52 protein-coding genes (2 of these 52 cut by a window edge) are annotated in these 56,744 nt (G+C 69.0%); 13 read left to right on the top strand and 39 right to left on the bottom strand.

The annotated features are described in order from the left end of the window. The 4 genes from IEZ11_RS09625 to IEZ11_RS09610 all read right to left on the bottom strand — a co-directional run. Positions 1-130, bottom strand: partial view of a cytochrome P450 gene (locus tag IEZ11_RS09625; RefSeq protein ID WP_189262192.1) — the 5' portion only. 1,097 nt of this gene lie to the left of the window's left edge; 130 of the gene's 1,227 nt are visible here — the first part of the coding sequence; the start codon lies at positions 128-130; its stop codon lies off the left edge, out of view. Positions 131-149: 19 nt separating this feature from the next. Continuing rightward, on the bottom strand, positions 150-1,340 hold the full coding sequence (locus IEZ11_RS09620) for an NAD(P)/FAD-dependent oxidoreductase (protein WP_189262191.1): 1,191 nt from the start codon (positions 1,338-1,340) through the stop codon (positions 150-152). Beyond that, positions 1,337-1,537, bottom strand: a complete 201-nt coding sequence (locus IEZ11_RS09615; RefSeq protein WP_189262190.1) for a ferredoxin — start codon at positions 1,535-1,537, stop codon at positions 1,337-1,339. The genes IEZ11_RS09620 and IEZ11_RS09615 overlap by 4 nt, the downstream gene beginning before the upstream one ends. Positions 1,538-1,663: 126 nt before the next feature. Beyond that, positions 1,664-3,157 carry an MFS transporter gene (locus IEZ11_RS09610; RefSeq protein ID WP_189262189.1) on the bottom strand — a complete coding sequence of 498 codons (1,494 nt, stop codon included), beginning with the start codon at positions 3,155-3,157 and terminating at the stop codon, positions 1,664-1,666. Positions 3,158-3,353: 196 nt separating this feature from the next. Between IEZ11_RS09610 and IEZ11_RS09605 the strand changes: the two genes are divergently transcribed. Continuing rightward, entirely contained in the window at positions 3,354-3,995 is a 642-nt protein-coding gene (locus tag IEZ11_RS09605; RefSeq protein ID WP_189262188.1) for a TetR/AcrR family transcriptional regulator, read from the top strand. A gap of 139 nt (positions 3,996-4,134) precedes the next feature. Here the strand turns inward: IEZ11_RS09605 and IEZ11_RS09600 are convergent, their stop codons facing one another. Next, entirely contained in the window at positions 4,135-6,405 is a 2,271-nt protein-coding gene (locus IEZ11_RS09600; RefSeq protein WP_229712916.1) for a glycoside hydrolase family 3 C-terminal domain-containing protein, read from the bottom strand. An 84-nt stretch (positions 6,406-6,489) separates the two neighbouring features. Beyond that, on the bottom strand, positions 6,490-7,680 hold the full coding sequence (locus tag IEZ11_RS09595) for a family 1 glycosylhydrolase (RefSeq protein ID WP_189262187.1): 1,191 nt from the start codon (positions 7,678-7,680) through the stop codon (positions 6,490-6,492). Between the two features lie 316 nt (positions 7,681-7,996). Here IEZ11_RS09595 and IEZ11_RS09590 point away from each other — a divergent pair, with 316 nt between their 5' ends. The 3 genes from IEZ11_RS09590 to IEZ11_RS09580 all read left to right on the top strand — a co-directional run bounded on the left by IEZ11_RS09590 (position 7,997) and on the right by IEZ11_RS09580 (position 11,535). Next, a complete protein-coding gene (locus tag IEZ11_RS09590; protein WP_189262186.1) occupies positions 7,997-8,971 on the top strand; it encodes a LacI family DNA-binding transcriptional regulator in 975 nt (324 codons plus the stop codon). Positions 8,972-9,495: 524 nt separating this feature from the next. Beyond that, on the top strand, positions 9,496-9,798 hold the full coding sequence (locus tag IEZ11_RS09585) for a hypothetical protein (RefSeq protein ID WP_189262185.1): 303 nt from the start codon (positions 9,496-9,498) through the stop codon (positions 9,796-9,798). Positions 9,799-10,071: 273 nt separating this feature from the next. After that, the gene (locus IEZ11_RS09580) at positions 10,072-11,535 is read left to right on the top strand and encodes an MFS transporter (protein ID WP_189262184.1); all 1,464 of its coding nucleotides are present in this window, start codon (positions 10,072-10,074) and stop codon (positions 11,533-11,535) included. Positions 11,536-12,105: 570 nt separating this feature from the next. Here IEZ11_RS09580 and IEZ11_RS09575 read toward each other — a convergent pair. The 5 genes from IEZ11_RS09575 to IEZ11_RS09555 all read right to left on the bottom strand — a co-directional run bounded on the left by IEZ11_RS09575 (position 12,106) and on the right by IEZ11_RS09555 (position 17,126). Beyond that, positions 12,106-12,426: a chorismate mutase family protein gene (locus IEZ11_RS09575; protein ID WP_189262183.1), complete on the bottom strand. Its 321-nt coding sequence runs from the start codon at positions 12,424-12,426 to the stop codon at positions 12,106-12,108. Between the two features lie 109 nt (positions 12,427-12,535). Beyond that, positions 12,536-13,795: an amidohydrolase family protein gene (locus IEZ11_RS09570; RefSeq protein WP_189262182.1), complete on the bottom strand. Its 1,260-nt coding sequence runs from the start codon at positions 13,793-13,795 to the stop codon at positions 12,536-12,538. Between the two features lie 80 nt (positions 13,796-13,875). Then, positions 13,876-14,745: a TIGR03560 family F420-dependent LLM class oxidoreductase gene (locus tag IEZ11_RS09565; RefSeq protein ID WP_189262181.1), complete on the bottom strand. Its 870-nt coding sequence runs from the start codon at positions 14,743-14,745 to the stop codon at positions 13,876-13,878. 91 nt (positions 14,746-14,836) lie between these two features. After that, on the bottom strand, positions 14,837-16,033 hold the full coding sequence (locus IEZ11_RS09560) for an acyl-CoA dehydrogenase family protein (RefSeq protein WP_189262180.1): 1,197 nt from the start codon (positions 16,031-16,033) through the stop codon (positions 14,837-14,839). 22 nt (positions 16,034-16,055) lie between these two features. Next, positions 16,056-17,126: an acyl-CoA dehydrogenase family protein gene (locus tag IEZ11_RS09555; RefSeq protein ID WP_229712915.1), complete on the bottom strand. Its 1,071-nt coding sequence runs from the start codon at positions 17,124-17,126 to the stop codon at positions 16,056-16,058. A 235-nt stretch (positions 17,127-17,361) separates the two neighbouring features. Here IEZ11_RS09555 and IEZ11_RS09550 point away from each other — a divergent pair, with 235 nt between their 5' ends. The 3 genes from IEZ11_RS09550 (at position 17,362) to IEZ11_RS09540 (ending at position 22,319) form a co-directional block, all read left to right on the top strand. Next, positions 17,362-19,044 carry an FAD-binding protein gene (locus tag IEZ11_RS09550; protein WP_189262179.1) on the top strand — a complete coding sequence of 561 codons (1,683 nt, stop codon included), beginning with the start codon at positions 17,362-17,364 and terminating at the stop codon, positions 19,042-19,044. Then, on the top strand, positions 19,037-19,831 hold the full coding sequence (locus IEZ11_RS09545) for an enoyl-CoA hydratase/isomerase family protein (RefSeq protein ID WP_189262178.1): 795 nt from the start codon (positions 19,037-19,039) through the stop codon (positions 19,829-19,831). The genes IEZ11_RS09550 and IEZ11_RS09545 overlap by 8 nt, the downstream gene beginning before the upstream one ends. A 193-nt stretch (positions 19,832-20,024) precedes the next feature. Next, positions 20,025-22,319: an ATP-binding protein gene (locus IEZ11_RS09540; protein WP_189262177.1), complete on the top strand. Its 2,295-nt coding sequence runs from the start codon at positions 20,025-20,027 to the stop codon at positions 22,317-22,319. A gap of 100 nt (positions 22,320-22,419) precedes the next feature. Here IEZ11_RS09540 and IEZ11_RS09535 read toward each other — a convergent pair whose 3' ends face one another. Then, on the bottom strand, positions 22,420-24,351 hold the full coding sequence (locus IEZ11_RS09535) for a pectinesterase family protein (RefSeq protein WP_189262176.1): 1,932 nt from the start codon (positions 24,349-24,351) through the stop codon (positions 22,420-22,422). A 603-nt stretch (positions 24,352-24,954) separates the two neighbouring features. Between IEZ11_RS09535 and IEZ11_RS09530 the strand changes: the two genes are divergently transcribed. Continuing rightward, the gene (locus IEZ11_RS09530; RefSeq protein ID WP_308426464.1) at positions 24,955-27,231 is read left to right on the top strand and encodes an ATP-binding protein; all 2,277 of its coding nucleotides are present in this window, start codon (positions 24,955-24,957) and stop codon (positions 27,229-27,231) included. Between the two features lie 131 nt (positions 27,232-27,362). Here IEZ11_RS09530 and IEZ11_RS09525 read toward each other — a convergent pair whose 3' ends face one another. The 7 genes from IEZ11_RS09525 to IEZ11_RS09495 form a co-directional block, all read right to left on the bottom strand. Next, on the bottom strand, positions 27,363-28,058 hold the full coding sequence (locus IEZ11_RS09525; protein WP_189262175.1) for a hypothetical protein: 696 nt from the start codon (positions 28,056-28,058) through the stop codon (positions 27,363-27,365). Between the two features lie 139 nt (positions 28,059-28,197). Then, positions 28,198-29,100: an LLM class F420-dependent oxidoreductase gene (locus IEZ11_RS09520; RefSeq protein ID WP_189262174.1), complete on the bottom strand. Its 903-nt coding sequence runs from the start codon at positions 29,098-29,100 to the stop codon at positions 28,198-28,200. A 2-nt stretch (positions 29,101-29,102) separates the two neighbouring features. Continuing rightward, complete coding sequence (locus IEZ11_RS09515) at positions 29,103-29,843, bottom strand: 3'(2'),5'-bisphosphate nucleotidase CysQ (protein WP_229712914.1); 741 nt, start codon at positions 29,841-29,843, stop codon at positions 29,103-29,105. Further along, a complete protein-coding gene (gene cysN / locus IEZ11_RS09510) occupies positions 29,840-31,765 on the bottom strand; it encodes a sulfate adenylyltransferase subunit CysN (protein WP_189262172.1) in 1,926 nt (641 codons plus the stop codon). Before cysN ends, IEZ11_RS09515 begins: the two co-directional genes overlap by 4 nt. Then, positions 31,765-32,802, bottom strand: a complete 1,038-nt coding sequence (gene cysD / locus IEZ11_RS09505; protein WP_189262246.1) for a sulfate adenylyltransferase subunit CysD — start codon at positions 32,800-32,802, stop codon at positions 31,765-31,767. Before cysD ends, cysN begins: the two co-directional genes overlap by 1 nt. After that, the gene (locus IEZ11_RS09500) at positions 32,702-33,736 is read right to left on the bottom strand and encodes a DUF7064 domain-containing protein (protein WP_189262171.1); all 1,035 of its coding nucleotides are present in this window, start codon (positions 33,734-33,736) and stop codon (positions 32,702-32,704) included. Before IEZ11_RS09500 ends, cysD begins: the two co-directional genes overlap by 101 nt. A 13-nt stretch (positions 33,737-33,749) precedes the next feature. Next, complete coding sequence (locus IEZ11_RS09495; RefSeq protein ID WP_189262170.1) at positions 33,750-34,895, bottom strand: sulfotransferase family protein; 1,146 nt, start codon at positions 34,893-34,895, stop codon at positions 33,750-33,752. A gap of 419 nt (positions 34,896-35,314) precedes the next feature. Here IEZ11_RS09495 and IEZ11_RS09490 point away from each other — a divergent pair, with 419 nt between their 5' ends. After that, entirely contained in the window at positions 35,315-35,857 is a 543-nt protein-coding gene (locus IEZ11_RS09490) for a TetR/AcrR family transcriptional regulator (RefSeq protein ID WP_229712912.1), read from the top strand. A gap of 464 nt (positions 35,858-36,321) precedes the next feature. On the opposite strand, the gene IEZ11_RS09485 is transcribed toward IEZ11_RS09490, so the two are convergent. From IEZ11_RS09485 to IEZ11_RS52395, 4 genes are read right to left on the bottom strand one after another with little or no spacing between them, the layout of a single operon-like run. Further along, a complete protein-coding gene (locus IEZ11_RS09485) occupies positions 36,322-38,130 on the bottom strand; it encodes an RICIN domain-containing protein (protein ID WP_189262168.1) in 1,809 nt (602 codons plus the stop codon). A gap of 17 nt (positions 38,131-38,147) precedes the next feature. Beyond that, the gene (locus IEZ11_RS52405) at positions 38,148-38,390 is read right to left on the bottom strand and encodes a Beta-galactosidase C-terminal domain (protein WP_373294881.1); all 243 of its coding nucleotides are present in this window, start codon (positions 38,388-38,390) and stop codon (positions 38,148-38,150) included. Continuing rightward, entirely contained in the window at positions 38,318-38,875 is a 558-nt protein-coding gene (locus IEZ11_RS52400; RefSeq protein ID WP_373294870.1) for a beta-galactosidase trimerization domain-containing protein, read from the bottom strand. The genes IEZ11_RS52405 and IEZ11_RS52400 overlap by 73 nt, the downstream gene beginning before the upstream one ends. A gap of 15 nt (positions 38,876-38,890) precedes the next feature. Beyond that, positions 38,891-39,022, bottom strand: coding sequence for a hypothetical protein (locus IEZ11_RS52395; RefSeq protein WP_373294869.1), 132 nt, complete (start codon positions 39,020-39,022; stop codon positions 38,891-38,893). A gap of 539 nt (positions 39,023-39,561) precedes the next feature. Between IEZ11_RS52395 and IEZ11_RS09475 the strand changes: the two genes are divergently transcribed. Further along, positions 39,562-39,777, top strand: coding sequence for a hypothetical protein (locus tag IEZ11_RS09475; RefSeq protein WP_189262167.1), 216 nt, complete (start codon positions 39,562-39,564; stop codon positions 39,775-39,777). Between the two features lie 177 nt (positions 39,778-39,954). Here the strand turns inward: IEZ11_RS09475 and IEZ11_RS09470 are convergent, their stop codons facing one another. The 12 genes from IEZ11_RS09470 to IEZ11_RS09415 all read right to left on the bottom strand — a co-directional run bounded on the left by IEZ11_RS09470 (position 39,955) and on the right by IEZ11_RS09415 (position 51,984). After that, positions 39,955-42,087 carry an acetate--CoA ligase family protein gene (locus IEZ11_RS09470; RefSeq protein WP_189262166.1) on the bottom strand — a complete coding sequence of 711 codons (2,133 nt, stop codon included), beginning with the start codon at positions 42,085-42,087 and terminating at the stop codon, positions 39,955-39,957. Between the two features lies 1 nt (position 42,088). Beyond that, positions 42,089-43,567 carry an NAD-dependent succinate-semialdehyde dehydrogenase gene (locus tag IEZ11_RS09465; RefSeq protein ID WP_229712911.1) on the bottom strand — a complete coding sequence of 493 codons (1,479 nt, stop codon included), beginning with the start codon at positions 43,565-43,567 and terminating at the stop codon, positions 42,089-42,091. Between the two features lie 56 nt (positions 43,568-43,623). Continuing rightward, on the bottom strand, positions 43,624-44,601 hold the full coding sequence (locus IEZ11_RS09460; RefSeq protein ID WP_189262165.1) for an acyl-CoA dehydrogenase family protein: 978 nt from the start codon (positions 44,599-44,601) through the stop codon (positions 43,624-43,626). After that, positions 44,598-45,734 carry an acyl-CoA dehydrogenase family protein gene (locus tag IEZ11_RS09455; protein ID WP_189262164.1) on the bottom strand — a complete coding sequence of 379 codons (1,137 nt, stop codon included), beginning with the start codon at positions 45,732-45,734 and terminating at the stop codon, positions 44,598-44,600. The genes IEZ11_RS09460 and IEZ11_RS09455 overlap by 4 nt, the downstream gene beginning before the upstream one ends. Before the next feature lie 81 nt (positions 45,735-45,815). Continuing rightward, positions 45,816-46,226 (bottom strand): Zn-ribbon domain-containing OB-fold protein, encoded by a 411-nt coding sequence (locus tag IEZ11_RS09450; protein WP_189262163.1) that lies wholly within the window; start codon positions 46,224-46,226, stop codon positions 45,816-45,818. A gap of 3 nt (positions 46,227-46,229) precedes the next feature. Then, entirely contained in the window at positions 46,230-47,420 is a 1,191-nt protein-coding gene (locus IEZ11_RS09445; protein ID WP_189262162.1) for a thiolase family protein, read from the bottom strand. Positions 47,421-47,494: 74 nt separating this feature from the next. Further along, positions 47,495-47,821 (bottom strand): DUF4286 family protein, encoded by a 327-nt coding sequence (locus IEZ11_RS09440; RefSeq protein WP_189262161.1) that lies wholly within the window; start codon positions 47,819-47,821, stop codon positions 47,495-47,497. Continuing rightward, positions 47,818-48,165 (bottom strand): 2Fe-2S iron-sulfur cluster-binding protein, encoded by a 348-nt coding sequence (locus tag IEZ11_RS09435; protein ID WP_189262160.1) that lies wholly within the window; start codon positions 48,163-48,165, stop codon positions 47,818-47,820. Before IEZ11_RS09435 ends, IEZ11_RS09440 begins: the two co-directional genes overlap by 4 nt. Before the next feature lie 5 nt (positions 48,166-48,170). Further along, on the bottom strand, positions 48,171-48,416 hold the full coding sequence (locus IEZ11_RS09430; protein WP_229712910.1) for a biotin/lipoyl-containing protein: 246 nt from the start codon (positions 48,414-48,416) through the stop codon (positions 48,171-48,173). After that, complete coding sequence (locus IEZ11_RS09425; RefSeq protein WP_189262159.1) at positions 48,409-49,407, bottom strand: alpha-ketoacid dehydrogenase subunit beta; 999 nt, start codon at positions 49,405-49,407, stop codon at positions 48,409-48,411. Before IEZ11_RS09425 ends, IEZ11_RS09430 begins: the two co-directional genes overlap by 8 nt. Beyond that, positions 49,404-50,405, bottom strand: a complete 1,002-nt coding sequence (locus IEZ11_RS09420; protein WP_229712909.1) for a thiamine pyrophosphate-dependent dehydrogenase E1 component subunit alpha — start codon at positions 50,403-50,405, stop codon at positions 49,404-49,406. Before IEZ11_RS09420 ends, IEZ11_RS09425 begins: the two co-directional genes overlap by 4 nt. Before the next feature lie 226 nt (positions 50,406-50,631). Beyond that, a complete protein-coding gene (locus IEZ11_RS09415; protein ID WP_229712908.1) occupies positions 50,632-51,984 on the bottom strand; it encodes an aromatic ring-hydroxylating oxygenase subunit alpha in 1,353 nt (450 codons plus the stop codon). A gap of 247 nt (positions 51,985-52,231) precedes the next feature. Here IEZ11_RS09415 and IEZ11_RS09410 point away from each other — a divergent pair, with 247 nt between their 5' ends. The 3 genes from IEZ11_RS09410 to IEZ11_RS09400 are packed head-to-tail and all read left to right on the top strand — an operon-like array spanning position 52,232 to position 54,093. After that, the gene (locus tag IEZ11_RS09410; RefSeq protein WP_189262158.1) at positions 52,232-53,047 is read left to right on the top strand and encodes an acyl-CoA thioesterase; all 816 of its coding nucleotides are present in this window, start codon (positions 52,232-52,234) and stop codon (positions 53,045-53,047) included. A gap of 36 nt (positions 53,048-53,083) precedes the next feature. After that, entirely contained in the window at positions 53,084-53,611 is a 528-nt protein-coding gene (locus IEZ11_RS09405) for an FAS1-like dehydratase domain-containing protein (RefSeq protein ID WP_189262157.1), read from the top strand. A 23-nt stretch (positions 53,612-53,634) separates the two neighbouring features. Then, positions 53,635-54,093 carry a hotdog family protein gene (locus IEZ11_RS09400; RefSeq protein ID WP_189262156.1) on the top strand — a complete coding sequence of 153 codons (459 nt, stop codon included), beginning with the start codon at positions 53,635-53,637 and terminating at the stop codon, positions 54,091-54,093. A 63-nt stretch (positions 54,094-54,156) separates the two neighbouring features. Here IEZ11_RS09400 and IEZ11_RS09395 read toward each other — a convergent pair whose 3' ends face one another. The 4 genes from IEZ11_RS09395 to IEZ11_RS09380 form a co-directional block, all read right to left on the bottom strand. Next, complete coding sequence (locus IEZ11_RS09395; RefSeq protein ID WP_189262155.1) at positions 54,157-55,368, bottom strand: NAD(P)/FAD-dependent oxidoreductase; 1,212 nt, start codon at positions 55,366-55,368, stop codon at positions 54,157-54,159. Positions 55,369-55,397: 29 nt separating this feature from the next. Next, the gene (locus IEZ11_RS09390; protein WP_229712907.1) at positions 55,398-55,940 is read right to left on the bottom strand and encodes a DoxX family protein; all 543 of its coding nucleotides are present in this window, start codon (positions 55,938-55,940) and stop codon (positions 55,398-55,400) included. 56 nt (positions 55,941-55,996) lie between these two features. Then, positions 55,997-56,308, bottom strand: coding sequence for a hypothetical protein (locus tag IEZ11_RS09385; protein WP_189262154.1), 312 nt, complete (start codon positions 56,306-56,308; stop codon positions 55,997-55,999). Between the two features lie 63 nt (positions 56,309-56,371). After that, a protein-coding gene (locus tag IEZ11_RS09380) for a thiolase C-terminal domain-containing protein (RefSeq protein ID WP_189262153.1) crosses the window boundary here: on the bottom strand, positions 56,372-56,744 show its 3' portion. It continues 1,289 nt past the right edge of the window; only the last 373 of its 1,662 coding nucleotides appear in the window; its start codon lies off the right edge, out of view — the gene reads right to left on this strand; its stop codon occupies positions 56,372-56,374.

Here is a 56,744-nt window from a genome sequence, read left to right as displayed (position 1 = left end):
CGAGCGGGCCCTGCTCACGAAGGGCCAGCAGGGACGGGGGCGGGTCGAAAGGACATCCCTGGGCGCGCTTCATCGGGAAGTCGGGGGCGTGCTCCGCCGTCGGTGCGTGAGTAGGCGTGGTGTCGGTCATCTCGATACTTCCCCTCGGGTCAGGCATGCAGGGCGGCCTGGGCGGTGTAGTGGTCGACGACGGCGGCGCGGTGCAGACGAGCCTGCTTGGGCATGTTCCAGCCCAGGACACCGGTCATGTGTCCGTCCCGGCGGTACAGCGCCACGAAACGCCCGTCTTCCTCACTGCCCTCCACGACCTGGACGTCGGCGTCCTCGCCCAGCAGACCGTGGGCCTGGATCTTGGCGTCGAACTGGTCGGTCCACATGTAGGGCACGGGGGTGTAGGGCCGGTTCTCCCCCAGGATGTTGGCCGCGACGGCGGCGGCCTGCTCGTTGGCGTTGGTGCGGTTCTCCCACCGCACGAACTTCCCGAGACCCCGGTGATGCCAGCGGGCGACGTCACCGACCGCGTAGACACCGTCGGCGGCCTGGCAGAACGCGTCGCACACCACGCCGTCGGCAACCGTCAGCCCGCTGTCCGTCAGCCAGTCGGTGGCGGGGACGGAGCCGATCGCGACGACGACCGTCCGGGCGGGCAACACCCTTCCGTCGGCGAGCCCGACCGCGGTGACCCTGCCCCGCTCCTCCTGCAGGAACTCGACGGCCACGCCGAACTCCATGTGCACGCCCCGGTCGGTATGGAGCTGGGCGAGCCGAGCGGCCATCCGGGACCCCAGCAGACCGACCATGGGGGCTGTCAGCATGCCTACGAGCGTTACGTCGACGCCCATGCCCCGTGCGGTCGCGGCGATCTCCGCGCCGAGTACCCCGTCGCCGATGACCACGGTTCGATCGGCGGACTGCAATGCCGATCGCAGGGCCAGGGCATCGTCCAGGGAACGCAGCGTGTGGACGCCTTCGAGCGACTGCTGTCCCGGGAACGCGCGGGAACGCAGCCCCGTGGCGATGACGACCGCGTCGGCGCGGACCGCACGCCCTGAGGCGGTCCGGACGGTCCGCGCGGCGGTGTCCAGTGAGCGGGCCGGGTCCTGCAGAACGATCTCCGCGTCCAGTGCGGCCAGTTGGTCCGCAGTACGCAGTTGAGCGCGTTCCGGAACCCACTCGCCGGCCAGGACCTGCTTGGACAGGGGCGGTCGGTCGTAGGGCGGGTGGAATTCACCGCCGATCACGGTGAGCGCTCCCTGATAGCCCTTGCGTCGCAGTGCCTCGGCCGTTGCCAACCCGGCGGCGGAGGCGCCTACGACGAGGACGCTCCCGACCTGGGTCACGCGTCCTCGCTCAGCACAATGGCGGCCGCCGGGCAGACCGCCGCGGACTCGCGCACGGCAGCGTGGTGTCCCGCAGCAGGTGCGGCATCCAGAAGCACCACGATCCCGTCGTCGTCCCGCTGGTCGAAGACCTCGGGGGCCAGCAGTACGCACTGACCGGCGCCGCAGCACTTGTCTTCGTCGACGGTGATTTTCATTTCTTGCTCCTCATGTTCGGAGTGGGGGAAGGAGGCAGAAAGACGGACAGTGAACGAATAGGTCACTGAGGGTGCGGCCCGCGCGGGAGCCCGGCGGGCCCACCGGGCCTGACGGTCGTCTCGGCGTTACGCCTTGGCATCCGTCGCACTCGGCACCGCGGCAGGCTCGCCGGAGCCATGGTCCGTGTGGTGGTCGGCGGCGAGAGGCTCCTGCCGCGGGATGAAGGAGGCGATGGACAGCGCGAGCAGCGCGGCCGCGCAGCCGACGACCATGACGGTGCGGAAGCCGTTCTCCGAGGGCAGTGAAACCGGCCCCAACGTGATGGTCATGTGGGCCAGCACCACGCCGGTGACCGCGCTCGAAGTCGACGTACCGATCGCACGCATCAATGTGTTGAGGCTGTTGGCCGCCGCGGTCTCGGTCACGGGCACCGCGCCCATGACGAGGGCGGGCATGGCGCCGTAGGCCAGGCCGACACCGGCACCGATGACACACGAGATGACCACGAGCTGCCATATCTGGGACATCATCACGGTGTTGAGGGCGTAGCCCACCGCCACCGTCAGGGCGCCGAGCATGAGCGTCACCTTCGGTCCCCGGGCCCGGGAGATCCTGGCGGACACCGGCGCCACGGCCATCATCACCAGCCCCTGAGGTGCAAGCACCAGGCCGGAGACGAGCAGGGACTTGCCCAGACCGTAGCCGGTGGCCGCGGGCAGCTGCAGCAACTGCGGGATGACCAGGGACATCGCGAACATCGAGAAACCGAACGACAGGGACGCGAGGTTGGTGAGCAGCACCTGTCGGCGCGCCGCTACCCGGAGGTCGACGAGGGCATGGCTCGTGCGGAGCTGGTAGACGCCCCAGACAAGCAGAAGGACGACTCCGACGGCGAACGAACCGAGCGTCGTACCGCTGCCCCAGCCCCAGTCGGCGCCCTTCGACACCGCGAGCAGCAGGGACACCAGGGCGGTCGAGAGCCCGAGTGCGCCGACGAGGTCGAAACGGCCTCCCGTGCGCGCGGGGGACTCCGGAACCATGATCAGTACGAGAATGGTGGCGACGGCACCGAAGACTGTGGAGACCCAGAACAGGGCGTGCCAGTCCAGGTTGTCGGCGATGAGGGCGGAGGCCGGCAGACCGAGGGCGCCGCCCACGCCCAGGGAGGCGCTCATCACCGCTGTGGCGGAGGGGAGCCTCTCGGCCGGGAGCTCGTCACGCATGATGCTGATGCCCAGCGGGATCACGCCGGCGGAGAGTCCCTGCAGGACACGGCCGATGATCATTGGTTCGAGGGAGCCGGCCAGCGCGCAGGTCACGGAACCGGCTGTCAGCAGCGCCAGGCTCACCAGCAGCAGGCGCCGCTTGCCGTACATGTCGCCGAGACGCCCGACGACGGGAGTCGCGACGGCGGAGGCGAGCAGGGTGGCGGTGACGGCCCAGGCCGTGTCGGAAGCCGATGCGTTCAGCAGCTTGGGGAGCTCCGGAACCAGCGGGATGACCAGGGTCTGCATGAGCGAGACCACGATCCCGGCGAAGGCCAGCACCGCCACGACGGCGTTCGACCGCGGCGCGACAGTACTCCCGGCGTCGGCGGACTGAGCAGGGGTGTCGGACATGGAGCAGGCCTCCGTCTGAGCAGGCGCGGGCTGAGGTTCTCGACTTTTAATTAACCTCGGTGATTTAATTTAGCCAGAGAGGCATCCTGCGGTCAAGCGGCACCGGCGCCCACCCGCAGGGTGCTGTCGAGCCCTGTGACGACAAGAAGGGGCTGATCGGCGCAGGAAGAGCACGGAGCCCCGGAGCGTGAGGAACATGGCCGGCAGAACGGTACGGGCGGAGAAGGTGGAGGCGACCCGCGAGGCGATCCTGACCGCCGCGGAGCAGCTTTTCGCCGAGCATGGCGTGCACGCCGTCTCCAACCGTCAGATCGGCGTCGCGGCGGGGCAGGGCAATACGGCGGCAGTGAACTACCACTTCGGCACCAAGACCGAACTGGTACGCGCCATCGCCCGCAAACACGCCGAACAGATCGAAGAGATCCGCAGTCGGCTGATCGGACACTCACAAGGCTCCATCGAGCTCCGGGACTTGGTGAGCTGCCTTGTCCGTCCCGTCACCGAGCATCTGGAGACCTTGGGCAGCCCGACCTGGTACGCCCGCTTCAATGCGCAGTTGCTCGCGGACCCGGCGCTCTACCAGATCGCGGCCGACGAAGCGTTCGTGTCCCCGTCACTGCAGCGGTTGGTGACCGGCCTGAAGAGTTGTCTGCCGGGCCTGCCGCCCGCCGTCATCACCAACCGAGGCATCATGGCGCGGCACCTGATCATCCAGATGTGCGTTGAACGTGAACGTGCCCTCGCCGACGGGACTCCTCTGTCCTGGCCCACCTGGCACGACATGACCGTTGGTCTGACCGATGCCATCGTCGGCCTGTGGGCCGCGCCCGCCACATGAAGGCGAAAGGGCAGCTGTCGGATCGAAAAAGGGGCGCGCACCTCGCTCTGATGCGAAGTACGCGCCCCGGGGTCCCGTCAGCAGCTACGCAGCCCTACCAGCCGCTTCGTGAAGGACGGCTGCGTGCCCTCCGGGACGACTAGGACGAAGTGCCGTCGGCCACCTGACCGAGCAGCCGGTCGACCAGGTCCGTGGGAAGCACGCCCCCCGTCATGAGGACCAACCGGTTCAGGGGCAGGGACTCGACCATGCGCAGGATCGTCGGATCGCTGGCCATCGAGGTCCTCGTCTCACTCAGCGCCTTCCGGAAGAGCGGGCCCCCGACCGGGTGGCCGACCCACTCCCCCACCGTGGAGTCCCCGGTGAGCGGGGCCGACAGCGCCGGAGCCGCGAGGGACACGACGGTGGTCAGCCGCAGGTCACGCGAGGACGCGCCGACGGACAGGTCGAAGTCACCGCTTTCCAGCACCCACTGACGCAGATGGGGGCTGTAGAAGGAGAAGTCCCGCGCGTGCAGCGTGAACCGGACGGGGACCGACTCGCCGGGCTGCAGCAGCACCTTGGCGAACGCCTTGAGTTCCCGAACCGGCCGGTCGACCGATGCCTCTTGATCACCGACGTAGACCTGCACCACTTCCTTGCCGGCCCGTGAGCCGGTGTTGGTCACGGTGACCTCCACGAGCACGGCCGTATCGGCGCCCTCACCCGCCACCGACGCCCGCAGGCCGGAGTAGGCGAAGCTGGTGTAGGACAGACCGTGCCCGAAGGGGTATCCGACCTCCGTCTCCCGCGCGTCGTAGTGGCGGTATCCGACGTAGAGGCGCTCGCCGTAGGAAACGGAGCTGTCCGAGCCGGGGAAGTCGAGGTAGGCGGGGGTGTCCTGGATCCGTACCGGAATGGTCTCGGCGAGCCGTCCGCCGGGGTTCGCTTCGCCGAAGAGCAGGTCCGCCACAGCACCACCGCCCGCCTGGCCGCTCAGCCACACCTCGAGGACCGCGCGGGCGTGCCCGTCCCAGGTGGAGGTACGGAGCACACCGCCGTTGCAGAGCACGACCACCACGTTGGGATTGACCTCGGCGACCGCTTCGAGAACACGGACCTGGGACTGGGGCAGGTCGATGTCGGCACGGTCGAATCCCTCCGACTCCTCTCCCTCGGGCAGGCCCAGGAACAGCACCGCCACATCCGCGGCCCGGGCGTCGGACACCGCCACGGACAGCAGAACCGCGTCCTCGTCCTCCTGCCCGGTCAGCGAGAACCCGGGCGAGAACGTCATCTTCACGTCGTCACCCGCCACCGCGCCGAGGGCGTCGAGGGCGTTGTCCACACGAGCCGCGTTCACCTTGGAGCTTCCGGCGCCCTGGAACCGCGGGGTGCGTGCGAACTCGCCGATGACCGCCAGCGTCATGGTCGCGCCCGGAGCGAGAGGCAGGATCGCCCCTTCGTTCTTCAGCAGCACCGCCGACTCGACGGCAGCGGTCCGGGCCAGCATGTGGTGCGCCTCCAGATCCGCGTCCGGTCGGTCCTCGCCGGCTGCGACTCGCTGGGCCAGCCGGAGCACACGGCCTACCGCCCGGTCGAGTACGGCCTCCTCCAGCTCCCCCTGTTCCACCGCGTGCACGAGCCGCGCCGTGGTCGCGTCATTGCTGCCGGGCATCTGCAGGTCGAGCCCGGCCGACACCGCGGCCAACGGGTCGACGACCGCTCCCCAGTCGGACACCACGAGACCGTCGAAGCCCCATTCACCGCGCAGCACCTCGGTCAGCAGCCATGGGTTCTCCGCGGCGTGCACTCCGTTGATGCGGTTGTAGGCGGCCATCACGGTCCACGGCTGCGCGTTCTTCACCGCGTATTCGAAGCCGGCCAGATAGATCTCACGGAGGGTGCGCTCATCGACTTCGGCGCTCACCCTCATCCGGTCCGTCTCCTGGTTATTGGCCGCGAAGTGCTTGAGCGACGCCCCGACCCCACGACTCTGGATCCCTCGGACCAGGGCCGCGGCCAGACGTCCGGTCAACGCCGGATCCTCTGAGAGGTACTCGAAGTTGCGGCCGCACAGCGGCGAGCGCTTGATGTTCATGCCCGGCCCCAGAAGCACGCCCACACCGGCGGCCCGGCTCTCGTCACCGAGCGCCTCGCCGACCCGGAAGAGCAGTTCCTCGTCCCAGGACGAGCCGAGCGCGGCCGCGGTGGGGAAGCACGTGGCTGGCAGACTCGCCTCGAAACTGAACTCCCTGGCCTCGGGCCGGATCCGCCGCACGCCGTGGGGACCGTCGGTCAGCAGCACGGAGGCCACGGCCGCGTGCTCGATAGCCGCGGTCTCCCAGCCTCCGTGGCCGGACAGCAGGGACGCCTTCTCCTGCAACGTGAGTGCGGCGATGGTGGCGGACAGGTCGGTGTGCGCTTGCACGTGGTACTTCCTTCCGATCAGTCGTTTCGTGGTTCCAGGCACACTCCAGGCTCACCGGAACGGGGGCCCGGAGTGCACCGGCGGTCAGGGCCGTCCCCGGCGTGCGGTCTCACCGAGCCAGTACAGGCTCGCCTTGGGCAGGCGGACGAAGGTCTCCCGGTCGACGGCTATGAGGCCGAAGGTCGGGCGCCAGTGGCCCCACTCGAAGTTGTCCAGCGCGCTCCAGTGGAGGTAACCGCGGACATCGATCCCGTCGTCGATCGCAGCGAACAGATGCTGGAGAGCTGTGTCGGTGTAGGCGATGCGCCTGTTGTCGTCCGCGGTGGCGATGCCGTTCTCGGTCACGAGGACGGGAACCCCGCCCGTCGTCTCCCAGGCGTGCCGTACGGCTATGCCCAGCGCGTCGGGCCGATAGGCGTTCCCCGTCAGCGTGGTGTCCGGCCCCTGCGGGTGCGGCACCACGCCGTTGGCGTCGACGGCCTGGCTGGAGTAGGCCTGGACACCGATGAAGTCGTCCTCCCGCGCATACTCCAGATAGAGGTCCTCACGGACGTAGCGCACCTCACGCAGCTTGGCCTCGTTACCGGGCGTCGCGGTCAGGGCCTGACAGGAGACCGTCCAGCCCACGGCGGCATCGGTGTTTCCCTTGAGGATTGCTCTGGCGGCCTGATGGGCCTCGCCCAGCAAACGGCCGACCTCCGGGTCGGGGTCGGGCAGGGCCGGGACACCGTGCTCGCCTTCGACCGTGGGGGTGGGCCACTCCCCCGACTGGACGGCACGGCTCATGTGCACCATATGAGCCAGCATGTTCGGCTCGTTGATCGTGCAGACCCAGGGAACGTCTTGGAGGATCCCCGTCACCCTGCGCACGTATGCGAGGTAGCGCGAGACTCCCTGGGACCCCAGCCAGCCGCCCTCCTCCGCGAACCACCGCGGGTGGGTGAAGTGGTGCAGGGTCACCACAGGCGTCAGACCGTACTCGAGGGCCGTGTCGATCATCCCCCGGTAGTGCGCCAGTTCCGCCGTCGAGAAGTGCCCGGGAGCGGGTTCGATCCGTGCCCACTCGACTCCGAAGCGGTAGGCGTTCAGCCCAGCCCCGGCGAGCAGCCGCATGTCCTCCTCGTAGCGGTGGTAACTGTCGAGGGCGTCGCCGCTGCGCTCCACACGGGCCACGTTCTGCTCCCGCACCCACCAGTCGCTGTTGACGTTGTTTCCCTCCACCTGGTGGGGGGAGGTGGAGGCTCCCCAGAGGAACGCGTCCGGGTTATGGCTCATTGGCTCTGCGCCTCGTCTCGAAGGTGGGCGGACTGCGGCGATGACGACAACACTATGTTACTGATGCGCGTCACTGACGCGCATCAGTAGTTAAACTCCGTTCTCTCGACACCTACAAGTCGCTCGAATATCACGACTGGGTAACGGCGCCGGGATGTCTGCACCAGCCGGTACCGCACAGAATGACGCGCGTCCGTGACGGTGCGGCACCGCACGTATCATCTTGTGAGCTGCCCTGAGGTACGGCGGACAGACGGTTGAGCTCTCGCCGCGGTCTCCATCGGAGAACACTCGCGGCCCGGACGGTGCGGGGATCATGACACGCTCTCTGAAGCGGACCACCAGTGCCGACGTCGCGCGCGAGGCCGGCGTCTCACGTACGACCGTGAGCTACGTTCTCAACAACAGACCGGGGCAGGTCATCCCGGAAGAGACACGGCGACGCGTCATGGATGCCGCAGAGCGGCTGCACTACCGCCCCCACGCCGGCGCACGCGCACTGGCGGCCGGCCACACCGACGTGGTTCTCCTGTCCCTCGCCGATCTGCCCATGGGCCCCAGCCTCGGCCGATACGTCGAGGAATTGGCCGGCGCGCTGGCCGAGCACGGCCTCACCCTCGTCACCCACCTGATGAGTACACACGGCAGGACCCTCACCGACGTGTGCGCGGCGGTGGGAGCTTCCGCAGTGCTCGGTTTCCGCTCGTTCGACGAGCAGACCGTCCAGGCTCTGCACAGCGCGGGGGCAGTCGTCGTACTTCCGACAACCGGACAGTCCTCCACGATGACCATGCTGGGACACGCCCAGGCAGCGCACCTCATCGAGCGAGGACACCGCCGCATCGGCTACCTGTCGCCCGTGGAACACACGTTCGCAAGCATGGCCGAGGACCGTCTGCACGGGGTGGCCGACGCCTGCGCCCGAACGGGCCTCACCCCTCCCGACAGTCGTGTCGCCGCCATGGAGATCGATCCGCTCTCCCGACTGGCAGCGAGATGGGTCGAGCAGGGCATCACGGCGGTCTGCTCGTACAACGACGAGTACGCCATCGGCCTGCTCGCGGCCATGCAGCGGATCGGCCTGAACGCACCCGGCGACCTCGCGGTCGTAGGCGCCGACGACATCCCCGTGGCCCGCTTCGCGCAGCCCGCACTGTCCACGGTCTACGTCGACCTGCACGAGGCGGGCAGACAGCGCGCGGAGGCCGTGGCAGCCGGCCTGCATCACCGGAAGTTCGACGAGATGCTGCCGGTCAGCAGCGTACGTCTGGTGGTGAGGGACTCCAGCTGAGCCGACCGCAGCGGCACCCGGACCCACCACACTGCCCGATCCGGCCGAAGGGGCCGAAACGACTCGGTGCAACGAGGTTCTGTACGAGCCGGAACGACGGACGCCAGCACTTCGGCCGAGCCCGGCGTCGGGAGCAGGTCGCGGTCGCTCCGGCCGGTCCGTGGCCCGCGCGCCGGATGCCACTGATCCGCGAGCACCGGAGACGCCTCTACACAGCAGACATGCCGGCAGCCGCATTGGCCCTTGAGCGCCCGGCCCCTCATGGCCCGCGCCGCGGACCCGATCGGTCCCGGTGAGCCGTCGCAGTGCGCCACTCGCGGCGCCGGCATCGGTCACAACGTGGCCCGCTGCCACGTCTGCAGCAGTGCGACCACCGTGACCGCATGAATCCGCCGCAGCATGAAGAAGCCCGCCACGGCCCATGAGCCGACGGCTCTGAAGGTCTCCTCCATTGGCGTCTGGAGACGCCTCGCGCCCGCCCCTTCCGGCCTACCCGTCGTCCCGCCGGACACGCGAACACGACCTTGGCCAAGACGGACAACGCGCACGAAGGCTATGAGCTGAACCCCCTGGCCAGGACACTCCGACAGCACTCGCGCGCCCCGGCGCCGCCCGGCAACCAGCAGTCGGCATCATCCCTGACGCTCAGGCAGTCGACCGGGCTAGCACAGTGCTGTGCTCCGCCCTCCGACGGGCCGGTTATCGATTTGTTACATCCAGGTGTCTTGCTGGCGCAGACCGTGTCCTGTTTCCTGCTGATGCGCGTCAGTGACGCGCATCAGCAACTCAACGTCACCACCGATGTCGGCACACGCCGCACGACATGAGAAGCCCCAAAACCAGCCTCCGTCGAGAACCCAGCAGGGATTCGGGAGGCGAAGCCGACCGCTCCAGCGGACGAGGTATCGGCGCGGACTACGACGCAGCCGCAACCACCCATCGTTTCGCGCCACTTGAAACCCTCACCGACGGGCCGACGGCTCGGCCCCCCCTCTCGCCGAAGAGCTGTTACGGCCAACTGGGGGCAACCCGCCGAGCACTGCCCATCACGACGTCAGCCCGTCCACCACGTCCCTGATCACCCTCCGAAAGGGCAGTCCATGTCCGCCACCGAAGAATCCACGGTCACGCCGGTGAAAGCCGACGTCAGCCGATTCACCCCGCGCCAGGCACTCACGCTCGTCGCCCTGCTGTGGACCACCGCGCTCACCGCCATCACGGGGTTGCTCGCCGGCAACGCCCAGGCGGACATCGCGATCCACTTCCACACCACACAGATCGCCTGGTTCACCCAGGGTCCCCAGCTGATCAGCGTCTTCCTGACGCCGTTCATCATGAAGTTCGCCACTGTCCACGGCAAGAAGCGGATGATCGTCATCATCACGATCGCCGGGCTGGTCGGCGATGTGATCGCGGCCTCCGCGACGAACTACGACATGCTGCTGGTGGGACGCGTGCTGGCCGGCGCCTACGTCCCGACCGCCGCCCTCTGTTTCTCGATGGTCCGGGACGTCTTCCCGCCACGTGTGGTCGGCACCGCGAGCGGTGTGCTCGCCGCCAGCGCGGGCCTGGTCGGCCTGGGTGGCCCGTTCCTGTCCGCCTGGCTGATCGACGACCACGGCTTCCGCGCAGCGCTGTGGTTCATCGCCGCCTCCACCGCCGGGTGCCTGGCGCTTCTGCTGCTGTGCGTCCCGGAGAGCCCCGTGCGCGAGGCCGGCCACCGCATCGACTACATCGGCGGCCTGCTGCTCGGAGGCGGGCTGACGGTCGCCGTGTACACCATCGGCGAGGGCTCGCAGTGGGGGTGGACGAGCGGCAAGGCTCTCGGGGGATTCGCCATCGGTCTTGTGGCGCTCATCGTCTTCTTCTTCTACGAGGCACGGGTGGCCCAGCCGCTGATTCCCCTGGCCATGATCAAGCGGGACCGCTTGTGGAGTGTCGTCCTCGCGACCTCGATCACGGCGGGTTCGGTCTACGCGGTGGGCACGGCGATCCAGCTGCTGGCCCTGATGCCCGCCATCCCGCACGTCTCTGACGGACTCGGGTGGTCGGTCACGAAGAACGCCGTGGTCGGTGCGCCGCTGAGCGCGTTGGTCATCATCTTCGCGATCCTCACCGGCAAGCTCGCCAAGAAGTTCGACACCAGGATCCTACTGGCCATCGGTGGCGTCCTCGCCGTGTCTGCCTACGTCTTCGCCTCCCAAGTGCACGACTCCGTAGGGGCCTTCCTGGTTCTCGGTCTGCTCAGCGGGCCGGGCATGGGCCTGATCGTGGCCGCCATGCCGATCATGATCATCCAGTTCGTGACACCGGAGGAGCAGGCCCTGGCCAACGGCTCGCAGTGGCTGGTGCAGGGTGTGATGCAGGTCGTGATCACCCAGCTCGTCTTCTCGGTCATGACCCAGCACGGCACCGTCGCCCAAGGGACGCAGTTCTACTCCAACGCCAGCTACAGCAGCGCCTTCTGGCTGGTGGCCGGGACCTGCCTGGTCGGCACGCTGCTGGTGGCCGCCATCCCCAAGGCTCGTCGGATCGACACGGTCGAGGCAGGCCAGGCCGCCTGACCACTTCCCGCTCCCCGCAATCCCAGTACGGTCGAACGGCAGAGCCGTTCGACCGTACTGCGGTTCACCCGGACGACCCACGCAAGATCGCCGTTCTCACCGAGCACTTCGGGGTGGCGTCGATTCCGCCCGATGGTCAGCAGCCGACCTGTTACCCGGTCGCGTCATGGCCCGCCTGCCCCATGGCCGGGCACTTCCCGCTGGATTCCGTGGAGGTCGGCAATGAGTTGCCTGCCCGGGGGTTCCAAGAGGAACCGACCGCGGGCTACGGCTTCGGCGAACTGTCCGACGCCGTCGGCCTGGGGCTTGAGGTCGCCCCTCGCTACCCGGTGGAGGGGGGCGCACTCGCACCCTGGCTGTGGGGTCGGCCGCTCTGCTGCCCCGCTGCGGGCCGGCCTTGGCATCCGCACAGTCCCGGTCGCCGTTCCCGAGCACCGCAGAACAGGCTTGCCAGGACGAGCCGGCCTCCCTGCGGCTCGCCCCTCTGGTCGCCGCCGACCGGCAATGATCACACGAAGCCTGCGAAGCCGACCCGTGCGATCCTGAACGCATCAGCCGCCACGGGTCACTTCACTCGTGCGTGGCATCCGGGTGACCTGCCGAGGTCATTCTCGGCAGGAGGGAGTGCCGGAACTGCTGGGGCGGCCGCCGCTTGATGCCGCACAGGTTGAGTACCGCGCGAGCGAGGAGTTCGCCGGGGCCTCCGAACTCGCCGCGGTACAGGTCCATGGCCCTCGACTCGTGCTCGTCCACCGCAGTCGGCGAGGATGTGGCGTCCATCGCCATCGCCATCTCTACACGCCGCTTCAACAGGGCGATGACATCACGGTCGAGTCGGTCCAGTTCGACGACCAGGTCGGTCCGGTCGCCGGCGGATGATGAGAACGGCATCTCACCCTTCCTTACTTGATTCGCGCGAGAACTCCGGCCCGCGAGACCGGCCGCCACGGTCCGAGTGCTGAGCGGCGTCGTACGCGAGCGACCGTCGTGCGGTGAACGGTCACGATGCGCCGCTCAGTTCGTACAACTTGCGCCACTCGTGCTTGGAGCGGACGGTGGTGTCCACGTCGGGCGACAGGGCACGCAGTGCACCGACGGTGGCCGCGGGGCGGGAGATGTGCTGGAACGGATCGAGCCCGAAGAACCGGCAGGTGTTCTGCCAGAGGATCTTGTGCATCTCGTCGTCGCCGACGCCGGCGCCGTTCAGTTCGTTCAGCACGAACTCGGGCGCGTTGGGCCAGATCGAGTCCGAGTGCGGGTAGTCGCACTCCCATGCGATGTTGTCGATGCCGATCTCGTGGCGGACCTTGAGCGCCGTGGGATCGGTGACATAACAGGCGAGTGAGTGATCACGGAATGTCTCACTGGGCAACTTCCCGCCGAAGTCGTGACGGAGCCACCGCTGGTTGGTGTAGTGGCGGTCGCACCGGTCCAGGTAGAACGGGATCCAGCCGATCCCGGCCTCCGACCAGGCGATCTTGAGGTCGGGGTACTTGTGCATGGCCCCGCCCCACAGCAGGTCCTGGGCGGCGAAGGTCGACACCTGGGTGGCCAGGATGATCATGTTGTCGATCGGCGCGTCGGGGGCGCTGTTGATGGCCGCGAAGCCCATCCCGATGTGCAGGCACATCACGATGCCCAGCTCGGACACGGTCTCGAAGAACGGGCCCCAGTATTCGAGGTCGTGGTAGCTGGGCAGTCCCTGGAGGTGCGGCAGCTCCGGCATGGTGACGGCCCTGGCGCCCTTGGCCGCAACCCGCCGCAGTTCCTGGACCAGGTCCTGCGGATCCCACACCGGCATGATGGCGCACGGGATGAACCGGCCCGGGTAGGCCGCGCACCACTCGTCGATGTGCCAGTCGTTGTAGGCCTTCAGCATGACGAGCGAGAGATCCTTGTCCTTCGCCTGCTGAAAGAACTTGGCGCTGAAGCCGGCGAACGACGGGAAGCACATCGACGCCAGGATCCCGTTGCGGTTCATGTCGCGGACCCGCTGGTGGACGTCGTAGCAGGCGGGGCGCATCTCCGCGAAGGTCGAGGGATTGAGGCCCCATTCCTCGTTCGGCCATCCCACTACGGCGTTGAGGCCGACGGTGCCCATGGCGTTCCCCTGGAACCACCACTTCTCGAAGCCGTTCTCGTCGACGATGCTCTTCGGCGCCAGGTCCCGGTATTTCTCCGGCACGTGGTTGCGGAACATGTCCGGGGGTTCGACCACATGGTCGTCGATGCTCACCAAGATCATGTCTTGGAGGTTCATGCCGAATCCTTCCTACGCGGATCCTTCTCGATCGTGGATCCTTCTCGATGGGGCGGCACAGCCGGACCGGCCGGCAGGAGTCACCAACTGCTGGTCTCGGGGATCACCTTCGAACCGATGACCTCCAGTTGCGCTGCGGAGCGGATGCCGGGCACGGCGCCGTACACCGTGCTGAACCCGAGGTCGTGCAGGCGGCGCAACTCCTGCAGCAGCCGGTCCGTGCCCTGGGGGCCTTCCGCGTCCAGAGGCCACAGGGCGGTCTTCTCGATCTCCGTGTGGTCTCTTCCCACTTCCTCGCATCGCTCGCGAAGCCGCGTGATCTTCTGGCCCGCTTCCGGGCCGCCCCACACGTTCATCGCGTCGGCGTACTTCGCAGCCAGTTTGAGCGTCCTCAGTTCGCCACCACCGCCGACGACGATCCGCGGGCGTGGGTCGGAGACGGGCCGCGGCACGCTGAGCGTGCTGCCCAACCGGTAGTGCTGATCCTCGAAGGCCGCGTCACTGCCGCTCCACATCTGCAGGCAGATCCGGAGTGTCTCCTCAAGCCGCTCGTAGCGGCCGTCGTGGCCGTCGAAGGGAAGTCCGAGCCCCGTCGCCTCCTGCTCGTTCCACCCCGTACCGATGCCCAGCAGGGCGCGGCCGCCGGAGAGGACGTCCAGGGTCGTGACGGTCTTGCCGAGCAGACCGGGTGCGCGGTAGGTCGCGGCCGTGACGAGCGCCTGTAGTTCGATGGTCGAGGTGTGCCCAGCGAGAAAGGCCAACACCGAGTACACCTCCAGCATCGGCTCGTCCTCCTCACCCAGCTGGCTGATCTGCCAGAAGTGGTCGGTCGCGCTCAGCCGGGCGAATCCGACGTCTTCGGCGGTGCGGGCGATGCGGGCGAGCGCCGGACCCATCTCCTTCGGCCTGCCGAGGTGTGTGTAGTCATTCAGGTGCAGGGCCAGTCTCATGCGGCGCTCCGTACGGCTCGTCCCAGCGCGATACCAGATTTTTTATATCAATGAGAGCATTTGTCTCGCTGCGCGGCGTGGCAGGACCGCATCAGCGCACCAGAGCCTTACTGCCCGGGTACGTCGCCCGCGGGAGTCCGAGCACATGCTGGGCGACGATGTTCTTGAACACCTCGATCGTTCCGCCGTAGGTGGCCGTGCCCTGGGCCCAGCGGTGGGCGAAGTCCAGTTCTCCCGCCGCCGGCGCCCCGTCGGCGGAGTACGCCAGCAGCGCCTCGGGACCCACCAGGTCCACGAGTTCGGCCACGCCTTCGATGAGCGTGAGCGACCCTTTGATCCGGCCCATGGGGCCGGGGGTGACGACGGCGGCCTCCAACTCGACGATCTGCCGCCCCAGCCGATCCAGGAATGCGGGATCGTCGGCGACCGGTGTGCCGTCCGGACGCACCGACCGCCTCGCCCAGCCGATCGTGGCTTCAAGCGCACGCTCGAACTCCCAGAGGAACACCCGGCCCTGGCACACATCCGAGAGACCGTCCGTCTCCCTTCCCGCGCCGTGTTCCGCGTCGAGCGGCCCGCGCAGCACACCCCACCCCTCGTTCACTTCGCCCAGGCGGTAGCGGTCGGGCACCCGGACGTCCGTGTAGTAGACGGCGTTGGTCCGCTCACCCCCGTAGGTTCGGATCGCCTGTATCTCCACGCCCGGCAGGGCCAACGGGACGAGGAACATGGTGAGGCCCTTGTGCTTGGGCGCGCTCGCGTCGGTGCGGGTGACGAGGAAGGTGTACTGGCAGTTGTGCGCGCCCGTGGTGAACATCTTCGCGCCGTTGAGAATCCAGTCCTCGCCCTCCCTGACGGCACGCAGGTACGTGGCGGCGATGTCCGAACCGCCCTCCGGGTCGCTGTAGCCGAGGCAGAAGCGGACGCCGCCCGCCGCCACCCCGGGTTTGAGTTCAGCTGCCAGGGCGGGTTCCGCGAACCGGGCGACGGCCGCCCACACCAGTGCGGTGGTGCTCAGTGTGACGTGCGGGACCCGGTACCGCTCCAGCTCCAGTGCGAGGATGCGACGGCGGACCGGGTCCAGGCCGGCGCCTCCCTCCTCGGTCGGCCAGGAGGGGAACAGCCAGCCCCGGGCACCGAGGGCCCGATGCACCTCCTCGTGAAACCCGTCGCCGGTGGACCGCTCGTGCTCGTGCACCCCAGGGATCATGACCTCGTCGAGGAAGTCACGGACCTCCTCCAGGAACGCCGACTGCTCGGGCGCGAGCTCGACGGTGCTGAAGTCCATCGTCCTGCCCTCTCTCGGAGTTTCAGACCACGCGCAACCGGGCGGACGCGATCCTCTTTCGGTCCTCGCCGGGATCGCCGCCGAGTGCGCTCCAGCCCTTGGCGCGGAGGAAGAACAGACTGATGTCCGCCTCGACGGTGAACCCCAGCCCGCCCTGCACATGCACCGAGACGCGGGTCGCGTCGGTGGCGGTGCGTGCGGCGCAGTCGAAGGCGGCCAAGGGGAGTTCCGGCCGCGACGCGGGCTCGTACTCGGCGAACCAGGCAGCCTTCCACACCAGATTGCGTGCACCGGCCACCGCCGTGGCCACGTCGGCGAGCGGAAAGGACACACCCTGAAGGCTGCCGATCGGAACCCCCAGCGTGCGCCGGGTCTTGGCGAACTCCACCCCCAGGGACAGTGCGGAGTCCGCGATGCCGACCAGAGCCGCGGCGGTGAGCAGCTTCCATTCGGCCACCGCGGTTCCGAACAGGGCGAAGGCTTCAGGTCCGGTGATCAGTTCGACGCGCTTGTCCGCCGCACCGGGGTCCCACCAGGCCAGTGCTGTCGAACCCTGGTTCCGCAGGTGCGTACCCGGGCGTCCGGCGGAGTACAGAGCCAGTCCCTTCGGAGTCCACGCCACGACGTCCCGGGCGATCGCTCCCTCTGGCAACAACTGCCGCCTGCCGACCGCCGCGGGCTGCAGCGCGAGCGTCACCAACCGCTCACCGCTCGCGGCCGCTGCGAGGACGTCCCCCGGCGCACCGGCGCGGGCCAGGAGTCGTGTGGCCACCGTGTGCGCGACGAGGGGCACAGGCGCGACTGTCCGTCCCTGTTCCTCGGCGACCAGCGCCAGGTCAACGAGCGTCGCACCGTGACCGCCGACGGTCTCGGGCAGCGCCATGGCGGCCGCTCCCATGTCGAGCAGCCGTCGCCACAGGCCCGTGTCGAAGCCGAGCGGTTCCGCTTCACGGACCACCGAAGGGCGGCACTCCTTGCGGAAGAAGTCGCCGAACGCCTCCCGCACCGCCAGTTGTTCGGCGTTCAGAGAGAAGTCCTGACGCCGAAGCTCAAAACCTTCCATGTTCTTAAATATGTCATCGGATTTGCTCACGCCGCAACCCGCCGGACACGGGTTGCCCCAGCATCACTCGACACTTCCCCACATCCAACGAACCGCGGAGCGGGGCGCGATCACAAGGTGACGGCCTCGCATGGGCCACCCGCGTCAGCCCGCGACTTGACCTTGACCAGACGGGAATCCCACGACTAACATCCATGAGACTTTTAGAAACATGGAATCTTCTGTGGATCCTCGGGAGCCGGTCGAAGGGCTGGATCGGATGGGCATGACTGACTGGGACCATGTCACCGACTTCCTGGTGGTCGGCAGCGGCGGCGGACTGGTCGGCGCACTACGGGCTGCCGCTCTCGGCCGGCAGGCCCTCGTCGTCGAGAAATCCGAGTTCATCGGCGGTTCGACCGGCATGTCCGGCGGCGTGCTGTGGATCCCGGCCAATCCCCTGCTGCCCCGCGCCGGCATGGCGGACTCGGCTGAACAGGCCCTCGCCTACCTCGCCGACGTCGTGGGAGAACCCGAGGCCGGATCCACGCTCGCACGACGCCGCGCCTACGTGTCCTCGGGCTGCGACATGGTGGAGTTCCTCCGGCGGGAGGGTGTGGCGTTCCGTCACTGCGACGGCTACAGCGACTACTACGCGGGGGTCAGGGGTGTCGACGGAGGTATGGCCAGGGGACGTTCCCTGGAGTGCACGGCCTACGACGCGAACCGCCTCGGTCCGTGGCAGCGGTTCCTGCGGCCGTCCGCGGCAGGCGATCTGGCGTTGTTCACAGCCGAGGTCGCCACCATCGTGCTGTTGCGGCGCAGCCGGAGGGCTCTGGCGACAGCGGTCCGGGTCGCGGCGCGCACGGCAGGCGGGCGGCTGCGCCGACAGAAGCTGGTGACCAACGGAGCATCCCTGATCGGCCAGATCCTGGAGCCTCTGATAGAGCGCAACGTACCGGTATGGACCGAGTCCGCCTTCGAGGACCTCATCGTCGAAGACGGTCAGGTGACCGGAGCTCTGGTGCACAGGAGGGGCCGCACACTCCGGGTACGCGCCCGCGACGGAGTACTCCTCGCGGCAGGCGGATTCGCACGGAACAAGGAGATGCGCGAAAAGTTCTCGCGGCAGCCCAACGACGGGACATGGACCTCCGCCAACCCCGGTGACACCGGGGATGCCGTCCGGGCCGCAATGCGGCACGGTGCGGCGACGGCGACGTTGGACGAGGCGATCTGGATCCCCACCGTCATCATGCCGGACAGCAGACCCGCACTGTTCAACGGTGAGCGCGGCAAACCCGGCGCCATCATCGTCGATGCGAAGGGACGCCGGTACTTCAACGAGTCGGTCGCCTACATGGAGGCCGGCCGGCTCATGTACCGACATCACGAAGAGACCGGGGCCGGCGTGCCGTCGTGGCTGGTGATCGACTCCCGGCACCGGTCGCGATACATGTTCGCCGGTTCGATGCCCGGTCGCACACCCGAAGAGTGGCTGCTCAGCGGCTTCCTGAAACGCGGCGAGACGCTGGAGGACCTCGCGACGGCGTGCGGACTGCCGAGCGCCGAACTGACGGCGACGGTCGCGCGGTTCAACCGGTTCGCCGCAGCCGGCGTCGACGAGGACTTCCAGCGCGGCGAGGGCGCCCACGAGTGCTACCAGGGGGACTTCACCCATCGGCCGAATCCGTGCCTGGGGCCGATCGACAAGCCGCCCTTCTTCGCAGTGCCGATCTACCCCGGCGACGTGGGAACGGTCGGTGGCATGGTCTGCGACGAGCGCGCCCGGGTCCTCGACATCGACGGCCACCCCATCCCGGGTCTCTACGCAGCGGGCAACTGCACGGCGAGCGTGATGGGGCGGACGTACCCGGGAGCAGGCGCGAGCATCGGCAACTCGGCCGTCTTCTCCTACATCGCCGCGAACGACTCCGCGTCGCAGACCTCTGGGGGCACCCATGGCTGACCTGCTCGTCGAAAAGCACGGCCACACCACCGTGTTCACCATCAACCGTCCCGAGCGCATGAACTCCCTCGGCGGGACGGTCATGGCCGACCTCGTGGCCGGACTGGCGGAGTTCCAGAGGGATCCCGACCAGTACGTCGCCGTCATCACCGGGGCCGGCGACAAGGCCTTCAGCGCCGGGGCCGACCTGAAGGAGATGGCCGCACGGACCGAAGGGGGCTCCGCGGTGCCGGTCTCCCGTGATCCCGACATCGCCGGACTGGCCGCGTGCGAGAAGGTCACGATCGCGGCGGTGAACGGGCTGGCGGTCGCCGCAGGCCTGGAGATCAGCATCAGCTGCGACATCCGCATCGCCTCGGAGAACGCCTGGTTCGGCGCGTTCGAGGTGGAGCACGGCTTTCTCGCCGGTGTCGCCGTGAACATACTGCCCCGGCTCCTCCCCATCGGGACAGTCATGGACATGCTACTCACGGGCGGGCGGCTGACCGCGGAGGAGGCACAGCGGCTGGGCTTCGTGCAACAGATGGTCCCCCGGGAGAAGCTGCTGGAGACCGCCCTGAAGAAGGCCGAGATGGTCGCGCGCAAGTCCCAGGTCGCGGTCTGGGGGACCAAGCAGGCGATCAAGTTCTGGCGGGACGCCCTGCTGGCGGAACAACAGCGCCACTACGAGGCCGTGGCACACCGCGTTCTGCTCGCCGGTGACCTGCTGGAGGGCCCGCACGCGTTCGCCGAGAAACGGGAACCGAAGTTCCGCAATCAATGGCCGAGCGTGTACGACGGCCGTTGAGCCGGGGCGCCGAAATCTGTGGACTGCGCGGCGGAGCGGGTCACCGGCCCAGGTGTACATCGGCGACCGCGTGTCCGTGACCTGGAAGGCTGCAGCCCGACCCGCCCCTTTTGCCTTTTCTTTGTTTTCCCTGTGTCCGCATTGTGTGAGGTTCGCCCTCAACGACTGCGAGACGGCGGGAAGCATGGCGAGCATGATCCCGGATTCCGGGAACCTGCCCGCGCCCTTCACCAGCTTCGTGGGGCGGCGGCAGGAGGTCACGGAGATCCACCATCTGCTGGGCGCCGGGCGGCTGTTGACACTCACCGGCCCGGGTGGAGTGGGCAAGACCCGCCTGGCACTGGAGGCAGCCCGAACGTTCGGCAGGGCGTTTCCGGACGGGGCATGGCTGGTGGACCTGGCCCCGGTCCGCGATCCCGCGGCGGTGGCATCCACCGCCGCAGGCACGGTGCGGGTGCCGGATCCGGGAACGCGGCCCGTCCTCGACCAGCTGACCGGCTATCTGGCGCGGCAACGGACTCTGCTGATCCTGGACAACTGCGAGCATCTGATCGGTGCCTGTGCCGAACTGGCCCGAGCCCTGCTGTCAGCCGCCCCTGATCTGCGCATTCTGACGACCAGCCGCCACGTCCTCGGGGTGACCGGCGAGCACGTCCTGGGCGTGTCGCCGCTGCCGTCACACGACGCGGTCGAACTGCTGCGACACCGGGCCAAGGCCATCCGCCCGGACTTCTCCGTCGGCCCTGCCGATCAAGCCGAAGTCTCACGACTCTGCGCAGATCTGGAGGGGCTGCCGCTGGCGATCGAGTTGGCGGCGTCCCGGCTGCGAAGCCTGACCGTCCGACAGCTCACGGAAAGGTTGGAGAACCGCTTCACCCTGCTCACCGGCAAAAGCCGTACGGCACCGAGTCATCAGCGCACCCTGCGCGGTGTGATCGACTGGAGCCACGAGCTGTGCGACCCTGCGGAGCGGCTGCTGTGGAGCCGACTGTCGGTCTTCGCCGGAGGGTTCACTCTGGAAGCGGCGGAAGAAGTCTGCGCCGGAGGCGCCATCGCACGCCACGAGGTGGCGGATCTCCTTGATCGGCTGGTAGGCCAGTCGGTCGTTCTGACCTACGAAACAGAGGGCCGCCCCCGCTACCGGCTGCTGGAGATCGTCCGACGGTACGGCCGGGAGCGGCTCGTGGAGTCCGGTCAGGAAGGCGACCTGCGACTACGACACCGCGACTTCTTCCTGACCCTGGCCGAGCACGTCGACCGGCACTGGTACGGCTCGGGTCAGGTGGAGAGCCTGGCCCGGCTGCGTGCCGAGCAGGCCAACCTGCTGACCGCGCTGGAATGCGACGCCGACCCTCGAACGGGGCTCCGCCTGGTCACCGCGCTGAGCTTTCACTGGTGCGCGGGTGGCTTTCTCAGCGAGGGGCGCAGCCGGTTCGAGCGCGCCCTGGCGCTGGCGCCCGAGCCGACCGCGGAACGTGCCCGAGCGCTGCTCGCCGCGACCTGGGTGGCACAGACCCAAGGCGACTTGGCAGCGGCCGATCTCTGGCTCGACGAGGCCGAAACTGTGGCCGAGCGACTCGACGACCCGGCTGTGACGGTCCAGGCAGGAGGGTTCCGCGGCGTCTCGGCGCATTACCGGGGACGGCCGCAGGAGAGCATCGAGCGCTACGAGCACGCTCTGGCCACCATGACGGCGCTGGGTGACGAGCGGGAAGCGGCCTCCTGGCTGCTCGCGCTGGCCTGTGTCCAGGCATACGCCGGCGATCCCCGCGCGGCCCTGACGGGGCACCGGATGATCACCGCCGCCGAAGCGAGCGGGGAGCGCTGGGGCAGGGCTCAGGTGCTGATGGCCCTGGGCCACGACGCCTGGTCTCGAGGCGAACGGGAGACGACCGGCACACTGGCCCGGTCCGCGCTGGAGTGCATGCGGGGCTTCAACGACTTCGCCATGGTCGCGCGCATGCTGGAACTGCTCGCCTGGGCGAACACCGACGGCGCACCGACATTCGCGGCAGGCCTGCTGGGCGCCGCGGACAGGTTGTGGCGGGACGCCGGGACTTCGATCGCCGCGTTCGGGCCGCAGATGGTCGAACACCACGCACGGTGCGAGGCTGCGGTGATCGACGCGTTGGGGCAGACGGCCTATGCGGCTGCCCACACGGACGGCGGGCGTATCGGCACTCCCGTCCGCGCCGTCGACCTCGCCCTGGCCCAGGACGCCGGCACCGACTCGGACACCGACACCGACACCGGCCGTACCACGGTTGTCCTCGGCGCCTCCGACTCCGTGTGCCCGTTGTCATGCCGCGAGCGGGAGGTTGCCGCACTCGTGGCCCGCGGGCTGAGCAACCGGCAGATCGCCGCAGAGCTCGTACTCTCGCCACGTACGGCCGACCGCCACGTGGAGAACATTCTCGCGAAACTCGGCTTCCGGTCACGGGCTCGCATCGCCGCCTGGTGGACGGCGAACCAGGTTCTCACGCCGTGAGGGCGGCGGCCGCCGAGCGCAGGACGCACACAGGGAGAGGAGGTGCCCGCACTGCCCGGCACCTCCTCCCTGTCGCCTTCCGGTACGCAGCCTCGCCCGGTCAGAAGACGGGGGCCCAGCCGTCCGTGCCGGCCAGGTACTTCTGGGCGGTGTAGTCCGCGGCGTCGGTGTCGCTCATCTGCGGACCGCTCGGGGAGGAGGAAGTCCGGTCGGTGTCGGGATAGGAGTTGTGGTACTCCTTGAACCGCGCCTGGGTCCAGGCGTAGTCAGGGGTCATGTCGGTCCAGGGGCGCCCGGGGTCGATGCCCTGGTGGACGACTGTGTCGCGGACAACCGCCTGGGGCCAGGCGTCCGCCGTGTTGTGCCAGGGCCGCCCGAGGAACATCGTGTTCGCCGGTACGCCGTTGGTGTAGATCGTGCTCTTGGTGATGAGGATGCCGTACTTCTTGCTCTTGTCGGTGTTCGGCGCCAGCACGGTCCCGCCGGGCCAGTTGCGCATGGCGAGGTTGCACCTGTCGAAGACCGCGGTGGCGTTGCCGAAGATGAAGTCGATGTTGCCCTCGATGTAGCTGCCGACGAAGTACTGCCGGTTCTGCGCGGTGGGCACCGGGGACTTGGCGAGGACGGTGTCCTGGCTGCTGATGATCCGGTCCTGGCTGAAGGTCTGCCGGTCGCCCTCGGCGGCCACCGCGACAGCCTGGGTCGAGAACGCGTCGATCTCCGGGTGCGCCTTGGGGTCGAACGTGTTCTGGATCGTGACGTCCGCGACCGTCAGACCAGACGCCTTGAAGGTGGCCACGGCGCTGCCCTCGGTGCCGTACGGCGTGCCGTCGGGCCTGAGTGTCCCGTGGGCCCGGTCACCGGTGATGACGACTGTGGACGCGTCGCCGGTGTCTCCCTTGATCATCAGGTTCGCCGTGTTCGCGGGAACGGTGATGAACTCGTGGTAGGTGCCCGGCTCGATGAGGACCGTGTACTGGATCCCGTCCGAGGGGACGGCGTCGATCGCGGCCTGCACGGTGCCGTAGTCGCCGGATCCGTCGGCGGCGACCACGATGGTGTCGGCGTCCGTGAGGTGGCGCCGCTTCTGGTATCCGGGGTAGCCGTTGGCGAGCATCATGACGCGCGCGTAGTCGCGGGCGAGGCTGAGCGTCAACTCGGCGATGCGGCCGAAACCGTCCCGGACCCATCCGGTCAGCGGTACGGGCGTCTGGTCGCTGCCGGTGAGCTGTACCTGGCGTAGCCGGTCGCTGAGCTGCCCCCAGTCGGTCTCCTGTTCGACCAGACGGGCATCAAGCCTTGTGGTGTCGGCATACGACTCGTCGCCGGTGGGGCCGAAGCCCTCCTGGGCAATGGTGTCCTGGATGCCACGGAACCGGGAGGCCTCGGCGATGAACTGGGCGAAGTACACCACCGCCGCCGCCATGGCCTGGGTGCTGGACGCCTTCCACAGACTCATGGCGTGGGCTTCGGTCTGGATACGGTTGTACTCCATGGTCGTACGGTCGACACCGCCCAGGCGTTCGAGGGTGCCGTAGTCCGCGCCCGCGCTCAGCTGCTGGGAATTCGGCCGGTCCGGCACCGCGATCCGTGCCTGGTCGCTCGGACCGACATAGTGGTAGTGGCCGTTGCTGTCGAACCAGCCGACCAGGTACATGTCGCTCGTGCGGAACCGCAGCCGGACAGAGTGCCCCTCCTCGGTCATGATGACGGCCTCGGTGTAGCCGAGGGCGTTCGGGTTGGTGTGGTCGATCAGGTCGGTGGTGCCGGACACCGTGTTGTCGACGTCCTGGGCCTCGTAGTCGACGTTGGCCCGGATCTGGCTGAGGAACGCCAGATAGTTGGCGGTAGTGGCACCGTTGTCGGTGTCGAGCCGGAAGACCGGCGTGCTGTTCGCGGCGGCGGCGGGCGAGGCGGTGGCGAGCGCACCGCCCACAGTGCCCGCCAGGATGGCAGCGGACGTGGCAGAGGCGACGAGGGCCATGACCCATCTCGGCCTGCTGCGGGCGTGTTCCTGGATCGCGGTGTTCACCGGGCCCCCTGTATGTCTTGGACAGCCATGGTTCTCTTTGCCTTCCCTTTGGCATTCCGGGGGCGCATCACGAAAAGAACGAATGCTTGCCCGCAGAACGCGTGGCGAATCGGCTGCCCAGAGGCTGTCTCGGGGGTTCGACGCCGAGCATGCGCAGTTCTACCCATTCCAGCGCTGGGTGGGTGCCGAAGCCGTGTCGAAGACCACCTGCGGACAGTGCTCCACCGGCGGTCCCAGGCTGTCGAGCTCGTCCTTCGTCAACGCCGTCCCTGCGCCCCTCCCCGAAGGGCCGGTCGCTCCGCCGGAGCACCGCCGTACCAGGCGCTGACCATCCATGTCGTCTCGCGCATCATGGGTCGCGTCGCGCCCCGACTCCGATCACGCTCGGCCGAATGAATGAGGCACGGCCCGTAACGGAGGCCAAAGGGAGGAGGCGGGAAACAGACGAACACGGCAAGGTACCGAACTGTCCGTCCGCCGCACCTCTGACAGAAGGTCCTGGAATGCACAGGAAGAGAACCCGGTCGTCCGTCGGTGCCCGAAGGTGACACCGGCTGTTCCAGGCCACGCGTCGCCGCGAGGCTCGGTGAGGTATCGAATGAGGTGCCCCTGGTGAACTCACGGGTAGGTAACCTGCCGGCGTTGTCCACGAGTTTCGTCGGCCGTCAGTCCGAGGTGACCGAGATCCGTACGCTGTTGCAGGCGACACGGCTGGTGACGCTCATCGGCAGCGGTGGTATCGGAAAGACCCGGCTCGCGGTGGAGGCAGCCGCTGTCTCGGCACACGCCTTTCCGGACGGAGCCTGGTTGGTGAACCTGGCCCCCGTGCAGAGGCCCACAGCGGTGCCCGGCATGGTCGCGACCGCGCTGGGAGTGCCGGACCTCGGCACCCGGCCCCTCATGGAACAACTCGGGGGCTGTCTCGCCCGACGTCGGGCGCTGGTCCTGCTCGACAACTGCGAACACCAGGCTGACGCCTGCGCCGAACTGGCAAAGGCTCTGCTCTCCGCCGCCCCCGAGGTGCGCGTCCTTGCGACGAGCCGCCGAACACTCGGCCTCGCTGGCGAGCACCTCGTCACGGTCGGCCCGCTGCCTCCGGCAGACGCGGCCCGCTTGCTGCAAGACCGGGCAACGACAGCGCGGTCCACGTTCACGGCCGACGAGCGGCAGCGGGCAGAGATCGCTCGGCTCTGTGCCGACCTGGACGGTCTGCCACTGGCGATCGAGCTGGCGGCCTCCCGGCTGCACACACTCACCGTGGCACAAGTCGCAGAACGGCTGGAGGACCGCTTCGCGCTGCTTACCGGCGACAGTCCGACGGCAGCGCCTCACCAGCGCACGCTCCGCGCCACGATCGGGTGGAGCTACGAGCTCTGCACCCCGGCCGAGCGACTGCTGTGGAACCGGCTCTCGGTCTTCGCTGGCGGATTCGCACTGGATGCGGCCGAGGGCGTCTGCGCCGGAGACGGTATCGCGCCACACGAGGTGCTGGACCTCCTGGACCGACTTGTCGACCAGTCCGTGGTCCTCACCACGGACTGTGACGGAGTCCTGCGCTACCGGTTGCTGGAGAGCGTGCGGCAGTACGGGTGGGAAGAGCTTGCCTCCTCCGGACAGACGCAGCAGTTCCGCGCGCGACACCGCGACTTCTTCCTCACGATCGCCCGGTGTGTCGATACGGACTGGTTCGCCGGTGGTCAGGCGGAAAGGCTGGCCCGGTTGCGCGCCGACCACCCCAATCTGCTGGTGGCACTGGACTACGACGCAGATCCTCAGGCCCGGCTCGCGCTGGCCGGAGCACTGATCTTCCATTGGTGCGTCGGCGGTTTCCTCACCGAGGGGCGTCGCCAGTTGGAGGCGGCACTGGCGCAGGCGCCCGAGCCCACCCTGGAACGGGTTCGGGGTCTCTTCGCCGCCGTCTGGGTGGCACAGACACAGGGCGACCTGGCGGCGGCAGACCGATGGCTGGACGAGGCCGAGCCGCTGACCCAGCGGCTGGGCGACCCGGTCCAGCTTCCCCGGGCGGACGGCTTCCGCGGCGTGTCAGCGCACTACCGGGGGCATCCCCAGGAAAGCGTCGCCCTATACGAAAGTGCTGTGGCCGCCCTGGTCGCGGCAGGAGACGAGCGGGAGGCCACCTCCTGGCGGCTCGCGCTGGCATGTGTCCAGGCCTACGCCGGAGACCCTCGTGCGGCACAGTCCTGCGGAGAGCTGATCTCCTTCTTCGAGGCAAGCGGAGAGCGATGGGGCCGTGCACAGGTGCTGATGGCCCTGGGCCACAATGCCTGGGCCGTCGGCGATCCGGAAGCGACCAAGGAACTCGCACGTTCGGCGCTGGAGAACATGCGGGGTTTCAACGACCACGCGATGGTCGCGCGGATGCTGGAACTGCTCGCCTGGGCGACCAGCAACAGCGGAGAGCACGCGCGGGCGGCTCGGTTGCTGGGCGCCGCCGAGGCCCTGTGGCGAAACGCGGATACCTCAATAGGCGCATTCGGCCCATGGGTGGCCGAGCAGCACGCGCACTGTGCGAAAGCGGCCGCCGATGCCCTGGGTCGAGAAGCCTACGCGCAGGCACTCGCGGAGGGCGGCCGCCGCAACAGTCCTGGCCAGGCCATCCCGTACGCGCTGTCCTCGGACCGTACCTCGGCCATGCCGGCTGTTCCCGCGAAAGCGCTGACCCGCAGAGAGTGCGAAGTGGCGGAACTCGTCGCCATGGGCCTGAGCAACCGGCAGATCGCCTCCAGGCTGGGGCGCTCCCCGCGTACGGTCGGCGGCCACGTGCAGAACCTGCTGGCCAAGCTGGACTTCCGCAGTCGCGCCCAGATCGCGTCCTGGTGGGCGGCGAACCAGAAACCCACCCGGGGGTCCACCCCGTAGAACCGCCCGGTCCCGAGGTACCTCAAACAGCGAAACGTGCAGGTTCAGCGCGAACCAGCTGCACCGGACGACCTGGCGCTGCGGCCCGAGTCGTCCCGCAGCCCGTCGGCTCCCCAGCGTCGTATCCCTCCTCAGGGAAGGTGCGCAGACGGTGCCGGGTTCGGTCCCCGCGATCCCTGAGCAGGCACAGTCCGTGCACGGCCAGCCGGGAGGCCGCGACCAGCGTGGCCGTCGGGCACACCGATGTCGTCGCATTCCGCCACGAGCTCCATGGCGTCCGCCTCGGAGACCAGCGACCCATCGAAGACCAGGACGCAGGCGTTGGTGATCCAGAACAGGCCGGTCTCGGACAACCCCATGTCGGAGCGGTTGTGCGGCAGCCCGGTGAAGACGATCGAGTTGTCGAGGATGACCATGAAGTAGCTGATCCGGATGATCGCGAGAATCAGCGTCGCATGGGCAGGGCCGCCGGTCGGCTTCTGCGCCGATGCCGCCGACGTACGCTGTGCGCTGTTGGGCATCGCGTCACCGGCCCTGTTCTCGGATGCCCGGCATCGGCGCCGGTGATCGCCTTGGGCGGCCGCCGTTCCATCCCAGAGACCCGAGTCGGGCACCGACGCATGAGACTCTCCGGGCTTGCTGAAGTTCCTGGGCCGGGACGAGTCGGTCGTCGGCCGCTGGTCCAACCGATCGTCGCCGAACGCCGCTTCGGTCTGGTCAGGGGCATGCACAAGATCACATTCCGAGCCGACCGGCAGCGCTGCTGCCCTCTTTGCCCAGCCGACCGCCGAGGCCGTCAGCGCCTCGCTCGACGCTGTCGCCGACATGCCCGAACGACAGAGAGCCGCTTCTGCACGCCGACGCCGGCCTCACTGCCTTCGCGGACTCCCCCGAGCGACAACCGCTGGGGCCGCCCGAAAGGCGACGACCTTGCCGGTCACACCCCCAGGGGCCCTCCCGGCTCCGTCAGACCAAGTAGGTTGCGCCAAACCCCTCCAAGAAATCCTGCGTGGCGTCGGTCGTCAAAGTGGGACTGGATACGACCACCGTGGTCACACCCGCCTTCTCGATCTCGGCCAGTGCTTCACGATGACGGTCCGCCTCAACGGTCGGAGAGGAGATGGACCGGTCCGGGTAGGAGTACTGCACATCGATCCCATCCGCTCGCCCGGCAGCCTCTGCCGCGTCCCGCATCTCACGGATCATGTCGGCCAGTTCCGAGAGCGAACCGATCGAAGCCGTCCGCGTGGTGGCGATGAGCTCGGGCGAGCCGATCAGCGGCATCCAGCCCTGCGCCCGCTGGGCGACACGCCTACGGGTCAGCTTCGAGTTTCCGCCGATCCAGATCGGGATGGGATCCTGGACAGGCCGGGGCCGGGCGATGACGTCCCGGGCCTCGAAGTGGCGACCCCGGTAGCTGAACGTCTCGCCACTCCAGTGCAGGGGCAGCACGTCGAGAACCTCGTCGAACAACGCGTTGCGCTCCGCCATGTCCACTCCGAGCGCGTAGAACTCGGACTTCAGGTATCCCGTCCCCAGCCCGAGCACCAGACGGCCGCCCGAGAGCTTGTCGAGTGTCGCGGCCGCTTTCGCCAGGAGGAACGGGTTCCGGTAGGGCGCCACTGCCAGGTTCGTGTGCAAGCGCAGCCTTCGGGTCACGGCCGCCACGTACCCGAGGGCGACGAACGGGTCGAAGGTCTGATGCCCGCCCTCTGCCAGCCACCGCGCGCTCGGCACGGGGTGCTCGCTCAGCGCGAACCCGTCGAACCCGGACCGCTCGACCACGACGGCGACCTCGTGCAGCCTGCCGGCGTCGAGCAGGTCGCGCTCGACGCCGTTCGTCTCCGGGTAGTTGTAGACGAAGCGCATCGTCACCTCGCTGCTTCTGGTCCGACGGCCCGGAGGGCACCGAGCACGGCGTCAGACAGTTCCGGACGGCAGATGAGTAGGTCGGGCAGGTACGGATCGGGATTGTTGTAGCGCAGGGGCGAGCCGTCGAGCCGGGAGACGTGAAGCCCTGCTGCCGCGGCCACGGCAACCGGAGCACAGGAGTCCCACTCGTACTGGCCGCCGGAGTGGGCATAGACATCGACAGCGCCACGTACGACCGCCATGGCCTTCGCGCCTGCGGAGCCCATCGGGACAAGGTCCGCGCCCAATCGCGCGACGAGGCTGTCAGCACAAGCCGACGGGCGGGTCCGGGAGACGGCGAGGCGGATGGGACCCGACGGGCGCACCGGGAGGTCTGGAGGTTCCCCCGTGTGCAGGACGAGCCCGATGGCCGGAAGCCCGACCGCCCCCGCTGCGGGCTGTCCGTCGACGGTGAGGGCGACATGAACGGCCCAGTCCTCGCGCGGCGGTTCACCGTACTCACGAGTTCCGTCGAGAGGGTCGACGATCCAGACACGGCGGTTCTGGAGGCGAGCGGGGTCGTCGGTGCTCTCCTCGGAGAGGACGGCGTCCTCGGGGCGTTCCTGTGCCAGCAGGCGCAGGAGCAGTTCGTTGGACTGCCGGTCTCCTTCGGCGCCGCCCTGCACGCGGATGTCCAGAAGGAGTTGCCCCGCGTGGGCGGCCAGGGAAGCTGCGAGTTCGTGGTCGTCCTCGCCGGTCACGGTGCCTCCTGCGGGGGCGCGAGAATGCCGGCCGCTCGGAGGTGCTCGACGACGAGGTCGGCGCATGCCTCGGCGGAGAGGGTGCCGTCGGCGTCGAGGCGGAGTTCGGGTGACTCCGGCGGCTCGTAGGGTGAGTCGACTCCGGTGAAGTGGATCAGTTCACCGCGGCGGGCCTTGGCGTAGAGGCCCTTGCCGTCGCGGGACTCGGCGATGTGCAGAGGCGTGTCGACGTGGACCTCGATGAACTCGCCGTCGTCCAGAAGGGTCCGGGCGAACTCGCGTTCGGCGCGGAACGGTGAGATGAAGGAGGCCAGCACGATGATACCCGCGTCCACCAGCAGCCGGACCACCTCCGCGACACGGCGGACGTTCTCCACGCGGTCGGCGTCGGTGAATCCGAGGTCTCTGTTGAGGCCGTGCCGTACGTTGTCGCCGTCGAGGAGGTAGGTGTGGTGGCCTTCGTCGTGGAGGCGTTTCTCCACGAGGTTCGCGATGGTCGACTTCCCCGCGCCGGACAGGCCGGTGAACCACACGGCGGCGGGGCGCTGGTTCTTGCGGTGCGCCCGGGCCCTCTTGTCGATCTCGACAGCCTGCCAGTGCACGTTGTGCGCACGCCGCAGCGCGAAGTCCAGGAGCCCGGCGGCGACCGTCGAGCGGGTGATGCGGTCGATGACGATGAACCCACCCATGTGCCGGTTGTCGGTGTACGGGTCGAACGGGACGGGCCGGTCGAGACGGATGTTGCAGACGCCGATCTCGTTCAGCTCCAGTGCCCGCGTCGCCGTCTGTTCCAGGGTGTTGACGTTGACCTTGTACTTCGGCCGATCGATCGCGACGCCCGTGGTGCGGGTTCCGAGTTTGATCAGGTAGGACCGGCCGGGAAGCATCGATTCCTCGCTCATCCAGATCAGATGGCACTGGAACTGGTCGGCGACCTCCGGCGGTGCGGCGGCGGCCGCGATGACGTCTCCCCGGCTGACGTCGATCTCGTCGGTGAGCGTCAAGGTGACGGACTGCTCGGTGACGGCCTCGTCGAGGTCTCCGTCGGCGGTGACGATGCCGGCGACGGTGCTCTCCTGTCCCGAAGGCAGGACCTTGACGCGCTCTCCGGGTCGTATGCTCCCGCCCGCGACCTGACCGGAGAATCCACGGAAGTCGAGGTCGGGCCGGTTGACCCACTGGACGGGCAGCCGGAACGGGGTGCTCTCAAGGGCGTCGGTGACGTCGACCGACTCCAGATGTCCGATCAGGGTCGGCCCCTTGTACCAGGGGGTGTTCGAGCTGGGCTCGGTGATGTTGTCGCCCCTCAGCGCCGACACGGGGATGCAGACGACGTCCGTCAGGCCGAGGTCGCCGGCGAAACCGCGGTAGTCCGCCTCGATCGCGAGGAACACGTCCTGTGCGTAGTCGACCATGTCGAGTTTGTTCACGGCCAGCACCACGTGGCGGATGCCGAGCAGCGAGACGAGGTAGCTGTGGCGGCGGGTCTGGGTGAGGATCCCCTTGCGCGCGTCGACGAGGATGACCGCGAGGTCCGCCGTCGAGGCACCGGTGACCATGTTCCGCGTGTACTGCTCGTGCCCCGGGGTGTCGGCCACGATGAACTTGCGCCGCTCGGTCGAGAAGAACCGGTGGGCGACGTCGATCGTGATCCCCTGCTCGCGCTCCGCGGACAGGCCGTCGACCAGCAGGGCGAAGTCGAGTTCGCCGTTCTGCGTACCGATCCTCTTCGAATCGGCCTCCAGCGAAGCGAGCTGGTCGGTGAACACGAGCTTCGAATCGTAGAGCAGCCGCCCGATCAGCGTGCTCTTCCCGTCGTCGACACTGCCGCACGTGATGAAGCGGAGCAACGACTTGTTCTCGTGGAGCCGCAGATAGGAGTCGATGTCCGTCGTGACGAGTTCGTTGGTCGCGTGCGCCATCAGAAGTACCCCTCCTGCTTCTTCTTCTCCATTGATCCTGAGGAGTCGTGGTCGATCACCCGGCCCTGCCGCTCAGAGCTGGTGGTGAGGAGCATCTCCTGGATGACGGCGGGCAGCGTGGCGGCGGAACTCTCCACAGCGCCGGTGAGCGGATAACAGCCCAACGTCCGGAAACGCACACTGCGTCGCTCGGGAGTCTCCCCCGGGCGCAGCCGCATCCGGTCGTCGTCAACCATGATCAGAGCCCCGTCGCGCTCCACTACCGGACGCGGCGCAGCGAAGTACAGCGGAACGATGTCGATCCGCTCGTGGTGGATGTACTGCCACACGTCCAGCTCAGTCCAGTTCGAGAGCGGGAAGGCACGTACGGTCTGCCCGGGCTGCTTGCTGACGTTGTACTGCCGCCACAGCTCCGGGCGTTGAGCCTTGGGGTCCCATCGGTGCTGCGCGGACCGGATCGAGAACACCCGTTCCTTGGCCCGGGACTTCTCCTCGTCGCGGCGGGCCCCGCCGAAGGCGAGATCGAATCCGTAATGGTCCAGTGCCTGTTTGAGCCCCTCCGTCTTCCACAGGTCCGTATGCGTCGACGAGCCGTGATCGAAGGGGTTGATGCCCCGCCTCACGCACTCCGGGTTCTGGTGCACGAGCAGCTCGACGCGGAAGTCCGCCACGATCTTGTCCCGGAACTCGTACATCGCCTGGAATTTCCATGTCGTGTCCACGTGCAGCAACGGGAACGGCAGGCGCGAAGGGTGGAACGCCTTCAACGCGAGATGCAGCAAGACCGAGCTGTCCTTGCCCACGGAGTACAGCATCACTGGTCGCTCGCTCTCGGCGACGGCCTCCCGAAAGATCTGGACGCTCTCGGCCTCCAGTCGCTGAAGGTGTGTCAGCCGACCCATGTCCGCCTGCCCTTCTCCCCTGTGGCCTGCATCATCACGGCCAGGTGATCTTGTCGCGGGCGCTGGAGCGTTCGAGCATTCCGTAGGTCTCCTCGCCGTCCCAGCGGTAGCGGGCTCCCCCTTGGTGCAGGACAGGGAAGTTCGGCATGCTCGGCCGGTCGACGACGTCGAACGTCGATACGACCGTCTCACCCCCTATGCGTGTCTTGCCGAGCTCGGACTCGAACACGACCGAGACGTCCTCACCGGTGGGCTGAAGCCTCCCCAGCCAGGGCGCCTGCACCACTCGGGCAGGGATGAGCGGGCCGTCCCCCTGGTAGAGAAAGCCCTCGTTGAATGTCGGCTGCCCGTCATCGCGGGGTGGATAGGCGATGTAGCCGAAGGCCCGGCCGCTCGGGAAGAGCGCCGACTGCCAGCAGTGACCGCGGAAGTCGGTCAGGTCGCGCACGCCTTGGCGGCGGATCCGTAGGCCGCTCCCCGCGAACGTGTGCTCCTCGCCTCCGACGCACAACGATCCCTTGGCCTGGAAGAGCTGCTCGTAGCGCGGACCGCCCATGAGGGCTCCCTCGGACGTCGCCCTGAGCCGTTCCCCCGCCTCGGGCAGGAGAGCACCCTGGATCCATGGCGGGGCCGCCATCGTGGCCTCCACACGAAACGCGAGATCCACCCGAGGACCGTCGGTGCTGCCGGCGATCAACGCCTGCGTGGAGGCCTGTACAGCGGTACCGTGAAATGTCACGGTCCAGGTCGTGAACGGTTCCAGGCACTGGAACGCCAAGGGTCCGGTGCCGAGTACGGTGGCACGACCGTCGCCGTCCAATGCGGGGTGGGACTGCCCTGACTCACGGAGGCGGTACACCCGTCCGTCGGGAAAGGCCACGTTGAGCTGTAGTTGGTGTGCGCCCCAGTCCGACGCGACGGCCTCGATCGCGACCCGGGGTATGCCGAGCGCGCCACGGTCGTCGGAGATCCACATGCTGACCGAGTCCCGCATCTCCGGGTTGTCCGGGCGCTCGGCGAAGACGTGTTCACGCGACGGGTCCAGGCCTCCGGTGAGATCCATGGCCATGTGACGATTCCCTTCAGCGAGCGGTCCAGCGCCGCATGTGTGTGGTGTAGTCGGCGAACAACGGCCGGATGCCGTCGACGTCGATGCCGAAGGTGGCGGGCTCCGGGTGCGTGTTCGGCTCCCTCTTCTCGGAGTTCTGCTTCCACCACCGCTGCATGCCGTTCTGGAACGCCTCGGTGACGGGCTCCCCGAGCCATGCATAGAGGCCTCGCACCTCGCCGACCGGGTCACGGTGCATCGTCCGAAAGTCGATGTCGTAGAACCGGTCGTCGCGGCCGCCCGCCCGGAAGGAAAGAGCCCGTTCCATGCCGACCGACCAGTGTGCGATGTTGAGCTCGCCGAGGTATCTCGGATCGACGTCGTCGGAGAACGAACGGGAGACGGCGCCGTAGAGGTCGGCCACGGAGACCATGACCTCTGCGGGATCCCGGTGGGTCATCACGAACCGGGCGTCGGGGAACACCTCGTCGAGGTGGTCCAGAAACAGGAGATGGGACGGGCACTTGAGCCGCCACGGTCTGGCCGGGTACCCCCACTGAAGCAGTTTGAGAACGCGCAGTTCGTACCGGTAGGTCGTCGTGAGATCGGCGTTGAGGAGCCACCTCGAGTACGACGGGACATGGGCGTACGCCTGGAAGAGGTGGGCTTTGAAGTCGAGCGCCATCAGGCTCTGGCATTCGGTCGGCCCGTCTGCGCTGGCCGGAACGAGGGCTCCTCGGCGCGGCGAGGTCTTCGTTCGTTCCTCAACGGTGGCGCGGCCCATCTCGACCCTGGGGTCGGGGCCTTGGACGGTCGACGGCGGCGGGCACGGACGGGCCGCCTCCCATGTGCGCAGCGACCTGGCCTGCGGGTCCTCGGCCAGCAGGAACGACAACGCCGTGGACCCGGTCCTCGGCAGTCCGAGGCCGATCAGAGGCGCCACGATCTCCTCGTCGTCGATCTCGGGGTGGCGCCGGTACCAGGCTTCGATCTGGAGTCTCTGCCCGAGCAGCCCGAGGAGGTTGCGACGGATAGCGGTCCGACCGGCGTCATTGAGCCGGGCTTCCGCCCGTAACGAGCGCACGAGGATCTCGAGGCCCTCGCGGAAGGAGTCGTCCCCGAATTCGTCCAGTCCGGTCTCGGTGCGAGCCGTGTCCAGTAATTCGTCGTACGGAGCCATGGGTACTCCCATCAGCTGGATGCAAACCGTTGATTCCGCGCACGAGCAGCGTCCGGCTCACGACGGATCGGGTTCGGCGCTGCCGATCAGGCATTGTCGGCGGGATCGACCGCGTCAGGTGGCCGGTACGGCTCGTAGCCGGCCCCTGTGCGACGACCTGCTCACTCTTCGGTGCGGTTCTGTGCTGCCGCCGTATCATCGGCGGCACCGAGATCCACATGTGTGCGTGGATCGACCGCCCGACCAATTAGTGACAGCATGGTGCCATCAATATGAGTCCACCAGCAACACCCGGGACGGAAGGAAACGAGCCTGCCCGGCAACGCCGACGCTACGACGGCACGCTCCGACAGCAGCGGGCCGCCGAGACCCGCGAACGGATCATCGCCGCCGGTTCCGCCCTGGTTCACGGCCTCCCCGTGTGGGACTGGCAGGGGTTGACTTTCCGTGCCGTTGCCGAGGAGGCCGGTGTCGGCGTGCGGACCGTCTACCGGCATTTCCCCACGGAGCGCGACCTGCGCAACGTCATCATGCGCCGCCTCGAAGAGGAAGCAGGCATCACCTACGACGGGCTCGGCCTCGACGATCTCGCCGAGATCACCGCGCGCTCCTTTGCCTCGCTGTCGTCGTTCGCCGTACCACGGTGGTCCGCCCCCGACCCTGACGAACCGTCATTGGCAGCACAGGACCAACGCCGACGCGACGCCCTTGTCCAGGCCATCGCCCCGCACACGGTCGGCTGGTCCGAGGTCCAGCGGCAGATGGCCGCGGCGATCCTCGACGTCCTGTGGAACGTGCCCTCCTATGAACGGCTCATGACCAAATGGGACTTTGACGGTGCGCAGGCGGCCAAGGCCATCACGTGGGCCATGGACGTGCTCGCGGAGGCGGTCCGCGACGGCCGCGGCCCTGACGACCACAGCCCTCCAGGCCGGCGAGCTGCTTCGGACGAAGAACCGTAGTTCCGAGCGGACCTCTCAAGACCGTCGCCGTGCCGGGGAAACGCCACCAGGCCTGCGAGGCCACCCGATCCGCCGAGGAGCGGCCTCCAGAGCGGCTGGAGCCCCTGGCCTGTAGGCCGGTGCCGTCTTGGCCGTGCCCGGGAATCAACAGGATTGAGGCTGTGGCTCAGACTGACGTAGATGGACCCACGAGGCGGCAGCACGTTCACGGATGAGTGGCGTCGGAGGACTGGACCGCCGAGCCGATGCTCGCGGTGGCCCGTCCCGGCAACGCGCATCGCACCCTCGCACGAAGAGCCTGGCCAGGCGTCGGGGGGCGACCCCAGGTTGCACGGCCGAGGCTCCGGCCAGTGATCCTGTGGGACGTCGACGGGTCCGAGAGCATCCGCACTTCCAGGGAGACTGTCGCCACTGAGCGCTCCCAGGGTCTCGGCCGAGGTCGATCCACCAGCCCCCCAAGCGCCCTACTGCTGGACGAGCTGCCATTCCTGCGATCCGTCACTGCTCTCGTTCTGCAGGGTCAGTGCGGCGCTCCGGCCGGCGCCGCTCAGATAGAGGGTGGTGTCCTTCACGGACTGGAGCCTGTAGTAGCCGTCGCCGGAGGGGACGAGGTTCCAGCTGCCCTTCGCGCTGTCGTCCACCCACTGGCCGATCTTCTGTCCGGCCGTGGCGTTGCCTGTCCAGACAGCGGCAGCGCGTCCGCCCGACTTGTTGAGCAGTGTCACACCGCCCTGGGGTTCGGTGGTCACGTGCCAATACTGGGTGTCGGGGTTTGCCGCCGTGCCGGCGTCTTCCAGGACGACGTCGGGTACGTCGCCGTTGCCGATGTCGGCGTCGTTGGTGTGGTTCCCGGTGCCGATCACCTGGCCGGTCTTGCGGTTGACAAGCTGGTAGTAGGCGCCGTGGGTATGGCCGAGGTCGACCTCGCTGTAGGCAATGGTGGAGGTGCCCTGGTTGTTGAGAATGGAGATACGACCGGTGCCCCGGACGTATTGGAGGCTGCGGCTGTAGGCGGCCGGTGAGGTGGTCCGGTACTCCTTCCACACGCCGTCGCTTCGACCGCTTTCGTCGACCCAGACGTTCCCGCTGCCGGCCGCGTTGTAGACGAGGCGCCCGTCGGGGAGCCTGATGAGCACCGGGCTGCCGCCCGTGGCGAGCGGCCGGGAACCGGGGGCCACCGGCAGGGAGGTGACCCCTGTGCCGGTCTGGGAACCCTGGAAGAACGTCAACGGATTGTCGGCCAGCACGAATCGCGTGTTGGTGCCGCCGCCCCAGTACTCGAAGGTGAGCATCCACTTGCCGTCCGCCGTGGGGACGACGTTGGCCATGCCCGGTCGGCCGCCGCCGGTCTCCTTCTTTCCGCCGCCCATGTCCTGTGTCTGACCGGCGACGTCGACGACGGGTGCGCTCCAGGCCGGGCCGTTCCCGTCCCAGGTGCGGTGGACGAGTGACTGGCCGTGCGAGTCCGTCGCAGTTGCGTTGGCGGGGTCGACGGTCGGCACGCCGGTCGCGGGGTCGATGGCGGTGTAGTCGTTCTCGTCGGAGTAGTAGCAGACGAGTTGCCCCCGGTAGACCATCAGGTACGGCTCCCAGAGCGGGTCCACCTGCTTGTATACGTTGGCGCCGGCGATGTTCTGGCCGATCGCGCCCGCGCTTCCGCCCTGTCGGCCGCCGGTCGCGATGACGTTGACGACCTTCCAGGTCGCGCCGTCGTCGGTGCTGGAGTACAGGGCGAGCGCGAGGTCGCTGCGGTCGCCGTCGTTGGTGGGCGTCCAGTTCGGGTCGGCCTCCTTGTGCTCTTTGTAGTACTGGTCGTCGCCGGAGACGACGCTGGCCAGCAGCAGTGTGCCCGCCTTCAGCGCGCCGACGTTCTGCGGGAGTACGTACAGGTACGGGTTGGTCCAGTTGCTTGTGTACCTCGCGTACCGGGGGTTCGTGGACAGGTAGGCCGGTGCCTTGACCTGCGACAGCGGCTGCCATGTCGTTCCGTGGTCGTCGCTCTTGTAGACGGGGAGGGTCTCTCCGGCGGCGCTGCCCGAGGCGGGGACGACGGTGGCTTTCTCGAACGAGGCGACCAGCCGCCCGCTCGGCAGCTGTGCGGACTTGGGGTAGATGGCGCAGTTGCCCCGGCCCTTCAGGCACGGCTCGTTCCCGAGCTGGTACAGGATCCCGCCCGTCGGGTTGTACGCCTGCACGCTCGACAGCGGGACGGCGGCGATGGCGGTTGTCGCGGCGAGGACTCCGAGTGTCCTGCCGAGTCTTCTTCTGTGCATGGCCCCTCCAGTGGGGATCAGCCGAGGTTCTCGTCCTGGGACCGCGGCTCTCCTTCGGCGGCGAGGACGCGCACGTCCCACGGGCGCAGTTGCAGGGCGGTGCCTGGCGAGATGCGGGTGCCGTCGAGGATGTCGGTCAGGTTCTTGGCAGCGGGCACGATGGCCGGCTCCCAGCCCCAGTTGTGGATCATGTGAACGCGCTGTCCCTGAGCCGTCGTGGCGCTCGTGTCGCGGTGACCGTCGGCGGCAGGTCGCTCCAGCCGCTCACCGTCTCGGGCGTGAGCCGCTGGGCCAGGGCTCGGGCGAGATCGCGTCCCGGAACCGTGCCGACGCAGGTGTCTCTGGCCTCGTGGTCGGCGTATCCGGTGCGCGGGCCCAGGACCAGGTGGCCGCCCGCGCGGGCGTAGGCGACGAGCCGGTCGAGGAAGATGCCGTCGACAACGTACAGGGCCGCCGCGGCCGGAACGGGGTGCCGACGGGCCGCCTCGGCCGGACTGGTGCCGGGTTGTTCACCTTGAAGGTCGTGCAGTTGGCGAGCGTGGATGATCCGCTCCCTGGCGGCCGGCGTCGAATCCGCCGGGGTAGAGCGAGTCGAAGGTGTTCTCCCAGGCGGACGCGGCCAGGGCGGGGGCTCCGTCGGGCCGGGCGAGCGGCGGGTAATGGAAGGAGAGGTTGACGGTGTCGCTGATCCGGGCGAAGAGCTGGTTGACCCTCTGGCCGCCGTGGGACGTCGGTGCCTGACCAACGTAACTCGCTTACGTCAGAAGCATTTTGGTGCGGAGAGGAAGAACTGGCCGGTGGCGAACATGCTGGCGTCGGCCGGGTCGCTGCTGAGGAACTGGGCGAACCGCGCCTCGGCGGCCGGGTTCCATGTGGACCGGATGACGGCCATCGTCGACCCTCCCCAGTTGCCTGCGGCCGACGGGGACGCGTCACGTTGCGACAGCGGGACGACCCGCCACTTGCCAGCGGTGGCCCTGACCGAGCCCGACAGGAGCACCGGCCCCAGGCCACGGTGAGCCAGGTGGCGTACTTGCCCTTGGCGCGCGCCGCGTACCACGCGCCGGTGAGGTCCGCCTCCACACCGATGACACCCCCCGCCCGGCCTGTCGCGTCATCGCGCCTCCCCAGGGCAATGCCCGGACCAACGCACGGGTTCCGTCGTCCGCACCGTTATGACTGCGCAGACATGTCTACGCAGTCATACGCGACGCGTCAAGAGTTCACGCATGATGCGCGGTCGGGACAAGGCCAAGGCCAAGGCCGGGGTTACGTCGGCTCGTCGGGCTGACCCGGCAGGGCTACCCAGTCGGTTCATGACTGGGAACGTGTGCACGACGGCTTCCACGAGTTCGCGCCGATCGACCGCTCGGCTGGGCAGATCAACCTCGTCGTCGCGGCCGACGACTGAGCCAACCATCGGGCGGAGCCGTGAGCGGGGCGCTGTTCATGGCCTTCGGTACGACGATCTCCGTCCCGTCCGGCGGCCTCTTCGCCTTCGGTCACACCGGCAAGCCCCTGCTGTTCGCACTCGTCGTCATCATCGGCGCGCTCGCCGCCGCAGCCGCCGCCGTGAAAGGCCTGCGCCGCGCCGCACCGGACCCAGTGGCGGTCGGCACCCGAAGGAAGGCCGCCGCGACTGCCTGACCGCGGGGCTGGCTCTCAGGGACATGTCCGGCCCCGACGGGGGTCCCGTATCGGATCGGAGTTGCTTCGCGGTGGAGCCCGTCAGCGGCCTGACGCTGCGGCCTGAGTCGTCCCGCAGCCCGTCGGCTCCCCAGCGTCGTATCCCTCCTCAGGGAAGGTGCGCAGACGGTGCCGGGTTCAGTCCCCGCGATCCCTGAGCAGGCACAGTCCGTCCACGGCCGTCACCCCGGCCGGGCCGACGATCAGCGGGTTGATGTCGATCGACGCAATCCAGTCACGTCCGCCCGCGGCCAGCCGGGAGGCCGCGACCAGCGTGGCATTCAGGGCGTTCCGGTCCCAGGCGGGCGTACCCCGGTGGCCGTCCAGCACACCGATGTCGTCGAATTCCGCCACCAGCTCCGTAGCGTCCACCTCGGACATCGGAGCCATCCGTCCCGCGATCCGGCGCATCACCTCGACGAAGACGCCCCCGAGTCCGAAGGCCACGACCGGCCCCAGCTCGCTCGCGCCGTTGATCCCCACGAACGCCTCGCCGTGGCCGACGAGCAGGGGCTGGACGGCGACCCGCCGCGGCAGTTCGCGGGCCGCGGCGAAGGCCTGGAGTTCGCGGACCGCCGTCCGCAGGTTCTCGGCGGCCACGCCGACGCGTACCGCGCCGAGTTCGGTGCGGTGGGCGACATCGGCGAGCTTGACCACGTAAGGGCCGTCGAACGGCGGCGCCACAGGCTCGTCGGCATCGACCAGATGCCATGGGGCAACCGGGATACCGGCTTCGGCGAGCAGCTCCATCGTGGCGTCGAAGGGGAGCATCCGTCCCTCAGGCACCTCGATGGCCTCGGCCCGTGGACGCGGGATGGCGGCTATCTCGCTCGCCGGCCGCACCCGGGCGTCGGGCCGTGTGCGGACCACGGCCGCCATGGTGTGCAGCCCGCGCAGACAGCCGCGCAGGCCGTTGCCCACGGCGACGCCCTGTGCCCGGTAGCCGTCGAGCCAGCCGCCGCCGACACCGGCGAGGGGCGCCACGACGAACGGCTTGGCGGCGGCCCCTTCTGCCACGTCAGCGAAGCGGTCGGCGAGGTCGCTGCGGCCGCGATCCCAGTCGGCGTGCTGGCTGGCGAAGAGCAGGGCGTCGAACTCCGGGGCGTCGGCATACTCCCGGACGATCTTCTCCCACAGGCCGTCGACACCGCCGACGAACGTCGTGGCGTCCAGCGGATTGGGGACCGTCCCACCCGGGACGTTCTCCTCTATGAAAGGACGCAGCCGCGTCACCTCCGGCACGTCCACCCTCTCCACCTCGGCGAGGTCGCTGGCCAGCTGCGCGAAGCCGCCGGTCACCGTCAGCACCGCCAGACCGCGTACCGGCGACCACCGTTCCCGTGGCAGCTGCTCCAGGAACTGCACGCGGTCCACGAGGTCGTCGATGTCGGTGGCCGTCTGGATGCCGGCCTGCGCGAACGCCACGTCGTAGACCCAGGTGTCGCCGGTGAGGGTGCCGGTGTGCGAGGCCGCCATCCGCTGCGCCCGCTCGCTGCGGCCCAGCTTGAGAGCGACGACGGGCTTGCCCGCCGCCAGGCACCGCCGAGCCGCCGCGAAGAAGGCGTCAGGGCGGCGGATCTTCTCCAGGGCCAGCGCGACGACCCGCGTGGCCGGGTCCGCGGCGAAGTGGTCGAGGTAGTCCGCGAGGTCGGTGACCGCTTCGTTTCCGGCCGAGACGAGCAGGTTCAGACCCACGCCGCCGGCCCGCCAGGCGGCCGACGCCATCGCCTCGATCATGGCCCCGCTGTGCGTGACGGCCGACAGGCCGCCGGCCCGACGCTCGAACGGTGCCAGCATCGTCAGATCCAGGCGACGGGCGACGTTGATCACGCCGACGCCGTTCGGGCCCACCACGGGCATGCTCGCCGCTCGGGCCGCCGCGACCATCCGCTGCTGCAGCTCGGCCCCGTGCCGACCGGTCTCGGCAAAGCCGCCGGCGATCGTGATGACGCCGCCGGCGCCGATCTCGGCCGCCTGTTCCACCACGTCCACCGTCCGCTCGGCACCGACGGCGCTGAAGACGGCGTCCACCGGCCGGCCGAGAGCCCGCAGGTCCGGGAAGACACGGTGGCCGAAGACCTCCTTGGCCTTCGGATGCACGAAGCAGAACTCGGTGTCGCTCGGGAGGGAACGCCGTACGCCGGAGCCGAACTTGGAGGTCTCGCTGATGCCGACGACCGCGACCGTACGCGGGTTGAGCAGCCGGTCGAGAGCGGGCGCACCATCCGTGCCCGCCGGGCCGGGCGACGTTGTCGTCGTGTCGATGGTCATCTCAGACACTGATCCCCAGCAGCTTGGTCTCCAGGTACTCGTCCAGGCCCTGTCGGGCCCCTTCGCGGCCGAGGCCGCTCTGCTTCATCCCGCCGAAGGGGGCCGCGGCGGCGGTGGGGTTGATGTCGTTGATCCCCACCATGCCGAAGCGCAGGCGTTCCGCCGTCCGCAGCGCTCTGGAGAAGCTCTCCGTGTAGATGTAGGAGGCGAGTCCGTACGTGGTGTCGTTCGCCATCGCCACGACCTCGTCCTCGTCGTCGAAGACGATGACCGGGGCGATCGGCCCGAACGTCTCCTCACGGTAGATGTCCATCTCCTCGGTGACCCCGGTCAGGACGGTCGGCTGGAAGAAGTAGCCCTCGTCGAGACCTTCGCCGGTCAGCCGGGAACCGCCGGTCGCGACTACCGCGCCCTTGGCCACCGCGTCGCTCACCTGACGTTCCATCCGATCCAGCGCATCGCGATCGATCAACGGCCCTACGCTGACTCCGTCCACGAAACCGCTCCCGGCCTTCAGGGCGGCGATCCGTTGTGTCAGCACCTCGACGAACCGTTCGCTGATCGACCGGTGTACGTAGATCCGGTTCGGGCAGATGCACGCCTGCCCGGTGTTGAGGACCTTGACCAGTGCTGCGCCCTTGGCCGCATGAACGGGGTCGGCGTCCTCGAAGACGATGAAGGGGGCATGTCCCCCCAGTTCCATGGAGACCCGCTTCATCTGGTCGGCGGCGCCGCGGGCGAACATCTTGCCGACCTCGGTGGACCCGGTGAACGTGATCTTGCCGACCGCGGGGTTGATCATGAACTCCTCGCCGATCGGCCGCGGGTCCTGCGCGGTGACGAGGTTCGCCACTCCGGCGGGCACCCCGGCCTCGTGCAGGATGCGGAAGACCTCGACCGCGCACAACGGTGTCTGCTCGGCGGCCTTGAGCACGATGGTGCAGCCCGCCGCGAGGGCCGGAGCGACCTTTCGGGTGATCATCGATATGGGGTAGTTCCACGGCGTGACGGCGCCGACCACGCCGACGGGCTGGCGCAGCACGATGAAGCGCTGGTCGGCACGGGCCGAGGGGATGGTCTGCCCGTAGACGCGTTTGGCCTCCTCGGCGAACCAGATCAGGTAGTCCGCCGCGTAGGCCACCTCCGTCCTGGCCGCGCGGATCGGCTTGCCCTGTTCGGTGGTCATGAGCTTGGCCAGGTCCTCGGCCCGTTCCAGCATCAACTGGTGGGCTTCGTAGAGCCGTTGCGATCGTTCGTAGGCGGTCCGGGAGGACCAGTCCGCGAACGCGTTCTCCGCGGCGGTCAGGGCGGCCCGCACGTCCGCCGTGGATCCGTCGGAGACGGTTGCGAGCACCGCCCCGGTGGTGGGGTCGGTGACCGGGAAGGACGCGCCGGTACTGGCCGGCCGCCAGGCGCCGTCGATGTACAGCGAATCGACGGCGCGGGGGACTTCCCGCCGTTGCAGCTCGCCGATGCTCACGTGTCGTCTCCTTGGTGCTTCGGGGAAGGATGGGGGATGCGGCCGGACCGACGGCCTCAGAACTCGTGTCGGGCCGGCGCCAGCACCGCCCGGTGGGTGGCACGGGACGTCTCCAGCAGGTGCTCAAGGAGCAGGGCCCGCTTCAGGTACAGGTGCGCGTCGTGCTCCCACGTGTAGCCGATGCCGCCGTGGTTCTGGATGTTGTCGGCGGTGCTCCTCTTGGCTCCCTGTACCGCCAGGAGGTAGGCGGAGGCCGCGTGGAAGTCCGCCTGTGCCGTGCCCGCTTCGACGAGCAGCGCGGCCTGGAAGAGCTGCGCCCGCGTGACGTAGGCCGCGACGGCCATGTCCGCGCAACGGTGCTTGACGGCCTGGAAGGCGCCGATGGCCTTGCCGAACTGGACTCGTGTTCGGGCGTAGTCGGCCGACATGTCACGTACCGCTTCGGTGATGCCGAGGAGTTCGGCGGCCAACAGCACGCGGGCTCGGGCGACGAGGAGGACGTCATCGCACCGGACGACGGGCGCTCCTGTCGTGGCCTTGGCGAAGCGGGTGCCCGGATCGACTCCCTCGACGCGCTCCGTCGTCTCGACGTCATGGAGCCTGCCGCCCGTCTCGTCGAGCTCCAGGAGCAGGTCGCCGGGACGGGCATCGATCACCAGCTCGCCCAGCCGCATGCCGACGCGCCGCCTGCCCTCGCCGATCGCGGTGGCCAGCGCGGCGTCGCCGCCGCGAGCCGCGACCCTGGCGCCGAGAACCGAGGACCGGAAGGGGCCGGGTGCGAGACGGCGACCGAGCTGCTGAAAGAGCATGACCTCCTCGGCGAGGCCCAGGCCCAGACCACCAGCGTCCTCGGACAGGCTGAGGGCCAGCCACCCCAGGTCCGCGCACCGGCGCCACGTGGCGTCGTCCACAGCGTCCCCGCCCGGCACGGCGGCCAGTTCACGTACCCGGGTCAGCGGCAGCTGCTCGGCGAGAAAGGTGGCGGAGGCGGCAGCGATGCCCTGCTGTTCCTGCGAGGGGGCCAGGTTCGTCATCGCGGTAGTCCCAGCACTCGTTCACCAATGATGTTCTTCTGGATGTCGGTGGTGCCGCCGGCGATGGGCGCCGCGAAGTCCAGCAGCCACCGCCGGGTCCATGGGTGCCACTCCAGGCACCGGGCGCCGAGGATGTCGATGGCGAGGCGGGTCAGCTCCAGCTGCATCTGCACGGTGAACGTGCGGATCGCCGTGGTCTCCGCGCCAGGGGCCTCGCCCTTCTTCGCGGTGGACACCTGGTAGTAGGCCATCGACCGGAGCGCGGCGGCGGAGGCCCGTGCGGTGGCGAGCCGGTCGGCGACCGCCTCGTCCTTGATCAGGCCGGTTTCGCGTGCGTGGTCGACCAGTTCGTCGACCAGGACGATCAGCTGCAGCCGCTGGTCGAGGAAGCCCGGCCCGCGCTCGGCGGCCAGTGTCGACATCGCCACGCTCCAGCCGTTGTCGACCCGGTCGACCACGCTGCTGAGCGGTACCCGCACCTCGTCGTAGAAGACCTCGCAGTTGTGGGGCCAGCCGTCGATGCTCGTGATCGGGCGGATGTCCACGCCCGGTAGCCTCATGTCCATGATCAGCCAGGTGAGGCCCTTGTGCTTGGCGGCCTCCGGGTCGGTCCGGACGAGGAGTTCGCCGTAGTCGCACCACTGGGCGTAACTCGTCCAGATCTTGGATCCGGTGATCACCAGTTCGTCGCCGTCGACCACGCCGCGGGTGCGCAGCCCGGCCAGGTCGGAGCCGGCGCCGGGTTCGGAGAAGCCCTGGCACCACGGGGTCTCGCCGCTGAGGATCTTCGGCAGGTGGAAGGTCTTCTGCCGCTCGTCGCCGCGGGCCATCAGGGTCGGTCCCGCATGCCCGAACGCCACGGAGAAGATGCCCGGCCCCGGCGCCCTGGCACGCACCAGTTCCTCGTACCAGATGACCTGCTCGATCAGTGAGAGTCCGCGGCCGCCGTACTCCGGCTTCCAGTCGATGCCCGCCCAGCCGCCTTCGTACTGCCGCCGCTGCCAGGCCGCGTCGTACTCCCGGACCTCCGGTCCCGACGACAACGGCCGGGACTCGTCAGGCACGTTCTCCTCCAGCCAGGTCCGCGCCTCTTCGCGGAAGTCCTTCAGTTGGGGGCTCGTGTCCAGCTCCACCGCTCCTCCGTCCCTCTCCGAGGCCCGCCACCGGGCCCTTCCCTGCGTCCTGGCGCCCGGCGGACACCGATGGGGGGGTGCTCAGGCCGGCTCGAAGCGCAGGATCGACCAGTCGGCGTCCACGTCCTCATAGGTGATCCGGACGTCCTGTCCGATCCGGACGGTCCGGGGGTCGTCGACCGTCAGCGAGCCGATCATGCGAAACCCCTCGGCCATCTCGACGTGGACCAGTACGTAGGGCGCTTCGGCCTGGTACGCGGGCGTGGGCGCCCGGCGGACCACCGTGTATGTGTAGACCCGGCCGGTTCCCGAGATCGGGCTCCAGGTCGCCTCGGAGCTGTGGCAGCGGTTGCACAGCTCCTTGGGCACGTGTCGGAAGGCCCCGCACCCCGAGCACTTCTGCACCCGGACGTCGTGCTCACGCAGCGAGTCCCAGAAGGGGCGCTGCCAGGCAGGCAGGCCCTCGGGCAGGAACTTGTCGTACGCCGCCATCGGTCACACCTGCCCGAGGATCGCCGAGAAACTGTTCTGCATCGCGCCGCCGACGCCGTTGAGGTAGCCGTGGCGTGCCCCGCTGACCTGCCTGGCGCCTGCGGTGCCGCGCAGCTGCTCGATCAGCTCGATCATGGTGAAGATGCCGCACGCGCCGGCGTGGCTGAAGGAGAGGAAGCCGCCTGCCGTGTTCGTGGGCAGCCGCCCGCCGATCGCGAGGGCCCCGCCGGTCACGAACTGACCGGACTCGCCGGTCTTGCAGAAGCCGGCCGCCTCCAGACCGAACAGCACGTTGATCGTGAAGTGGTCGCCGATGCCCGCGACGTCGATGTCGTCCCTGGAGACACCGGCGAGTTCGAAGGCCCGGTCCGCGGCCATCGCGGGGGCGTCGAAAGAGGCGAGGGACGGCGCGGAGCTGGGGTCGATGTGGCTGTGTCCCTCGCCGTAGCCGAGGAGCCCGACCGGTGCGTGCCTGCCCTGTGCGCGGACGGTGTCGGCTGTCGTGACCAGGACGGCACCGCCGCCCTGGTTGATCGCGCAGCAGTCCAGCAGATGCAGCGGGTCGGCGACCATCCTGGACTTCACCACGTCGTCGACGGTGATCTCCCCGCGGTGGCCGTGGAAGGACAGCGGGTGCAGGGTCGCGCCGTGCCGCTGCGCTACCGCGACCTCGGCGAGCTGCTCCGAGGTGGTGCCGAACTCGTGCATGTGGCGCATCGCAAGGGTCGCGTAGTCGGAGACCCGGGTCGTTCCGTAGACGTACTCGTAGGGACCGCTCAGCTTGGCCATCGCGGCCACCGCCTGGTCCCGGTCGGCACTGGTGGAGCCCTCGGGACGGCCCGCCACCGCGTTGACGACGAGGACGGCGTCCGCGAGGCCGGTCTCGACGGCGTGCACCGCCAGGTTCAGTCCGGAGGCGCTGGCGGCGGCGCCCACGGAACTGGACGCCTGGTACCGCAGGGGTTTGCCGAGCAGGTCGTGCCCGAGGGCTGCGCCGGGAAGCCTGGACCGGATGCCGGCGCCCTGCGGCCCGTCCCCGATGATGCCCTCGACATCGGCGAGGGTCAGGCCCGCGTCCGTGCACGCGCCCTTCGCGCATTCGAACCACACCTCGGGCTGGGTGCGGTCACTGAGGTCGCCCTGCGGGGTCTGGTACACCCCCGCGACGGCCGCCTCGCGTCGTCGCCATGGCATTGATCACTCCTTGTGGTGCCCGGTCGGCGCCGGCAGTCTTCGGGGCTGGTGGTCGGTGGCCGCTGCGCGGCCGGTCACGCGGTGCCGTCCCCCACCGGCACCCAGAGCGCCATCCGGGAGCCGGCCGCGTCGAAGGCGTCGGACCTCGTCATCGACCGGCTGCGCGCCCGGATCTCGGCGAGGACGTCGGCCGGTTCACCGTCCAGCTCGTAGAGCGTCAGGTAGCGGTGCTCGGCGGACTCCGCGCCGGGGCCGTCCGCGAGCCGGTACCTGGTGATGCCCGCGATGCCGGGTATCGCGCTCATCTCCTTGAGATGCGCTTGGTCGTACCAGGTGTTGAACTCGCCTTCCCGTTCCGGTGAGACGGGGTTCGCCAGCGTCGCCAGCACGGGCCTGGTCATGTGTTCGCTCCCTCGGGATCGGTCTGCGGGTCGGGCGGCGGGCGCACGCCCTTCTTCTCCACGACGGCGCCGTCGTCGCTGAACATGAGCCGGCAGGCCAGACGGGACTCCGGCCGCCGCAGGTGACGGGGCATGCGGAGCCGCATCGCCTCCTCCTCCGCGGCATCGGCGGGTACCGTCGCGGTCTCGCCGGCGACCACCAGCGCGGCACAGACCATGCACTCCGCCTGGCCCCAGCAGGTGGTCGGCCATCGGTAGCCCTGCCGCCACGCCGACTCCGCCAGCGTCTCTCCCGGATCGACGTCGATGGTGAACCCGGCCGGCTGGATGACGACCTCGGTCATCGAGGTCACCTCGTCTCGATCATGCCCAGTTGGGTGCCGACCGGGTAGTCCGTCTCGGGCTCGGCGTCTCCGTGCCGGAGGGTGCCGGTCGCCGGGGACTCCACCTCGTTCTCGACCTTGTCGGTGGCCACCGTGTAGATGGGTTCCCCCTCGGCGACGGCGGCGCCGTCCTCCACCAGCCACTCCAGAAAGGTGGCCTCCGTGGCCGCCATGGTCAGCTTCGGCATCTTCACCGGAACGACGTCACCCACGGCTGTCCTCCATGACCTTGCGCACCGTTTCCTCGATCTTTTGTGGGCTGGGACTTACCTGGGACTCCAGGCGGGTCGACGCCGGAATGGGCATGAACCGGGAACCGACTCGGGCCACCGGGGCGGCCAGCCGGCCGAACAGGTCGTGACTGATGCGGGCGGCCAGTTCGGCGCCCGGGCCCGCGAACTCGACCGCGTAGTGGGCGATCACCGCCCGCCGGGTGCGCCCGACCGAGTCCAGCACGGTGGGCAGGTCCAGGGGCAGCAGCGTGCGCAGGTCGACGACCTCCGCCTCGATGCCGTCGCGGGAGAGCGACTCGGCCGCCGCCAGCGCGTCACGTACCCCCCGGCCGTACGTGATCACCGTGAGGTCCGTGCCGGGCCGCTTCACGTCGGCCTTGCCCAGCGGCACTCTGCGGTCCGGAGTGTCCAGGCGCGGTCCCCTGGTGCCGTGCAGGGCGGTCTCGTCGATGAACACGCACGGATCGGGGTCGAAGATCGCCGAGCGCAGCAGTCCCTCGGCGTCGGCCGGTGTGCTCGGCACGATCACCTTGAGGCCGGGGACGTGCATGAACCAGGCCTCCAGCGACTGGGAGTGCGTGGCGCCGTTGCCGCTGCCGCCGTAGACCGGTGTGCGGAAGGTGACCGGGCAAGGGGTCCGGCCGGCCGACATGAAGCGGGCCTTGGCCGCGTGGTTGGCGATCTGGTCGAGCGCGATGCCGACGAAGTCCATGATCATGATCTCGGCGACGGGCAGCATGCCCTCCAGGGCGGCTCCGACGGCGGCACCGGCGATGGCGGCCTCGGAGATGGGTGTGTCCCGCACCCGCTCCTTGCCGTACGTGGTGGACAGCCCCTTGGTCAGACCGGTCACACCGCCGCCGGGATCCGCTATGTCCTCGCCCAGCATGAAGACCCGGGAGTCCTCGGCGAGCGCGCTGTCGAACGCCGTGTGCAGCGCCTGGCGCATGGTGTACGTGCCGGTTGTCATCGGGGCACACCTGCCAGGTCCGCGTAGATGTCGGCCTCCAGTTCCCCGAGCGACGCTTCCGGGCTGTCGAGGACGACCGTGATCGCCTCGTCGATCTCGGCGACCGAGGCCGCGTCGAGCGCTGCGAGCCGGTCGGCGTCCGCGACACCGTGCTCGATGAGGAACCGCTCGTAGCGGGGGAAGGGATCGCCCCGCATCGCCTGTTCGAGCCGGTCCTTCGCCATGTACACCTGGGGATCACCGACGTAGTGGCCGCCGTAACGGAACGTCAGGCACTCGACCAGCGTCGGGCCCGCTCCGGAACGCGCCCTGCCGACGGCGGCCGACAAGGCGTTGTGCACCGCCACGGGGTCGTTTCCGTCGACGCGGATCCCCGGAATGGCGTAGGCGGCGGCCCGGTCGGCGATCCGCTCCACGCGCATCGTCTCCTCGACGGGCGTGAGTTCCGCGTACTGGTTGTTCTGGCAGATCAGCACCAGGGGCAGGTCCCATACCGCGGCGAGGTTCACGGCCTCGTGGAAGGAGCCGGTGTTGGTGGCGCCGTCGCCGAAGCAGACGGCCACCACGCGGTCGCTGCCCTGGAGTCTGGCGGCCAGCGCGAGGCCGACGGCGACCGGCGGGCCGGAACCGACGATGCCGGTGGAGAGCATGACACCGACCTCGGGGCAGGTGATGTGCATGGTGCCGCCCTTCCCCCGGGAGGCGCCGGCGCCCCTGCCGAGCACCTCGCCCATGATCTCGGCCGGCGGAACTCCCTTGGCGAGCAGGTCGTGGATGCCCCGGTAGGTGGTGACCAGCCGGTCGTCCCGGCGCAAGGCGGTGGACAGGCCGCCGGCTATCGCCTCCTGGCCCCGGGACGGCCAGATGACGCCCGCGAACTCGCCGCTGCCGAAGCCCTTCCGCAGCCGTGCCTCGCAGGCGCGGGCCAGCGTCATCGTCCGGTACATCGTCAGGAGGGTCTCGTCTCCGGGTGTCTGACTCGACACGTCGAGTTGCACGTGCTGTCCTTCCTCGGTCCCGCCCGTACGACGGGACCGGCATGTCGGGGACCAGGTTCTGTCTGACAGTTCCCGTCGTCGCCCGGAGGGCGGCCTCGCGGCGTCAGGTGCGTGCTCTGGGCGTGCCGGGCGCAGGCGCTCGTACTGGACGTACTCGGGTCTGCGCCCGGTGCGGCGGGAGTGCGTGCACGGCGTCGCGAGGCAGGCGGGAGCTGTCAGACATGCCCTAGTCCCGGGCGAGGCGTCGGTCGAGCTCGACGTGCATGTTGCCGATCGCGTTCTCCCACTCGGTGGCGAGCCGTGTCTCCTCGAACCCGACGGTGTGCAGACCGGCCTGCTGGCGCTCGATGTTGCTGAAGTCCTGCATGGGGATCAGGCCCCAGTGCTCGGAGTCGTCCTTGGCGAACCGTCCGAGTTGCTCGGCGCGGGGCCGCAGTTCGGTCGCGGGGTACGTGGTGAGCGACCAGACCTCGAAACGGCACCACTCCGGGTCGTCCTGGTGAGGACGGATGCGGTAGCTGAGGCAGTTGTTGTACTGGGGCAGGAAAAAGAGGTTCGGGAAGACGAAGACCTCGCCCCCGAAGAACAACGGGCTGTCTTCGAGACCCTCGGGCCACGGGATTCCGGCGCCCTTGGCATGGTCGCGGAGCGCTTCGGCCGCTGCGGCGCCGACGTCATCGCCCGGCTGGATCTTGTTACGGAATCCCTCGAACACGGTGAGGTCGCGCTCCAGCGTCATCGCGTCCTGACCGTCCGAGAGCAACTGCCCGCCCAGAATGAGCGTCTCGATGCTCGTGTAGCGCTCGCCGGCCAGTTTCCTGCCGAAGCTGGAATGGCCGTTGTCGAACGCGTCGTAGCGGTTCTGGTCGACGGGGAAGTCCTCGACGCTCAGGCCGCCGGCGAGCTGGGGGTGGGTCTGCGGAACGTGGTAGCCCTCCATGAACGCCTCCTGGGCGAGCTTCCAGTTGGCGTGGAGTACCACCTCCTTCCACCACCTGACCTGCCAGTTGCCGACGGCGATCGATTCAAGGAGGTCGGCGACGGGGTGCAGCGCCTCGCGGAGCGGGCTCGCGTCGGGGTCGAGGTTGATCCATACGCATCCTCCCCAGACCTCGGCCCTGCACTCGCGCAGCCGCAGGTCGTCGGGGCGCAGGCACTCCGGGGCGAAGCCCGAGGCGCCGTAAACGAAGGAGTTGGTGCCGTCGGCGTTCCAGCGCCAGCCGTGGAAAGGACAGACGATCTGGCCGCCGGCCAGCCGTCCCGCCCCCTTCTCCAGCTGTGTGGCGCGGTGCCGACAGGCGTTGTGCAGCGCCTTGACCGACCGGTCGGGCTGACGGACGAGGAGGAGGGACCGGCCGCAGATCTCGTACTCGACGAAGTCGTGCGGCTGGGGGATCTCCTCCAGCCGACAGGCCATCTGCCAGGTCCGCGACCACAGGCTCCGTTTCTCCAGCTCGTAGAACCCGCGGTCGAAGTAACGCTCCCGGGGCACGTGCAGCCGATCCCGCATCGGAAAGGGCACCCCGCCTCGGCCGGGCACCCCGGTCGCTGCGCCGAGGTCGTCGTCGATCGCTGTCATCTTCGACAACTCCTTGCTGATGGGCAGGATCGCTGCGCACGCGGAGGTGGTTCATCAACCGCGCGAATATTTCCATCTTTCTAAAAGTCTCACAGATACTAGCTTCGTCTCGGTTCAAGGGTCAACACCGGACACACAACTGCTCGCCGCCTGGTCAGACTTGACTCCCGTCACCGCAGGACGCCTTCGGATGAGCTCAACCAATCTTGCTACACTCTTGGAAACTTCGAACTAACTGGAGTGATCCGTGCCCCGCCTCCATGACGTTCTGGCCCTTCAGCGTCTGACGGACGACGTGTTCCGCTCCCCTGCCATGCCGACCCTGCTCAAGCACACCTTCGGCGGCCAGCTGGTGGGGCAGGCACTCGCCGCCGCGCTGCGGACGGCTCCGCGGTCGCTGGTCCCCCACTCTCTGCACGGCTACTTCCTGCAGCCGGGGCTGCCCCGGCGCCCCACGGAACTCCATGTGGAGCGGTTGCACGACGGCCGATCGTTCGCCACGCGCCATGTCACCACCAGGCAGGACGAGAGACAGGTCTTCTCCCTCTCGGTGTCCTTCCAACGCACCGAGCCGGGCCCCGACGCGCAGGAGACCATGCCCTCCGTGCCGGACCCGGATGACGTCGACGCGTTCTCCCCTCCGCCTCCGGTCCTGGCACGTCTGCTGCGCGAGGAGTGGCCGGACTGGGAGCTGCGGATGGTCCCCCGACGTCGCACGGCCGACGGCACCCCGCAGGCCCGGGGGCAGTACTGGATGCGCCACCGCGAGCCGCTGGCCGACGTCCCCGCCCTGCACATCTGCGGGCTCGCCTACCTCAGCGACCTGACTCTGCTGGGAACGGCGGCCCTCCCCCATCCCTCACCGCCCGTCATGGCGGCCTCTCTCGACCACTGCCTGTGGCTGCTTCGCCCCTTCCGGGTCGACGAGTGGCTGCTCTACGACCAGATCTCGCCGTCCTCCGGCAACGGCCGCGGCCTGGCGCAGGGGCGCTTCTTCGACCGGACGGGCCGCCTCGTCGCCATGGTCGCCCAGGAGGGGCTGCTGCGGTGGCCGCCCCGCTGAACCGACGTTTCGAGAGCCACCTGCAAGGAGCCGCACGTGAGCGAACCGATCCTCATCCGCCCGGACATGCTGGCGATCGTGAACCAGCCCTACGGCCGTCAGATCTCGTACCCGATCACCGAGTCGGACATCCGCAAGTGGGCACTCGCCGTCCACCATCCGGAATCGCCTCCCGCCCACTATCTCGATCCGCGCGCAGCGGAAACGGGCACGTTGACGGCGCCGCCTGAGTTCAACCCCTTCGCCTGGGGCGCCGCACGCACCGAGCACACCGGCAAGGAGATCCCGCTCGACCCGGCCCGGCGGAACCTCGGCGCCATGGAGCACCTCCTCGGCGTCGTACCCCCGGATCTGCCCCACGCCCTCAACGGCGGGATCTCGACCGCATACTCGGGCGTGCCCATGCGCCCTGGCGATGTCATCACGGCGGAGTCCGTCATCGCCGGCTATACCGCGAAGCAAGGCCGGTTGGGTCCCATGCTGCTGACCGAGACCGCGACGACGTGGACCAACCAACGCGACGAGACCGTCAAGGTCCACCGGATGACCCTCATCCGCTATTGAGCTCACCGGCACAGGAGGAACCGATGACCGAAGTGGCCCCCGACGATCCGGCACAGTCGGCGAAGACGTGGTTCGCCGTGGGAGCGGCTGTCCCGCCGTTCGTCCGGGAGGCGGGCTTCCAGGTGTGGAACCGATACGCCGCAGTCAATTCCGAGTTCGTGGGCATCCACATGGACGACACCGCCGGACGTGCCGCCGGCTACCCCGGCGCGTTCGGGATGGGCAACCTGCTCTGGTCCTGGCTCCATTGCGCGCTGGAACGCTGGCTGGACGGCCAGGGCCGGCTGGAGCACCTGGAACTACGGTTCCGCAGCCCCGCCTTGAAGGGGGACCGGATCGCCTGTACCGGCATCGTCACCGGTCGGACGGAGAAGGAGGACGGTACGACCGTACTGGATCTCGACGTCTGGGCGGAGAACGACTCCGGGCAGAGGATCGCACCGGGACGGGCACGGATCCGGCTGGGACACGCGGCGCGGTGACTACGCTTTCGTGCGGTCGGCCGCAGGCCGCGGAGCCGGACGCCGGTGCGTCCGTCGGCCGGTTCAGCCGACGGACGCACCGGACTCCGCGAAGGCCAGCACGGCCGCGCGGTCGGCTCCCTCCGCGACCAGCGTCCTGTAACGCACCATCCTGGCCGGGGCGCCGAAGCCGACAGCGCCCGCGAGGGTGCCGTTCACGAGATACGCCAGGATCGTGCCCCTGACCGGACCTGCGGTCAGGCCCGCGCCGTGCAGGGCGATGACCTCGTCGGCGAGGTCGGTCCGGCCCAGTACCTGGATCTTGAGGCCGAACTGGTCGGACCAGACGTACGGCACCGTCGGTGCCGGCCGCTGCGCGCCCAGGATGTCGGAGCCGACGATGACGGCCTGGTCGACCACGCTGGTCCAGTGCTCGTGGCGGTGGAACTGACCGCGCCCGACGTCCTGCCAGGCCGCCACGTCGCCCAGCGCCCACACTCCGTCGGTGCCGAGCACCCGGCCGTTCCTGTCACACGCGAGGACGTCGCCCTTTCCCAGCCCGGCCGTGTGGAGCCAACCGAGGTCGGGCGCCGCACCGACTGCCACGAGCACGGCGTCCGCCGACACGGTCCGGCCGTCCGACAGCTCCGCCGTGTGCCGGTCGGCGAACCGGGCGATCCGCGAGCCGCAACGCAGGTCGACGCCCGCGTCCGTGAACAGCCGGGCCGCCAGTCCGCCGCCCGAACGGCCCAGCACCCGCTCGCACGGCACCGGCATGGCTTCCAGCACGGTCACCTCGACCCCGCGCCGGCGGGCCCCACTTGCCACCTCAGCCCCGATGAACCCCGCCCCGACGACCAGCAGGGACCGCGCCGAGTCCAACGCGTCCCGCAGGGCGAGAGCGTCATCAAGGGTGCGCAGCGCGGCGATTCCGTCCGGCTGGCCGGGCAGGCTCCGGGGTGCGGCGCCGGTCGCAATGACGACGGCGTCGCCGACGATGTGCCCGCCGTCGGCCAGTTCCACCATGGTGCCGTTCAGCCCGACGGCCTGCACGCCGAGCCGGAGGGAGACCTCCAGAGCCCGCAGAGCGGACCGGTTGCGCAGCGTCGCCCGGTCCGGTTCCCAGTCCCGGTTCAGGATCTGTTTGGACAGCGGGGGCCGGTCGTAGGGCTCGTGCCGCTCCGCGCCGACCAGGGTGATCCGTCCCGCGTACCCGCGAGCACGCAACTGCTCGATCACGCGTACGCCACCCAGTCCGGCGCCCACCACCACGACATGCTCCGGATGATCCGGCATTGCTCGACCCTCGCTCCCTGTGCGGGCCGTCACGGGTGTGCGTCCACTTCTTTTTCCGCCGGGGCGGGCCGGTTCCAGAACGCGGCGAGCTGAGCCGACGCCGCCGCGATGCCCAGGCCCGCCGCGACGGCCGCCGCGGGCACACCGGTCAGCCGGCGGTCGGCCCTGAGAGCCCGGTCGACACTCCAGCGCCCGGGTCCGAGCGCGGCCAGCGCCGTCGCGGCGATCGCCACGTTGAGCACGTACTCGTAGCCTTCGGCGTTCACGAAGAACCCGTTGCGCTGATGCACCGCGCGCCCGGCCACCCCCATGGTGCCCACCACGGCCGCCGCCGCGAGCGGCGTTCCCGCGCCCGCGACGAGCGCGACGCCCGCCGCGGTCTCGACGACCGCGCTCGCGCGCGCCTGGAGCTTCGGCGCACTGAACCCGATGGATCCGAACCATCGGGCCGTCCCGTCGAGCGAGCGGCCGTGGTTGAGCCCGTGCGCGACCATCGTGCCCCCGAGGGCCGCACGGAGCAGCAACCGTGCCAGGTTCTTGCCGTGGTCCTTCGTGGGTTCGTGAACTGCCAAGGGTCTTCTCCTTCTTCGCAGGTCGGTGCACGCCCTTGGCGGGCGCGGGACCCCGGTCAGTCCGAGGCCGGCAGCGGCCGGGGTGCCTTGACCGCCAGCGCGGTGCCGTCGGCTTCCAGCGGGTACTCCCCCGGGCGTACGCACAGCACCTCCAGGGCGCCGTCTTCGGTGGCGTAGCGCTTGCCGATGAGCGCCCCGTTCGCCGGGGCACCGGTGAGGGCGGCCGCTCGGCTGGTCGGCGCGGAATCCTGTGGGCTCATCTCCCGGCCGCCGCAGGTGAGGGTGACGTCCTGTCGAGGGCACCGGACGACGATGACTGCGGTTCCGTCGACGGCGCTGCACAGGGTCTGGCCGACGCGAAGGTTCATGACGTTCTCCTCATGCTGCTCTGGCGGGGCGGTTGTACGACACGCGGGGCGCGGACGACGACGTCAGTCGGTGCGCAGCAGCAGCACGCCGCTCGGCGTCAGTCCGCCGCTGCTGACCACGGCCACGCGGGCCCCCGCCACCTGCCGCGGCCCGCCGTCGCCGCGAAGTTGCACGACGGCTTCGTGGAGCAGCCCCATGCCGTGGGTGCGGCCGTGGGAGAGCTGGCCGCCGTGTGTGTTGAGGGGCAGGACCCCGTCGCGGGCGATGTTCTTCCCGCCGTCCAGGAAGTCCTTCGCCTCGCCGATGCCGCAGAATCCCAACGCCTCTATCCAGGAAAGGCAGTTGAAGGTGAAGCCGTCGTAGAGCTGGGCCACGTCGACGTCGGCGGGACGCAGGTCGGTACGCGACCACAGATGGGCGGCCGGGCCCAGGGTC

Origin of the sequence: Streptomyces fuscichromogenes (genome assembly GCF_014645815.1) — a bacterium.
Lineage (GTDB): Bacteria > Actinomycetota > Actinomycetes > Streptomycetales > Streptomycetaceae > Streptomyces > Streptomyces fuscichromogenes.
Note: the sequence above shows the minus strand (reverse complement) of the source record. Positions and strands in the feature narration are given on the sequence as shown.

What these genes read in the sequence shown, in the direction of transcription:
- IEZ11_RS09545 (WP_189262178.1), top strand. Translation starts at nt 19,037, where the DNA reads ATGGCTGACCTGCTCGTCGAAAAGCACGGCCACACCACCGTGTTCACC.
- IEZ11_RS09485 (WP_189262168.1), bottom strand. Translation starts at nt 38,130, where the DNA reads ATGCACAGAAGAAGACTCGGCAGGACACTCGGAGTCCTCGCCGCGACA.
- IEZ11_RS09385 (WP_189262154.1), bottom strand. Translation starts at nt 56,308, where the DNA reads ATGAACCTTCGCGTCGGCCAGACCCTGTGCAGCGCCGTCGACGGAACC.
- IEZ11_RS09450 (WP_189262163.1), bottom strand. Translation starts at nt 46,226, where the DNA reads ATGGCGGCGTACGACAAGTTCCTGCCCGAGGGCCTGCCTGCCTGGCAG.
- IEZ11_RS09540 (WP_189262177.1), top strand. Translation starts at nt 20,025, where the DNA reads ATGATCCCGGATTCCGGGAACCTGCCCGCGCCCTTCACCAGCTTCGTG.
- IEZ11_RS09470 (WP_189262166.1), bottom strand. Translation starts at nt 42,087, where the DNA reads ATGACCATCGACACGACGACAACGTCGCCCGGCCCGGCGGGCACGGAT.
- IEZ11_RS09525 (WP_189262175.1), bottom strand. Translation starts at nt 28,058, where the DNA reads ATGTCGGCGACAGCGTCGAGCGAGGCGCTGACGGCCTCGGCGGTCGGC.
- IEZ11_RS09445 (WP_189262162.1), bottom strand. Translation starts at nt 47,420, where the DNA reads ATGCCATGGCGACGACGCGAGGCGGCCGTCGCGGGGGTGTACCAGACC.
- IEZ11_RS09395 (WP_189262155.1), bottom strand. Translation starts at nt 55,368, where the DNA reads ATGCCGGATCATCCGGAGCATGTCGTGGTGGTGGGCGCCGGACTGGGT.
- cysN (WP_189262172.1), bottom strand. Translation starts at nt 31,765, where the DNA reads ATGGCGCACGCGACCAACGAACTCGTCACGACGGACATCGACTCCTAT.
- IEZ11_RS09500 (WP_189262171.1), bottom strand. Translation starts at nt 33,736, where the DNA reads ATGGCCATGGATCTCACCGGAGGCCTGGACCCGTCGCGTGAACACGTC.
- IEZ11_RS09520 (WP_189262174.1), bottom strand. Translation starts at nt 29,100, where the DNA reads ATGCGCTTCGTCTACAACTACCCGGAGACGAACGGCGTCGAGCGCGAC.
- IEZ11_RS09570 (WP_189262182.1), bottom strand. Translation starts at nt 13,795, where the DNA reads ATGAACCTCCAAGACATGATCTTGGTGAGCATCGACGACCATGTGGTC.
- IEZ11_RS09580 (WP_189262184.1), top strand. Translation starts at nt 10,072, where the DNA reads ATGTCCGCCACCGAAGAATCCACGGTCACGCCGGTGAAAGCCGACGTC.
- IEZ11_RS09435 (WP_189262160.1), bottom strand. Translation starts at nt 48,165, where the DNA reads ATGACCGAGGTCGTCATCCAGCCGGCCGGGTTCACCATCGACGTCGAT.
- IEZ11_RS09495 (WP_189262170.1), bottom strand. Translation starts at nt 34,895, where the DNA reads ATGGCTCCGTACGACGAATTACTGGACACGGCTCGCACCGAGACCGGA.
- IEZ11_RS09400 (WP_189262156.1), top strand. Translation starts at nt 53,635, where the DNA reads ATGACCGAAGTGGCCCCCGACGATCCGGCACAGTCGGCGAAGACGTGG.
- IEZ11_RS09595 (WP_189262187.1), bottom strand. Translation starts at nt 7,680, where the DNA reads ATGAGCCATAACCCGGACGCGTTCCTCTGGGGAGCCTCCACCTCCCCC.
- IEZ11_RS09440 (WP_189262161.1), bottom strand. Translation starts at nt 47,821, where the DNA reads ATGACCAGGCCCGTGCTGGCGACGCTGGCGAACCCCGTCTCACCGGAA.
- IEZ11_RS09565 (WP_189262181.1), bottom strand. Translation starts at nt 14,745, where the DNA reads ATGAGACTGGCCCTGCACCTGAATGACTACACACACCTCGGCAGGCCG.
- IEZ11_RS52395 (WP_373294869.1), bottom strand. Translation starts at nt 39,022, where the DNA reads ATGGCCGTCATCCGGTCCACATGGAACCCGGCCGCCGAGGCGCGGTTC.
- IEZ11_RS09590 (WP_189262186.1), top strand. Translation starts at nt 7,997, where the DNA reads ATGACACGCTCTCTGAAGCGGACCACCAGTGCCGACGTCGCGCGCGAG.
- IEZ11_RS09425 (WP_189262159.1), bottom strand. Translation starts at nt 49,407, where the DNA reads ATGACAACCGGCACGTACACCATGCGCCAGGCGCTGCACACGGCGTTC.
- IEZ11_RS09605 (WP_189262188.1), top strand. Translation starts at nt 3,354, where the DNA reads ATGGCCGGCAGAACGGTACGGGCGGAGAAGGTGGAGGCGACCCGCGAG.
- IEZ11_RS09560 (WP_189262180.1), bottom strand. Translation starts at nt 16,033, where the DNA reads ATGGACTTCAGCACCGTCGAGCTCGCGCCCGAGCAGTCGGCGTTCCTG.
- IEZ11_RS09550 (WP_189262179.1), top strand. Translation starts at nt 17,362, where the DNA reads ATGACTGACTGGGACCATGTCACCGACTTCCTGGTGGTCGGCAGCGGC.
- IEZ11_RS09575 (WP_189262183.1), bottom strand. Translation starts at nt 12,426, where the DNA reads ATGCCGTTCTCATCATCCGCCGGCGACCGGACCGACCTGGTCGTCGAA.
- IEZ11_RS09460 (WP_189262165.1), bottom strand. Translation starts at nt 44,601, where the DNA reads ATGACGAACCTGGCCCCCTCGCAGGAACAGCAGGGCATCGCTGCCGCC.
- IEZ11_RS09610 (WP_189262189.1), bottom strand. Translation starts at nt 3,157, where the DNA reads ATGTCCGACACCCCTGCTCAGTCCGCCGACGCCGGGAGTACTGTCGCG.
- IEZ11_RS09415 (WP_229712908.1), bottom strand. Translation starts at nt 51,984, where the DNA reads ATGACAGCGATCGACGACGACCTCGGCGCAGCGACCGGGGTGCCCGGC.
- IEZ11_RS09615 (WP_189262190.1), bottom strand. Translation starts at nt 1,537, where the DNA reads ATGAAAATCACCGTCGACGAAGACAAGTGCTGCGGCGCCGGTCAGTGC.